This window comes from Pseudoalteromonas sp. 2CM39R (assembly GCF_023161845.1).
This window is the reverse complement of record NZ_JALNTM010000002.1, coordinates 641,267-698,937: the sequence shown is the minus strand read 5'-3', so window position 1 is coordinate 698,937 and position 57,671 is coordinate 641,267. Positions and strand designations below refer to the sequence as shown.

The 57,671-nt window shown below is 41.3% G+C and carries 56 protein-coding genes and 1 pseudogene (1 of these 57 cut by a window edge); 36 read left to right on the top strand and 21 right to left on the bottom strand.

Annotation, left to right across the window (positions count from 1 at the left end):
- Window positions 1-357, top strand: the 3' end of a protein-coding gene (locus tag MTF66_RS07245) for a Nif3-like dinuclear metal center hexameric protein (RefSeq protein WP_248526904.1). Its footprint begins 396 nt before the window's first position; the window shows 357 of its 753 coding nt (coding positions 397-753); the start codon falls outside the window, past its left edge; its stop codon occupies window positions 355-357.
- Window positions 358-362: 5 nt separating this feature from the next.
- On the opposite strand, the gene MTF66_RS07240 is transcribed toward MTF66_RS07245, so the two are convergent.
- Both MTF66_RS07240 and MTF66_RS07235 read right to left on the bottom strand, forming a co-directional pair.
- A complete protein-coding gene (locus MTF66_RS07240; protein WP_248526903.1) occupies window positions 363-1,127 on the bottom strand; it encodes a YdcF family protein in 765 nt (254 codons plus the stop codon).
- 317 nt (window positions 1,128-1,444) lie between these two features.
- Window positions 1,445-2,332, bottom strand: a complete 888-nt coding sequence (locus tag MTF66_RS07235; RefSeq protein WP_054551603.1) for a LysR substrate-binding domain-containing protein — start codon at window positions 2,330-2,332, stop codon at window positions 1,445-1,447.
- Window positions 2,333-2,694: 362 nt separating this feature from the next.
- On the opposite strand from MTF66_RS07235, the gene MTF66_RS07230 reads away from it, so the two are divergent.
- Window positions 2,695-3,339: an alpha/beta hydrolase gene (locus MTF66_RS07230; protein WP_248526902.1), complete on the top strand. Its 645-nt coding sequence runs from the start codon at window positions 2,695-2,697 to the stop codon at window positions 3,337-3,339.
- Window positions 3,340-3,341: 2 nt separating this feature from the next.
- Window positions 3,342-4,172 carry an alpha/beta hydrolase gene (locus tag MTF66_RS07225; protein ID WP_248526901.1) on the top strand — a complete coding sequence of 277 codons (831 nt, stop codon included), beginning with the start codon at window positions 3,342-3,344 and terminating at the stop codon, window positions 4,170-4,172.
- Between the two features lie 200 nt (window positions 4,173-4,372).
- Here MTF66_RS07225 and MTF66_RS07220 read toward each other — a convergent pair whose 3' ends face one another.
- From MTF66_RS07220 to fadE, 4 genes are all read right to left on the bottom strand, one after another.
- Window positions 4,373-4,852, bottom strand: coding sequence for a YchJ family protein (locus MTF66_RS07220; protein ID WP_055196855.1), 480 nt, complete (start codon window positions 4,850-4,852; stop codon window positions 4,373-4,375).
- A 40-nt stretch (window positions 4,853-4,892) separates the two neighbouring features.
- Window positions 4,893-5,330: a SulA-like leucine-rich domain-containing protein gene (locus tag MTF66_RS07215; RefSeq protein WP_054551944.1), complete on the bottom strand. Its 438-nt coding sequence runs from the start codon at window positions 5,328-5,330 to the stop codon at window positions 4,893-4,895.
- Between the two features lie 302 nt (window positions 5,331-5,632).
- Window positions 5,633-7,558 (bottom strand): S9 family peptidase, encoded by a 1,926-nt coding sequence (locus tag MTF66_RS07210; protein WP_248526900.1) that lies wholly within the window; start codon window positions 7,556-7,558, stop codon window positions 5,633-5,635.
- Between the two features lie 199 nt (window positions 7,559-7,757).
- Window positions 7,758-10,214 (bottom strand): acyl-CoA dehydrogenase FadE, encoded by a 2,457-nt coding sequence (gene fadE / locus MTF66_RS07205; RefSeq protein ID WP_248526899.1) that lies wholly within the window; start codon window positions 10,212-10,214, stop codon window positions 7,758-7,760.
- A 336-nt stretch (window positions 10,215-10,550) separates the two neighbouring features.
- Between fadE and MTF66_RS07200 the strand changes: the two genes are divergently transcribed.
- Complete coding sequence (locus MTF66_RS07200; RefSeq protein WP_054561775.1) at window positions 10,551-11,315, top strand: class II glutamine amidotransferase; 765 nt, start codon at window positions 10,551-10,553, stop codon at window positions 11,313-11,315.
- Window positions 11,316-11,330: 15 nt separating this feature from the next.
- On the opposite strand, the gene MTF66_RS07195 is transcribed toward MTF66_RS07200, so the two are convergent.
- The 5 genes from MTF66_RS07195 to cmoA all read right to left on the bottom strand — a co-directional run bounded on the left by MTF66_RS07195 (window position 11,331) and on the right by cmoA (window position 15,712).
- Complete coding sequence (locus MTF66_RS07195; RefSeq protein ID WP_248526898.1) at window positions 11,331-12,146, bottom strand: DUF3108 domain-containing protein; 816 nt, start codon at window positions 12,144-12,146, stop codon at window positions 11,331-11,333.
- A complete protein-coding gene (purN, locus tag MTF66_RS07190; RefSeq protein ID WP_248526897.1) occupies window positions 12,091-12,738 on the bottom strand; it encodes a phosphoribosylglycinamide formyltransferase in 648 nt (215 codons plus the stop codon). The genes MTF66_RS07195 and purN overlap by 56 nt, the downstream gene beginning before the upstream one ends.
- Window positions 12,738-13,790: a phosphoribosylformylglycinamidine cyclo-ligase gene (gene purM / locus MTF66_RS07185; RefSeq protein ID WP_248526896.1), complete on the bottom strand. Its 1,053-nt coding sequence runs from the start codon at window positions 13,788-13,790 to the stop codon at window positions 12,738-12,740. The genes purN and purM overlap by 1 nt, the downstream gene beginning before the upstream one ends.
- A 200-nt stretch (window positions 13,791-13,990) precedes the next feature.
- Complete coding sequence (cmoB, locus tag MTF66_RS07180; RefSeq protein WP_054551592.1) at window positions 13,991-14,959, bottom strand: tRNA 5-methoxyuridine(34)/uridine 5-oxyacetic acid(34) synthase CmoB; 969 nt, start codon at window positions 14,957-14,959, stop codon at window positions 13,991-13,993.
- A gap of 27 nt (window positions 14,960-14,986) precedes the next feature.
- On the bottom strand, window positions 14,987-15,712 hold the full coding sequence (gene cmoA, locus MTF66_RS07175) for a carboxy-S-adenosyl-L-methionine synthase CmoA (protein ID WP_058585302.1): 726 nt from the start codon (window positions 15,710-15,712) through the stop codon (window positions 14,987-14,989).
- 118 nt (window positions 15,713-15,830) lie between these two features.
- Here cmoA and MTF66_RS07170 point away from each other — a divergent pair, with 118 nt between their 5' ends.
- A complete protein-coding gene (locus MTF66_RS07170) occupies window positions 15,831-16,511 on the top strand; it encodes a DUF3334 family protein (protein WP_054561772.1) in 681 nt (226 codons plus the stop codon).
- Between the two features lie 79 nt (window positions 16,512-16,590).
- Here MTF66_RS07170 and MTF66_RS07165 read toward each other — a convergent pair whose 3' ends face one another.
- The gene (locus MTF66_RS07165; RefSeq protein ID WP_248526895.1) at window positions 16,591-17,085 is read right to left on the bottom strand and encodes a hypothetical protein; all 495 of its coding nucleotides are present in this window, start codon (window positions 17,083-17,085) and stop codon (window positions 16,591-16,593) included.
- 153 nt (window positions 17,086-17,238) lie between these two features.
- Here MTF66_RS07165 and MTF66_RS07160 point away from each other — a divergent pair, with 153 nt between their 5' ends.
- Window positions 17,239-18,255, top strand: a complete 1,017-nt coding sequence (locus tag MTF66_RS07160; RefSeq protein ID WP_248526894.1) for a DUF5924 family protein — start codon at window positions 17,239-17,241, stop codon at window positions 18,253-18,255.
- Window positions 18,256-18,368: 113 nt separating this feature from the next.
- Here the strand turns inward: MTF66_RS07160 and MTF66_RS07155 are convergent, their stop codons facing one another.
- On the bottom strand, window positions 18,369-18,863 hold the full coding sequence (locus MTF66_RS07155; RefSeq protein ID WP_248526893.1) for a M48 family metallopeptidase: 495 nt from the start codon (window positions 18,861-18,863) through the stop codon (window positions 18,369-18,371).
- A gap of 22 nt (window positions 18,864-18,885) precedes the next feature.
- Window positions 18,886-19,734, bottom strand: a complete 849-nt coding sequence (locus MTF66_RS07150; protein ID WP_248526892.1) for a DUF72 domain-containing protein — start codon at window positions 19,732-19,734, stop codon at window positions 18,886-18,888.
- A 227-nt stretch (window positions 19,735-19,961) separates the two neighbouring features.
- Between MTF66_RS07150 and aspS the strand changes: the two genes are divergently transcribed.
- The 5 genes from aspS to MTF66_RS07125 all read left to right on the top strand — a co-directional run bounded on the left by aspS (window position 19,962) and on the right by MTF66_RS07125 (window position 23,975).
- Window positions 19,962-21,731, top strand: a complete 1,770-nt coding sequence (gene aspS, locus MTF66_RS07145) for an aspartate--tRNA ligase (RefSeq protein ID WP_248526891.1) — start codon at window positions 19,962-19,964, stop codon at window positions 21,729-21,731.
- Between the two features lie 109 nt (window positions 21,732-21,840).
- Window positions 21,841-22,047, top strand: coding sequence for a hypothetical protein (locus MTF66_RS07140; protein WP_248526890.1), 207 nt, complete (start codon window positions 21,841-21,843; stop codon window positions 22,045-22,047).
- A complete protein-coding gene (locus MTF66_RS07135) occupies window positions 22,044-22,634 on the top strand; it encodes a pentapeptide repeat-containing protein (RefSeq protein WP_248526889.1) in 591 nt (196 codons plus the stop codon). Before MTF66_RS07140 ends, MTF66_RS07135 begins: the two co-directional genes overlap by 4 nt.
- A gap of 31 nt (window positions 22,635-22,665) precedes the next feature.
- Window positions 22,666-23,250 carry a GNAT family N-acetyltransferase gene (locus MTF66_RS07130; RefSeq protein WP_248526888.1) on the top strand — a complete coding sequence of 195 codons (585 nt, stop codon included), beginning with the start codon at window positions 22,666-22,668 and terminating at the stop codon, window positions 23,248-23,250.
- Between the two features lie 20 nt (window positions 23,251-23,270).
- The gene (locus tag MTF66_RS07125) at window positions 23,271-23,975 is read left to right on the top strand and encodes an alpha/beta hydrolase (RefSeq protein ID WP_248526887.1); all 705 of its coding nucleotides are present in this window, start codon (window positions 23,271-23,273) and stop codon (window positions 23,973-23,975) included.
- Window positions 23,976-23,982: 7 nt separating this feature from the next.
- Here the strand turns inward: MTF66_RS07125 and MTF66_RS07120 are convergent, their stop codons facing one another.
- Complete coding sequence (locus MTF66_RS07120) at window positions 23,983-24,870, bottom strand: MBL fold metallo-hydrolase (protein ID WP_248526886.1); 888 nt, start codon at window positions 24,868-24,870, stop codon at window positions 23,983-23,985.
- 238 nt (window positions 24,871-25,108) lie between these two features.
- Between MTF66_RS07120 and MTF66_RS07115 the strand changes: the two genes are divergently transcribed.
- Together MTF66_RS07115 and MTF66_RS07110 are read left to right on the top strand one after the other, a co-directional pair.
- Window positions 25,109-25,951, top strand: a complete 843-nt coding sequence (locus tag MTF66_RS07115) for an isopenicillin N synthase family oxygenase (protein ID WP_054551580.1) — start codon at window positions 25,109-25,111, stop codon at window positions 25,949-25,951.
- 172 nt (window positions 25,952-26,123) lie between these two features.
- Window positions 26,124-27,572, top strand: coding sequence for a DEAD/DEAH box helicase (locus tag MTF66_RS07110; RefSeq protein ID WP_248526885.1), 1,449 nt, complete (start codon window positions 26,124-26,126; stop codon window positions 27,570-27,572).
- A 53-nt stretch (window positions 27,573-27,625) separates the two neighbouring features.
- Here MTF66_RS07110 and MTF66_RS07105 read toward each other — a convergent pair whose 3' ends face one another.
- Both MTF66_RS07105 and MTF66_RS07100 read right to left on the bottom strand, forming a co-directional pair.
- Window positions 27,626-28,378, bottom strand: a complete 753-nt coding sequence (locus MTF66_RS07105; protein ID WP_248526884.1) for a DUF3307 domain-containing protein — start codon at window positions 28,376-28,378, stop codon at window positions 27,626-27,628.
- Window positions 28,375-28,989, bottom strand: a complete 615-nt coding sequence (locus MTF66_RS07100; RefSeq protein WP_248526883.1) for a hypothetical protein — start codon at window positions 28,987-28,989, stop codon at window positions 28,375-28,377. The genes MTF66_RS07105 and MTF66_RS07100 overlap by 4 nt, the downstream gene beginning before the upstream one ends.
- A gap of 155 nt (window positions 28,990-29,144) precedes the next feature.
- On the opposite strand from MTF66_RS07100, the gene MTF66_RS07095 reads away from it, so the two are divergent.
- The 11 genes from MTF66_RS07095 (at window position 29,145) to MTF66_RS07045 (ending at window position 39,690) form a co-directional block, all read left to right on the top strand.
- Complete coding sequence (locus MTF66_RS07095; RefSeq protein ID WP_248526882.1) at window positions 29,145-29,639, top strand: NYN domain-containing protein; 495 nt, start codon at window positions 29,145-29,147, stop codon at window positions 29,637-29,639.
- 370 nt (window positions 29,640-30,009) lie between these two features.
- The gene (gene nagK / locus MTF66_RS07090) at window positions 30,010-30,924 is read left to right on the top strand and encodes an N-acetylglucosamine kinase (RefSeq protein WP_248526881.1); all 915 of its coding nucleotides are present in this window, start codon (window positions 30,010-30,012) and stop codon (window positions 30,922-30,924) included.
- Complete coding sequence (gene nagA / locus MTF66_RS07085; protein ID WP_248526880.1) at window positions 30,924-32,036, top strand: N-acetylglucosamine-6-phosphate deacetylase; 1,113 nt, start codon at window positions 30,924-30,926, stop codon at window positions 32,034-32,036. The genes nagK and nagA overlap by 1 nt, the downstream gene beginning before the upstream one ends.
- Before the next feature lie 63 nt (window positions 32,037-32,099).
- The gene (nagX, locus tag MTF66_RS07080; protein WP_248526879.1) at window positions 32,100-33,230 is read left to right on the top strand and encodes a transmembrane glucosamine N-acetyltransferase NagX; all 1,131 of its coding nucleotides are present in this window, start codon (window positions 32,100-32,102) and stop codon (window positions 33,228-33,230) included.
- Between the two features lie 210 nt (window positions 33,231-33,440).
- Window positions 33,441-34,235 carry a glucosamine-6-phosphate deaminase gene (nagB, locus tag MTF66_RS07075; protein WP_248526878.1) on the top strand — a complete coding sequence of 265 codons (795 nt, stop codon included), beginning with the start codon at window positions 33,441-33,443 and terminating at the stop codon, window positions 34,233-34,235.
- A 114-nt stretch (window positions 34,236-34,349) separates the two neighbouring features.
- A complete protein-coding gene (nudC, locus tag MTF66_RS07070) occupies window positions 34,350-35,267 on the top strand; it encodes an NAD(+) diphosphatase (protein WP_248526877.1) in 918 nt (305 codons plus the stop codon).
- Between the two features lie 19 nt (window positions 35,268-35,286).
- Window positions 35,287-36,465 carry a cystathionine beta-lyase gene (locus tag MTF66_RS07065; protein ID WP_054551570.1) on the top strand — a complete coding sequence of 393 codons (1,179 nt, stop codon included), beginning with the start codon at window positions 35,287-35,289 and terminating at the stop codon, window positions 36,463-36,465.
- Between the two features lie 115 nt (window positions 36,466-36,580).
- Window positions 36,581-37,399: an ABC transporter permease gene (locus MTF66_RS07060; protein WP_054551569.1), complete on the top strand. Its 819-nt coding sequence runs from the start codon at window positions 36,581-36,583 to the stop codon at window positions 37,397-37,399.
- Window positions 37,396-38,304, top strand: coding sequence for an ABC transporter ATP-binding protein (locus MTF66_RS07055; RefSeq protein WP_248526876.1), 909 nt, complete (start codon window positions 37,396-37,398; stop codon window positions 38,302-38,304). Before MTF66_RS07060 ends, MTF66_RS07055 begins: the two co-directional genes overlap by 4 nt.
- 2 nt (window positions 38,305-38,306) lie before the next feature.
- The gene (locus tag MTF66_RS07050) at window positions 38,307-38,681 is read left to right on the top strand and encodes a PH domain-containing protein (protein ID WP_054561750.1); all 375 of its coding nucleotides are present in this window, start codon (window positions 38,307-38,309) and stop codon (window positions 38,679-38,681) included.
- A gap of 220 nt (window positions 38,682-38,901) precedes the next feature.
- The gene (locus MTF66_RS07045; RefSeq protein ID WP_062564210.1) at window positions 38,902-39,690 is read left to right on the top strand and encodes a putative porin; all 789 of its coding nucleotides are present in this window, start codon (window positions 38,902-38,904) and stop codon (window positions 39,688-39,690) included.
- 56 nt (window positions 39,691-39,746) lie between these two features.
- Here the strand turns inward: MTF66_RS07045 and MTF66_RS07040 are convergent, their stop codons facing one another.
- Entirely contained in the window at window positions 39,747-41,597 is a 1,851-nt protein-coding gene (locus tag MTF66_RS07040; RefSeq protein WP_248526875.1) for a M2 family metallopeptidase, read from the bottom strand.
- Window positions 41,598-41,765: 168 nt separating this feature from the next.
- On the opposite strand from MTF66_RS07040, the gene MTF66_RS07035 reads away from it, so the two are divergent.
- Window positions 41,766-44,045, top strand: a complete 2,280-nt coding sequence (locus MTF66_RS07035) for an acyl-CoA dehydrogenase (RefSeq protein WP_248526874.1) — start codon at window positions 41,766-41,768, stop codon at window positions 44,043-44,045.
- A 59-nt stretch (window positions 44,046-44,104) separates the two neighbouring features.
- Here the strand turns inward: MTF66_RS07035 and MTF66_RS07030 are convergent, their stop codons facing one another.
- Window positions 44,105-46,474, bottom strand: a complete 2,370-nt coding sequence (locus MTF66_RS07030) for an EAL domain-containing protein (RefSeq protein ID WP_248526873.1) — start codon at window positions 46,472-46,474, stop codon at window positions 44,105-44,107.
- Window positions 46,475-46,665: 191 nt separating this feature from the next.
- Here MTF66_RS07030 and pyrC point away from each other — a divergent pair, with 191 nt between their 5' ends.
- From pyrC to MTF66_RS06980, 10 genes are all read left to right on the top strand, one after another.
- Window positions 46,666-47,712 (top strand): dihydroorotase, encoded by a 1,047-nt coding sequence (gene pyrC, locus MTF66_RS07025; protein ID WP_248526872.1) that lies wholly within the window; start codon window positions 46,666-46,668, stop codon window positions 47,710-47,712.
- A 340-nt stretch (window positions 47,713-48,052) separates the two neighbouring features.
- Entirely contained in the window at window positions 48,053-48,262 is a 210-nt protein-coding gene (locus MTF66_RS07020; protein WP_036967526.1) for a cold-shock protein, read from the top strand.
- A gap of 435 nt (window positions 48,263-48,697) precedes the next feature.
- A complete protein-coding gene (locus MTF66_RS07015; RefSeq protein ID WP_063705929.1) occupies window positions 48,698-49,312 on the top strand; it encodes a response regulator transcription factor in 615 nt (204 codons plus the stop codon).
- A gap of 474 nt (window positions 49,313-49,786) precedes the next feature.
- Window positions 49,787-50,557: a DUF3450 domain-containing protein gene (locus MTF66_RS07010; RefSeq protein WP_058585250.1), complete on the top strand. Its 771-nt coding sequence runs from the start codon at window positions 49,787-49,789 to the stop codon at window positions 50,555-50,557.
- A gap of 6 nt (window positions 50,558-50,563) precedes the next feature.
- On the top strand, window positions 50,564-51,928 hold the full coding sequence (locus MTF66_RS07005) for a MotA/TolQ/ExbB proton channel family protein (RefSeq protein ID WP_058585249.1): 1,365 nt from the start codon (window positions 50,564-50,566) through the stop codon (window positions 51,926-51,928).
- Window positions 51,928-52,452 carry a MotA/TolQ/ExbB proton channel family protein gene (locus tag MTF66_RS07000; RefSeq protein ID WP_058585248.1) on the top strand — a complete coding sequence of 175 codons (525 nt, stop codon included), beginning with the start codon at window positions 51,928-51,930 and terminating at the stop codon, window positions 52,450-52,452. The genes MTF66_RS07005 and MTF66_RS07000 overlap by 1 nt, the downstream gene beginning before the upstream one ends.
- 14 nt (window positions 52,453-52,466) lie before the next feature.
- A complete protein-coding gene (locus tag MTF66_RS06995) occupies window positions 52,467-52,871 on the top strand; it encodes a biopolymer transporter ExbD (RefSeq protein WP_058585247.1) in 405 nt (134 codons plus the stop codon).
- Window positions 52,871-53,488, top strand: a complete 618-nt coding sequence (locus MTF66_RS06990) for an energy transducer TonB (protein ID WP_248526871.1) — start codon at window positions 52,871-52,873, stop codon at window positions 53,486-53,488. Before MTF66_RS06995 ends, MTF66_RS06990 begins: the two co-directional genes overlap by 1 nt.
- Window positions 53,489-53,499: 11 nt before the next feature.
- Complete coding sequence (locus MTF66_RS06985; RefSeq protein ID WP_058585245.1) at window positions 53,500-54,759, top strand: tetratricopeptide repeat protein; 1,260 nt, start codon at window positions 53,500-53,502, stop codon at window positions 54,757-54,759.
- Between the two features lie 56 nt (window positions 54,760-54,815).
- A complete protein-coding gene (locus MTF66_RS06980; protein ID WP_248526870.1) occupies window positions 54,816-55,820 on the top strand; it encodes a hypothetical protein in 1,005 nt (334 codons plus the stop codon).
- A gap of 14 nt (window positions 55,821-55,834) precedes the next feature.
- On the opposite strand, the gene MTF66_RS06975 is transcribed toward MTF66_RS06980, so the two are convergent.
- Together MTF66_RS06975 and MTF66_RS06970 are read right to left on the bottom strand one after the other, a co-directional pair.
- Window positions 55,835-56,170, bottom strand: a complete 336-nt coding sequence (locus MTF66_RS06975) for a TraR/DksA C4-type zinc finger protein (RefSeq protein WP_248526869.1) — start codon at window positions 56,168-56,170, stop codon at window positions 55,835-55,837.
- Window positions 56,171-56,221: 51 nt separating this feature from the next.
- On the bottom strand, window positions 56,222-57,199 hold the full coding sequence (locus MTF66_RS06970; protein WP_248526868.1) for a tRNA-dihydrouridine synthase: 978 nt from the start codon (window positions 57,197-57,199) through the stop codon (window positions 56,222-56,224).
- A 173-nt stretch (window positions 57,200-57,372) separates the two neighbouring features.
- Between MTF66_RS06970 and MTF66_RS06965 the strand changes: the two are divergent.
- Window positions 57,373-57,671: pseudogene (locus tag MTF66_RS06965) on the top strand (hypothetical protein); the annotation flags it as partial.

The following is a 57,671-nucleotide window of genomic DNA, read 5'->3' as shown; positions in this document are numbered from 1 at the left end:
GTAAAAGGGCGTTTAAAAACACCTTTAAGTGGTGAAGAATTTAGCGCCAAAATAACCCAAGTACTTAATCGTGCACCATTAACTAGTTTGGTAAGAAAAGAGAAAATCGAAACCATCGCTTGGTGCACAGGTGGCGGACAAGGGTATATTGATTTAGCGGCTGCTCAAGGAATTGATGCTTATCTTACAGGTGAAGCCTCTGAGCAAACGATTCATAGTTCACGCGAGCAAGGTATCGACTTTTTATCAGCTGGTCACCATGCTACTGAGCGTTATGGCATTAAAGCCTTAGGCGAGCTTTTAGCTGAGCAGCACGGTTTTGATGTGACGTTTATCGATATCGATAATCCAGTCTGATTGTTCTACAGCGCCTCTGGATCAATCCAGCGGCGCACACTCACCCATGCACTGCCAATTTTCTCATGCGCTACTCTGGTAACTGCAACAAGTACTGCAATGTTAGGTATAAACTGTTTGTACGTTGGATACTGACTAAAATCTTGAAAGTCGGTTGCCGCTGGGATCACATCAATGCCTTGTGCACTAAATAAGTCTTTCGCTCGCGGCATATGGCTTGCTGAGGTGACGAGGGCAGTTTTTTTATCGACTAAATAAATGGCAAGTCGTTTCGCTTCTTCTGCTGTATCCATAGCGAGGGGGTTTTGTTTAATTCTCGTTGCAGAAATACCTAACGCTTTTGCTGTTTCAAACATGAGCTGGCTATTGGTGGTATTTGCAAAACCGCCTCCTGATACAAAGAGGGTGGCATTTGGATAACGGTGGGCAAGCTTAACACCTTCAAGTAATCGAGCAAGCGCGCAATCGCCTAACTGGTGGTTTGCTTGAAGGCGCGAGTTGGGCATTATTGAGCAGCCAAGTACCACAATATTATCGAGTTTAGGGTGTTTTGCTTGGTTATATTGCCATGCAGGGTTATTGCTTGCAGCTATCAGTGACTGACCAATAAATGGCGTGCTTATCAGCATTAAAGTTAAAATACTAACAAAGCCAAAATAGAGTGCTTTGCGTTTATGTGTAATGGCTAAAAATACCATCACTAAAGTAAGCAGCCCCAGCAAAGGCAGGGGCATTAATAATGAGCCAATGATCTTTTTAATTTCAAACATATATACCCAAGCCTCCTCAAGGTACAGAATTCAGCGTTTCACAGGTGCCTTAATATCAAGGAGTTACTTTGCAAAAATGGCAGCCCCTTTTAAGAAGTAACAACGATGAGAGTAAGCACCTGTGAAGCGCCCAAAGGGTTGGTTTAAAAGCGAATTATACTGCGTTATTGATTTTAACCATAGAACCACTATTGTTAGCAATCAATGCCTTGCCTAAATCGCTTTTAATTCCAACTGAAACTCGCACCTTGAGGTGGTTTGGGTATTAACACTATTGTCTGTAACAGATGCAGCTATGTTAGTTTTTTTGCCTTGCTTTAGCGACCGTTATTTTGCTTACATGTATTTAAAAAGTGGCGATAAACTGGGTTATCTTTCATATTCTTTTTCATCGCTAAATACATAGGGCGAGTAAGGCCAAGTGCACCTAACGGAATAGACTTAATGAGTCCTTGGCTTTCATAAGGAGTGACTAGCCAATCTGGTAGTGCTGCAACCCCCATACCTGCACTCACTAATTGAAATATCAATAAGCCTTGGTCAACCGTTTTAAGCGTACCATCAAAGCGTGCATTTTGAATAAAATGTTTAAAGATGTCTTGGCGCTCACGGGGAATAGGGTACGAAATAATTGTTTCGTTTTTTAAATCAAGGGCGGTGACATAGGCTTTTTTTGCCAACTCATGATCCGGTGCAACGATTAGTTTTAATTTAAAATCAAACAGGTGAGCATACTCAAGTTGATCGGGTTCACGAATATCAGAAGTCAGCACTAGGTCTAATTCATCATTAATTAAATCTGGAATGGCGTCGTAACTAAAGCCGCGCTCGTAATCAATTTTAATATCAGGCCAAAAATTATTAAATTCTTTGATGGTTGGGAGCAACCAATGAAAGCAGGCATGACACTCAACGCTTAAACGTAAATTTGAAATTGGCTGGTTAAGACTTTCTTTTAACCGACATTTTGTTGCTTCAACACGAGGTAATACTTCATTAGCAAGCTCCAGAAGTAGCATACCTTGCGGAGTAAAACGCACAGGCTGTGTTTTACGTTCGAACAGCTGGCAATCTAACTTATTCTCGAGATCTTTAATTTGATGCGATAAAGCCGATTGAGTTAAAAACAACTCACGGGCGGTATTGACCAAAGAGCCTGTTTCTTTAAGGGTCGCTATGGTTTTTAGGTGCTTTATATCAATCATCTTTAAAAAATCTCATGGAAAATGTGAGTCTAACTCAGATTACGAACATACTACGCCTTAGAATTTATTTTTTCAACGTCTAGACGTCTAAAACTTGCAGGTATTTTAACTGCTTTTTTACAATACGCCTTTTTATAAATAATTGACAGCGTTGTCATGGGGTTTTTTGTAGTCTAACTATGAAATTCCATGAATTTACCTCAAGTTGAAACTTGCAGTTTAAATCGTGATACAGCTTGCGATTAGTAATTTGATATTTAATTAAAATTACTGAGAGTAGGGTTTAGTTGTTTGCTAAGATATTATTTTTTAAGGTGTTATTATCTTCTATTAGGTGTAACGTGATTTTTAAAGGAATGCTTGTGATACGTACCGCACTTTTACTCTGTTCATGCTGGGTTTTGCCTGCTAGCGCTGGCACTATTTACAGCCAGTTTCCAACAGAGATTGACCCGCATGGTCACTATGTTTTTTATTCACATGGTTTTATCGTTGAAGGGACAAACCCTAAGCCTGTTCACAAAACCTTTGGGGTTTATGATTTTGTGGCTGTAAAAGAAGCACTGGCAGATGAGAGTTATCATTTAATTGCGTATCACAGGCCAAAAGACACTGAACCTTTTGCGTTTGCGAAGAAACTCGCTGCAGATATTGAAGCATTGATCAGTGCCGGTGTTGCTGAGTCGAACATTAGTTTAGTTGGTTTTTCACGGGGCGGGGCATTGTCGATCCTAGCAGCCAATGAACTTAAACGTACACATATCAACTTAATTATATTGGCAGGTTGTGCAGGCCTTATAAAAAATCACACATCAGTTAAGGCTTATGGCAAGGTGTATTCTATCTTTGAGCGCTCAGATCAGGTTGGCTCTTGCCAATTTTTAATTGATAGAAGTGACGTAACCAAGTTCGAAGAAATAAGCATTAATACAGGGCTCTCCCATGGCGCATTTTATAAACCAAAAGATGAGTGGCTGTTACCAATTAAGAAGTGGTTAAAGGATTAACTATGCCTTATATATTGCTTGTTTTTGTGATCAGTGTTTTGGGCGTGAGCGATGTAAGCTATGCTGAGCCGTTTACTTTGCCACGTACTAATACTGTGTTACTTAAAGATAAACATACCGAAAACGAATACCCAATTACGATTAAGTTGCCACGCAGCTACCAAAAGCAAAACCAGAAGCGTTACCCAGTTGTTTACCTATTAGATGCAAACTACAGTTTGCCAATTGCCTCTGGTGCTAGTCGCTTTATGATGAATTCGGGGGCTATAGAAGAGGTAATTATCGTTGCAGTAGGATATCAAAAAGGTGTATCTGGGCTTAATAGTCGTATTTATGACTATACGCCATTTGAAGATAAAAATTGGCAGCGTAAAACTGGCGGAGCAAGTCAGTATCTAAACTACCTAAAACATACTGTGTTGCCTTATATTGAGGCCGACTTCAGAACAACCCAAAAAAGCACGTTAGTCGGTAACTCGCTTGGCGGTTTATTTGCGGCTTATGCCTTATTCACAGAGCCTTCGCTTTTTTCAAGTTACATTATCGGCAGTCCTTCAGTGTGGTTTAAAGAAAACTCAATATTAGCTATGGCTGTAAAACCAGCTACCAACACAACAAAAGTTTACATCGCAGTGGGTGAACTCGAAGAAAGTGAAGGTGAGCAAATGGTGTCGGGCGCAAGGCAATTAGCAGCTAAAATTAATAAACAAAGCGGCGCGCTGGTTACAACAAATTTATTTGTTATCCCTCAGGCACGCCATGCAACGGCATTCCCAACAACGATTACCCAAGCCTTAGACTGGATTTACCAGGTTAATACCAACCCGCAATAATACTTAATCATTTTGAGGGATCAAACCTGTCGCTAACTGCGTTAAAAATCTCTCATTTACGACTGCATGGATGCGGGAGGTAGAGCAATGCAGGAGCAATTGCCGAGAACAACTAAATAACAAAATTTTTGCCTTGCTATCAACGAGGTTTTATTGCCTCAAAATAGACTACTTAATTAAGCGGATTGGTATAAGAGCAATTAAAGAGCGTGACACTTTTTATATTTTTTGCCGCTACCACAAGGGCACTCGTCGTTACGGCCAATTTTAATATCTGCAACTGGCGTTATATCACCGTCTAGGTAACGCCATAGGCCATCTTCTTTAATAAAACGCGACTTCTCGTGTAACTCACAATACAAGTTTTGGTAAAAGTAATTAGCTTTAAACTCTACAAAACCTTCTTGATCATTATGTTCAGTATCTAAAACACTTAGCTTGGTAAAGCGGCAGCTATTAGCAAAATCTTTAATTTCGCGAACAGGGTTAGCGGCTTGCTGGCTTTGTGCATAGGTACTAAATACATATTTCGCATCTTTGAGCGCGTATGCACTAAAACGAGAACGCATAAGTTGCTCTGGGGTATCAGCTTGGCTTGCACCTGTATGAAAAGGCTGGCAGCAAAGCTCGTAAGTCGATTCGCTGCCACAAGGACAAAGGGAGTGTGTGAGTGATGTCATAACAACTTACCTAAAACTATAAATTGTTATTTTAACAAGCCTATTGTGGCTGCGGTACTAAATTGTTTAATTGAGCGCTTTTTGTAAAACAATAAAATTTAGCAGATGCCTGCTCAAGGTTTAAGTTCATCGAATCAAGTTGATGATTGTTTACAATATCTGTCCATGTGATCACAGCAGCAAAATTACCGTTATGTAATGCTGAACTAAGAACATACTCAAGATTAACTAAATGTTTTTGTCTGATCACAAGAAGTTTGCTGGTATCAATCGAACATGAATCTAGTAAGGCTTTACTAGGAACATGATCAGGAGCAATTAATAGTGTCCATGCATTTTGGCTATTGTAATGATGCAATACTTTTAATAGCTCAAAAGTTGCTGAAATTTCGTCTTCAATTTGAATTAAATTAACAGACGCTTTGTCGTTATCTTGTTGGTAGCTTTTAACTGTTCTTAAGGTAATTGGCTGTAACATAACTTTCACTCACTGGTTGTTTATACAGTATGTGTATACAGTAGTTTATACAGTGTTTTTGCGCAAGTACTTTTTTGCTATTTTTTAACCAATTATTCAGTTTTATTTTAGTTAAAATTATTTAATTGTTACTAAACAGTCGCTTATGGTTTTATTTTGAAGGTTGGAAAAGGTGAAAAATTTACCATTAAATCCATACAGTGTTTTATACAGTACTGTATAAACTGCTAAATTTTGATTCTATACAGGTGTTTTGCATAAAAAAGCCGGCATAATACCGGCTCTTTATCTTTGCAATTTTGCTATTTATCTAAGTAGGTATTTAAGAACTCAAGGTATGCATTTGAGGCTTTTATGCGGTTTTCTTTTTTAGTAAAACCATGGCCTTCATCATCGAATAATACATATTCAACAGGCACACCATTTGCCTTTACAGCGGCAACAAGTTCATCGCTTTCAACTTGTAAAACGCGTGGGTCGTTAGCACCTTGGATCACCATTAATGGCTTGGTGATGTTTTTAGCATGAAATAGTGGCGAAATGGCACGGTGACGTTCACCGTCTGTCGCTGGGTCGCCCATTTCATCATACAGCGCCTTTTTAAAGCTTTCCCACCATGGTGGAATCGAGTTTAAGGTTCTAACCCAGTTTGTTACACCAAATATATTAATGCCTACTTTGAACTCTTCAGGTTCAAAGGCAAGTGCTGCGGCGGTCATAAAGCCACCATAGCTGCCCCCCATGATGCCAATTTTATCAGCATCAACCCAATCGAGGCTTTGCAGATGCTTTTTGCCGTATACGATATCTTGTAAATCGTCAGTGCCATGTTTTTTATCATCTAAATGGAAGAAGGTTTTACCATAGCCTGAGCTGCCACGGTTATTAACTGCAAAAATGGCATAACCATGATTGACTAGATGCTGTTGCATTGCACTATATCCTGTGCGACTTTGGCCGCCAGGACCGCCATGCACCCAAACTAAAGCTGGTACTTTGTTGTTGCTATTAGCTTGCTTAGGCTTATATAAAACTCCAGGGATCTCTAAACCATCAAAGCTTTTAAAGCGCACAATTGTGCTTTCAACCAAGTCATTTTGATCAATTGCATCACTTAATGTGTTGGTTAATTGTTTAGCTTTTGATTCACCGAGTTGCCACACAAATAGGTTACTTGGCGAGGTATCTGAATTTAAATAAAACGCCATAGTCTTTTCATCAGCTGAAAAGTTCACACCACGTAAGTTACCAGCTGGCAGCGATGGCATAGCAATAGCTTTACCTGTGGTGGTATCAATTATCGACACTTTAGTGCTTGCGTCAGCATTAACACCGCTTACTTGATAACGGCCAGATTTAGAGAAGTAAATAAAGCTCACATCCCACTCATCTTTGAGGGCAGGGCTGTGCTCGCCAGTCGTTAAGTCATAGCGCCAGACTTCTGCAAATTCACCTTTGGCATCGGTTGAGTAATATAATGATTTACTGTCTCTTGAGAAGGTTTCTGGGCCATATTTAGCGTCGTCGTCATGACGGGTAATGAGCTCAGGTTTCAGTGTTTTTTTACGCGTATCGAGAATAAATACATCGCTGTCTTTGTTCGAATTATTTTTCGATAAAGCAATAAAGCGACCGTCAGGGCTTATCGCACCGACATCTAGCCCCATAGTATTTTGATAAACAGGGGTTACTTCATAGCTGTTAGCATCAACACGATATAGGTCCATAAACTTAGCATCACGCTGATTGCTGGTTATAAAAAAGTGTTTACCGTCTTCTGTGAAGCCTGCAAATCCTGCACGGGTTTCTTCACCTGGCGTAAGATCTTTAACTGTGCCGTCTGTTTCGCGAACGTAGATGTGATAACGCTCATTACCACCTGAGTCTTTAGTAAATAGTACGCGCTCATCTTTAGGGAAATAAGCCACAGCATAAGTACTGTCTTCAAAGTCTGTTAAGCGGGTTTTTTGGGCGGTTTTTATATCTACTTCATAAAGGCTATAAATGCCGCTTTCGTCACTGCTAACGAGTATTTTGTCGCCTTTCGGTGAAAAGCTGCTGCCCATAATTGAGGTTGTATCAAAAAAGGTTTCAGCGTCGTACTGTTTAACAGTTTGGCTTTGTTGCACGCTTTCGGTGCTACTTGTTGATGGGGTTGATTGAGAACATCCTGCAAGCGCAAGGCTAAGCGCGCATGCAACGGCAGCTAGTTGAAAACTCGGTTTCATTGTAATTATTCCTTGTTAATTTTTCGTTATCAAGTGTTGCCTGTTCATAATCTAAACGCAAGTTTTACCACTTCGATATTTGTTACAAATCATGTAAATAAATAGGGACAAGGAATGTGCTAGAGGGTTTATAAACAAAAAAACCAGCGCAATTTGCGCTGGTTTGGTTTTTCATAACAATTGGAATTGTTTTGCTTGCTTAAGCGGCGTCTGCTTTTTTATCGCTCTCGCCGCGGGCAACATTACCTGCAACTAAGTCTGCTGGGTCAAAGTCGTCAACGTTAATAACGTCAAGACGGGCTTTTTCAACAGCAGCTAGTTTGTCGGCTTCAGCTTGGCTTAAAATGCCTGCTTCTAGGCCCATTTGCGCTACTTTATCAAGCTGGAAGAAAGGCAGTTTTACGCCTTTTTCACGGCATACCTTATTAAAAAGAGGTTCAACTTCAAGAATGTCTTTAAGTGTTTGCTCTTGACGACCAACAAGGTTAAGTGGCTCGTTTTTAAGGTAAATGTAGTTAGCTAAACGGTTACGAGTTTCGCTTGGTACTTGTAATAAATGAGCAAGTTTGTGCTCAAGCTTATCAGTAGGCTTACGAACTGGACGACCGAATGGGAATAACATGATTTTAAGCATTGCACGTAGTGGTGCAGATGGCATGTTATTGATTAAGTCAGCGAGTGCACGTTGGCAGTGGTAAAGGTGATCTTGGCAGCTCCATTGAACAAGCGCAAAATCTTCTTTTTTACGGCCTTCGTCGTTGTAACGTTTAAGTGTTGCAGATACAAGGTATAAGTAGCTTAGTAAGTCACCTAAACGTGCAGAGATACGCTCTTTACGTTTTAATGAACCACCAAATACCGCCATGCTGATATCTGACATTAATGCTAATGATGCACTGAAACGTGACGCAACACGATAAAACTCAGCGGTCTCGTCTTTGTACGGTGTACTTGTGAAACGAGCATTTGTTAATGCTAACCACTTAGTACGAACAAGATTCGAAATAGTAAAGCCAACGTGACCCATTAACGCTTTATCGAATACTGCTAGCGCTTCTTCGCGGTCTTCAATTGCACATGCACCTAGCTCAGTTAACACGAATGGATGACAACGAATTGCACCTTGACCATAAATGATCATGTTACGCGTTAAGATATTTGCACCTTCAACGGTAATTGCAATTGGCGCACCTTGGTAACCGCGACCTAAGTAGTTGTTTGGACCAAGCATGATGCCTTTACCACCATGAACATCCATGCCGTGAATCGTTGCTTCACGCATTTGCTCAGTTAAGTGGTATTTGATAATCGCAGATACAACCGATGGTTTTTCACCAAGGTCAACAGCCCCTGTAGACATGCTAACAGCAGCATCAGAGCTATATGCGTAACCTGCAAGTTTTGCCATTGATTCTTCAACACCTTCCATTTGACCAATAGGTAAACGGAATTGACGGCGAATACGGCTGTAAGAGCCTGTTGCAAGCGCAATTGTTTTAATGCCACCTGTTGAGTTAGACGGCAATGTGATTGCACGACCAACAGATAAACATTCAACAAGCATACGCCAGCCTTGGCCGGCCATTTTCGGGCCACCAATGATGTAATCAAGTGGTACGAAGATGTCTTTACCGCGAGTAGGACCATTTTGGAATGGAACGTTTAGCGGGAAGTGACGACGGCCAATTTCTACTCCCGGAGTATCTGTAGGGATCAGCGCACAGGTAATACCAGGCTCTTTGTCATCACCTAGTAAACCGTCAGGATCTTGTAGTTTAAATGCAAGACCAAGTACAGTCGCAACTGGGGCAAGAGTAATGTAACGCTTGTTCCACGTTAGGCTAATACCAACAACTTCTTCGCCGTTCCATTGACCTTTACAAACAACACCGTAATCAGGAATTGCACTTGCGTCAGAACCAGCTTCTGGTGATGTTAAAGCAAAACATGGGATCTCTTGACCACTTGCTAAGCGTGGTAAGTAATGATCTTTTTGCTCTTTAGTACCATAGTGCTGAAGTAATTCGCCCGGACCTAATGAGTTAGGTACACCTACGATAGAAGAAAGTAGCGTCGATTTACTGGTTAGCTTTTGCAGTACACATGATTGTGCATAAGCAGAAAACTCTAAACCGCCGAATTCTTTTTTGATGATCATGGCAAAGAATTTATTATCTTTTAGATATTGCCAAACATCTTGCGGTAAATCAGTTAGTTCGTGAGTTGCGTGCCAGTCATCAAGCATGCTACACACTTCTTCAACTGGACCATCAATAAACGCTTGCTCTTCGATAGTCAGTTTAGGTGCTGGGTATTGGTGCAATTTGTTCCAGTCAGGACGACCACAAAACAGATCCGCTTCCCACCACGTAGTACCCGCATCGATTGCTGATTTTTCAGTATCCGACATAGTCGGGGTTACTTTTTTGAAAGCAGCAAAGATAGGTTTAATGATATATTGTTGACGAACGCTAGTCACAGAAAGTGGCACAGCGATAAGTAAGAATAGTAGCCAACTAATTGCGCCAAACGCGCCAGCAAATGTGCCAACAAGTAAAGTCGCAACGGCAATACCTAAGCAGGTATTCCAGCTTGCTCTGTGGTAACTCGCAATACTAAGCAGCACGAGTAAACCAAGTAAAAATATGAGAGTCATTGATTATTCCTTAATAGAGGTCAGACCACCTCTTTTAGAGTAGCGCTAGAAAAGCGAATTATCAAGAGGGGAACAAGGATTAAAACGGCTTGTTTGGTGAGTTTTATTATTTTAAAAATGGCTATCAGTGCAAAAACATTTACAGCAGATGAGGAATTGTTGAGTAATTACTTATAATCAGCGCCGTTATACTTGCGATTAGTTGTGAATTGCTCAGATAGTTCTGAAAATCTCAGCATAGCAGTTGCCATCCTTAGCGGTATGTTTAACAATGAGCGCAGGTAGGGATCAGCCCATCATGCCTTCCTTCGATTAGTTTTATAGGTTAAGAGTTCTATGTGTGAGTTGCTTGGCATGTCGGCCAATGTACCAACGGATATTTGTTTCAGTTTTTCAGGATTATTAGAGCGCGGTGGTAATACTGGCCCACATAAAGATGGCTGGGGAATCACTTTTTATGAAGGTAAAGGCTGTCGTACATTTAAAGATCCTGAGCCAAGTTGCCAGTCAGAAATTGCCAAACTCGTAAAAGCTTACCCAATAAAAAGTATTTCGGTGATAAGCCATATTCGCCAAGGTAATCGTGGTCGCGTATGTCTTGAAAACACCCACCCATTTACTCGTGAGTTATGGGGACGAGAGATTACGTATGCCCACAATGGGCAATTATCGAATTATCATGATTTAAAACCAGACTATTACAGGCCTGTGGGGAATACTGACAGTGAACTGGCGTTTTGCTGGTTGCTCGATAAAATTCGCGAAAAATACCCTAAGCGCCCATCAAATATGGCGTCTGTATTTCGCTATGCTGCCAAGCTTGCTCACACACTGCGTGAAAAAGGCGTATTTAATATGCTACTTACCGATGGTGTTTTCGTTTTAGCTTATTGCACCAATAATCTACATTGGATCACACGCCGTGCGCCGTTTGGCAAAGCGACATTAATTGATGCTGATATGGTGGTTGATTTTCAAAAAGAAACCACACCGAACGACGTGGTTACTGTGATTGCAACAAGGCCGCTCACCAATGATGAACGCTGGCAGAAAATGGAGCCAGGTGAGTTTGCACTGTTTAAAATGGGCGAAAAGATTTAAATAAAAGATGAAGCGCTACTCAGGCGCTTCATTACTCACTTCTTGTTGCACTTCATTTGGAACACTAACAGGTGTGGTCACGGTAAATGAATTAAGTTGCACTTCAAATTGCTCTACGCCTTTTTCACCTTTCCACATACGAACTAGCATGTAGTCCATTTCTGGGGCAAACCAAGCGAGTGCTTGACGCTTGTCGTTATCGTATAAACGTTTTACTTTAATCGCTTCTACATTACCAATTGGCAGTGAAATCATTTCTGTGCCGACAACTTCAAAGTTGTAGTTACGTAAATTACCTTTTTTATCAACCAGTGGATAAGATAATTGCGTTTTGCCTTGTTTTAGCTCTTCGCGAACTTGCACTTGATAAGACAGTGAATCTTGAAATTCATCTGACCAATCAATTTTAAGAGGATATTTACTTTGGCTGCTTTGAACTTGTTTTTGCGTTGCATCAAATTTCAAGCTGTATTCTTTATCAGGCCCTGTGCCTGAGCGCTCCATGGTGTAACTCATTGGAGAAATTTTCTGATCGTGATAAGTAAACATGGATGTTTCTTTTCGTGAGTCCGAAAAAATCATCCATTCGATTTCACTGTGATAAGTGATCACGTAGTTACCGTCAGCGGCTTTTTTCAGCTCGCGTACTGCTTTACCATGGGTTTCGCCTTTACGAAGTACATCGTATTTGGCTTGATATTGAGTGAGGTCGCCAGCTAAAACACTGGTAGGAAGTAATAAAGTGCCCACACAAGCGAGTAGGGCACTTAGATTTTTATTCTGGGTAGTGCGCGCCGTGTGCAGGAAGTTTCTTTTCGTCAAAAACTGCATAATCTGCTTCCATCTTGAGTCGTTGTTCACTGAACCACTTGACCACCAATGGATAGATTATATGTTCTTGCTGATGAACACGTTGTGCAAGTGTCTCTGCGGTATCGTTTTCGAGTACCGGAACTTTGGCTTGAAGAACAACGGGACCGCCGTCTAGCTCTTCTGTGACAAAGTGAACACTAACACCATGAACGTCATCTTTTGCATCTATCGCTCGTTGGTGGGTATTCAGCCCTTGGTACTTAGGCAACAAAGAAGGGTGAATGTTCAACATTTTTCCCTTAAACTTTTGCACTAAGCTAGGTGTAAGAATACGCATAAAACCAGCTAATACAACTAGATTTGGTTCAAAATTGTCAATAATGTCCATTAACTCAGCATCATAGGCCTCGCGCGAGTCAAAATCTTTATGGCTAAGTACACGTGTTTGTATACCTGCATTTTTTGCTCGCTCAAGGCCAAAGGCGTCGGCTTTATTACTAATTACAGCGGCGATTTCGGCCTTTATCTCACCACGCGCACATGCGTCGATGATGGCTTGAAGGTTTGAACCGCTACCAGAAATTAATACAACAAGACGACAAGGGGTCATTAGTCACGACCACCTAAAATTTCTACTTGCTCTTCGCCAGCTTTCGCATCTTGGATCTCACCGATATGCCATGCATTTTCGCCAAGATCTTTAAGGATTGTTAAGCTTTGCTCAAGTTTGTCAGCTGGAACAACTAAAACCATGCCTACACCACAGTTGAATGTACGGTACATTTCGTGTGTTGTGATGTTGCCGTTTTCTTGTAACCAGTTGAAAACAACAGGCCATTCCCAGCTGTCACCTTTGACTACTGCTTTTGCAGACTCAGGAAGTACGCGCGGGATGTTTTCCCAGAAACCACCACCCGTGATGTGCGATAACGCGTGAACATCAACCTGCTTGAATAGCTCAAGTAGTTGTTTAACGTAGATACGAGTTGGCTCTAAAAGGTGATCGCCTAGTGTTTTGCCTTCAAGCTCAGCGTTTGTGTCTGCGCCAGATACTTCAAGAACTTTACGAATTAATGAGAAGCCGTTTGAGTGAGGACCACTTGATGCAAGGGCGATTAATTGGTCGCCTGCAGCAACTTTAGTACCGTCGATAATTTTTGATTTTTCTACAACACCAGTACAGAAACCAGCCATGTCGTAGTCTTCGCCGTCGTACATACCTGGCATTTCAGCAGTTTCACCACCGATTAAAGCGCAGCCAGAAAGCTCACAGCCTTTACCAATACCTGTTACAACATCAGCCGCAGTATCTACGTCTAATTTACCAGTTGCATAGTAATCAAGGAAAAATAGTGGCTCTGCACCTTGTACAATAAGGTCGTTTACACACATAGCAACAAGGTCGATACCCACTGTGTCGTGCTTTTTAAGATCGATTGCTAAACGTAGTTTTGTACCAACACCGTCTGTGCCAGCAACCAGTACAGGCTCTTTATAGCCAGTTGGTAGTTCGCAAAGTGCGCCAAAACCACCGATACCGCCCATTACTTCAGGACGTCTGGTTTTTTTAACTACGCCTTTAATACGCTCAACAAGTGCATTACCGGCATCGATATCTACGCCCGCGTCTTTATAGCTAAGAGACTGTTTTTGTTCGCTCACAGGTTTTCCTCAAAAAAGTTGCATGTGGGTTGCTTAGAAACGCGCGTATTTTACAACAATTGCACTGGCGCGGCTAGTTGAAAAATCACTTTAACCGACTTGACAAGGACAGTTGTCCGGTTTTTTGTTTTCAAGTTACAAGGCAAAAGTATCAGGCAAATGAACTTTTAACCTTGAAACTCGAAACTTCTCACTATTTGTTAAGCTTTCGCGGTTAAAATAGCGCGAAGAGGGGCAGGGTAACCTTCAATGGTTTTGCTGGTGTCATTTGGGTCTAAAAAGTCGACTAATGATTCGTTTTCCATCCACTGGGTTTTGCGTTGTTCTTCAAGCGTTGTGATTGCGCAGTCTTTAACTTGTACATCTTTAAAACCAACGCGCTCCATCCATAGTTTTAATGCCGCGGTGCTTGGGATAAACCATACATTACGCATTTTCGCATAGCGGTCAGTTGGCACTAAAACTGTGTGCTCATCACCTTCAACAACCAGTGTTTCAAGGACTAACTCACCACCAGGGCGAAGCTGTGCTTTTAATTGCGCTAAAAAGTCGATAGGTGAACGACGGTGATATAAAACCCCCATTGAAAATACCGTATCGAATGCTTTTAGCTCTGGCAGAGCTTCAACACCTAACGGCAATAAATGCACGTTTTCATCTTGGTGATAATGCTTTATCGCTTGGAATTGGCATAAGAACAAATCGGATGGATCAATGCCCACTACAAAATTAGCGCCTTCACCGCGCATGCGCCACAAGTGATAACCCGAGCCACAGCCAATATCAAGCACAGTGCGGCCTTTTAACGGTTCGATATGAGGCAGTAAACGATCCCATTTCCAATCACTGCGCCACTCAGTATCAATTTCGATACCGTGTAAGCTAAATGGCCCTTTACGCCATGGCATCATGCGCTTTAATAAATGCGTTAACTGTTTTTGCTGACCTTCAGATAGCTCATCACCGGTGCCAATTTGTACTTTATCCTGAAGGTTTACATGGTTTGTGCTTACCTCTGGTAAGTTTTTCAGCACTTTTTGCCATTTCGGTAAATCACCGTGGCTAGCTTCGAGTTCCCAGTGTTTTAATTGACCAGGCAAAGTTTCGAGCCAGTGGCTAAGCGGGCTTTGTGCAATCGCAGCGTAAAATTGGTTAAACCATTGAGACATGAAATACTCTTTATATCGTTGTGATGATTACTTGATTGCAATCATCGAGCAGAAGTTAAAACATTGATACCACACTTGCGTTTGGCTAAAACCAATTTCACTTAATCGGTTTAAGTGGGTAGATAAATGATCAGGGCGCATGACATTTTCGATAGCCGTACGCTTTTGGCTGATCTCAAGCTCCGAATAGCCGTTGTGACGTTTAAAATCATGGTGTAAATCAATGAGCAAATTATCGCATTGCTCATTTTCACCTCTAATTTTTTCGCTCAGCAGCAAAACACCGCCTGGTTTTAAATTTGCGTAAATCTTTTCAAGCACTGCTTGGCGCTTTTCAGGTGGAATAAACTGTAGTGTAAAGTTCATCGCGACCACAGAGGCATTCTCGATAGCTAAATCGTTGATATCACCTAGTGTAACTGTGACTGGTACTTCAGAGCGAAAACCTTGTAAATGTAATTTACAGCGCTCAACCATCGCTTCTGAATTATCAACAGCAATGATATTACAGTTATCAGTGCGAATATTACGGCGCATACTTAACGTTACAGCACCAAGAGAACAGCCTAAGTCGTATAGGTTTGAATTGCTTTGCGCGTACTCACCAGCCAGCTTACCCATGGTGCTAACAATAGTTGCATAACCTGGCACCGAGCGCTGGATCATATCAGGGAAAACTTCTACTACATGTTGGTCAAAGCTAAAGTCTTTAACCGCTTGCTCAGTGGCATAAATACTGTCTTTTTGCGTCACTTGAACAGTCTCTTTAAAAAATAATACCGCTATTTTAGCATTTTTAACTGGATAGTCAGTGATAAATTCAGTAGCTTGGCTAGAATTATCAATAACAAGTACAAAAAAGAGAAGTTTAATGACAAAAAGCAAAGTGATCAGTACAGAAGATATCTTATCAACTCTGTGTCATTCAGTGACTGGAGTTCTGTCTTCAGCAAGCGGTAACAGTATTAGTTATTCTGCTATGGTTCAAAAAATCACCCGCACCTGTATGCGCCCAGATATTGGCTGTTTTGTATTGTTCGATGGTGGCTTTACCGGTCTTGTGGTGACAAACTTCACAGCGCAAGCAGCCATGGAAATTTACCATGACTATATGCGTAACATGGGTATGCCAGAGGACGAAATTGCACAAAGCCATTTATCAGATGATGTGGCAAACGTACTCGGCGAGCTGATGAACCAAATCGTTGGTGACTTTACGTCAAAAGTACGTGACCAGCTGCATACTTCTATTACGCAAAACCAACCTAAGATGATGGCGATTAACAAGCAGGTGCAAATCTCTGTTGATACCACCATGGATAGGCCACAAGCACGCCGTGTGACCTTCACTACAGCGAAGCAAAATATCTTCTATCTAGAACTGGCAATGGATAAAACTGAATTTATCAAACTACATGATTTTGATATTTCAGAAGCGGTTGACCCAGATGACATCATCGAAAACGAAGCTAAACAAAAAGCTGAAAAGCAAAAAGCATCATCACAAGCAGACGATGCAGATGATGATTTTATGGCAGAGCTTGGTTTGTAACAGCTTATGTAGGTTGGGTAGAGCGTAGCGAAACCCAACGGCATGAGCTGTCAGCTATCAGATAAAATAGAGGCGCGGGTCAGACCGCGCTTTTTTGTTTTTTAGAGCAATTAATAATATCTTTGTCTGGAATCCCAATTAACGTAATAGTTTCATCGTCTATTTTTTGGATTTTCGTTTTAACTGTCACTGAAGGCCCTCGAGTAAAGCTTTTCACTGATTCTGGGGAAAAGATATTTAGCTCATCTTTGATTAAATTTGTTTTATGGGTTTTAGAATCAAAGCTGATCATTATATCACCCTCGAAATCCATTTTTTCTGTGGATTCAACAGAGATAACAGAAGCCAAATCAGGGTTTTGTTTGAAATAAAATTTAAAAAAGCTTTTTGAATATGAGTTTAAATCTTTAATTGAAGTAGTTATGTGGCTATCAACTTCTAGTATTGCATCGTTTGGTAATACTGATTTCATTTTGCAAAACCATTCACCATTTAAAAAACTATAATCTTCAAATGCATTCGCAGTTGTACACTTAGAAATTAATAAAAGTATTATCAAGACTTTATATGCCATTCCATTTGTTCCTTTTAGAAAAATACTCGATGCTCGTTTGACTTCATCAAAATACCTTACAGCTTAAAGCTTTGAACTTAAAGCTCGTTTTAAAGCCTACATTCATCCAATTTATGCTTTACTCATAAAGCCTTAAATGGATTTGATAATTGCATGAATTACTTAAAAAACTTTATAACTAAATTTGTTTTCATGATGCAGAAGCGGCCGGGGTTGATGGCGGTGTTGGCTTTTTGCAGTGGTGTAGCAAGCTATGTCTTTGTTGAGCGAAAAGAATCGTTTTCGCAGCTTATTTCGATTTTGCTATTAGTCACTTGGTTGTGGTTGTTAATAGATAACTGGCTAAGAGATAAAGTAGAGGAGCGCTTCGGTGTGGCGGTGTCGCCTAACGTAATGCGCTTTGCGCTGCAAGTTGTGCAGCAAGAAAGTTTGTTTTTTGCCTTACCATTTTTCTTAGTCGTGACTACTTGGGATCATGGTCAGGCTGCGTTTACCGCTTTGATTATACTTTGTGCGTTCGTTTCTGTTGTTGACCCCCTCTATTACAAAAAGCTCGCAAGACACAGTGTCTGGTTTAGTGTGTTTCATAGCTTTTCTTTGTTTGTTGTGCTGTCGGTTACTTTACCCATTTTATTAAAGTTAACGACTAGCCAAAGTTTTGAAATTGCGCTGATCACGGCTGTTATTTTAACTATTCCAAGTCTTGGTAATTTGATGCCGAATGCGAAATGGTGGCGTTTCCCGCTGTTGGTGCTATTGCTTTGTGCTTTAAGTGCAGGGCTTTGGCAATTACGTAGCTTTGTGCCACCTGCGGCACTGCGTTTAACCGATATGAGCATGTCGTATCAGCTTGATGAACAAGCCCGTAAACCGCTTTCGCCAATAACAGAACTCACTGAGCAGAGCTTGCATGCAAACGGTCTATATAGTTTTAGTGCGGTAAAAGCACCGCGAGGTTTAAATGAAAAAATCTTTCACGTTTGGGTGCATAATCGAAAAGAAGTTGACCGTATAGCCTTGGATATTTCTGGGGGACGTAAAGAGGGCTATCGAGCGTGGAGCCATAAAACGAATTTCCCTGCTAATGCTGCAGGGAAGTGGGTCGTTAAAGTTGTTACCGAGTCTGGGCAGCTGATAGGGCAAAGAAGGTTTGAGGTTTCAGAAACTTAGCTGTCAGCTTTCAGCCGTCAGTTTTTAGCTGATCGAGATGGGGGATAGTTATTAGTGTTTTTGAACAACAAGAGCTTAACATTCTTTCCTCTGGTTTTATGTTTTTGATAGCTTTAATACGGATTCTTCCCTTCACCGACCAACACACTGAATATTCTTAAATCCAGTTCTAGTTGATGGTATTGCGGCTCAATGTGGCAGCATAGTTGATAGAAGGCTTTGTTGTGGTCTTTTTCTTTAAAGTGAGCCAGCTCGTGTACGACGAGTGCTTTGAGAAGTGGTTCAGGTGCGCGAAGCAGGTCGCTATTAATGGCAAGATCGTGTTTTCGGGTTTTACCTTGCATACGAAAAGTATGGGTGCCTAAGGCATTTGTGACCATATCACCTTGTTTTTTGAATGCGGCACGGCCAAAAGGCAGGGCATTTTTAAGGTAGCGCTTTTTCAGCTCAGTGGCGTAATTGTATAAAGCTTTATCGCTGGTAATGCTATGGGCATCAGGGTATTTGCCCTTTAGGTAGTTAGCAGCTCTGTCGCCATTAAATAGCTGTAACACTTGCTCAATGATGTGAGGCGGGTAACCTTGAAAATAACGGCTGTAATCTTTCATATTTTCTCTGATAAATCGGGCGCTAAAATAAACTGCTTTGGCTTGCTTCGCGTTCACCTATAAAAGGCGCAAGCACGGGGTGATTGTAACCTAAATCTTGGCAAAACTGTCTTGCTAAAAGTGGTGACTGGCGATTATCTGCGGTATGAAAAAACAAATAGGGTGATTTTCCTTCATCAAGCCATTGCTTTACTTTTTTCAGCCATGGCTGGTAATACGACTTGTATTCATGTTCAAGACTGGCAATCACAAAGCGCAGCATAGGCTGATTTCCTGTTGCAATGGCATGCACAGGTAAATAAGGCTTTTTCTTTTGCGCATCAATGAGTGCATCGGTGTCGGCGGGAACAGCAAATAAAGAGCGGGTATCCATACTGATGCGGTCTATATTATTTTCAATTAATAGCTGATTTAAACGAATTTCTGCATCATCTTTTTTAAAGAAACCGGGGTGACGTACTTCTACACCGTAACTAAGTTGTTTCGGTAGTTGTGCAATAAAATTAGCAAGCAGTGGCAGTGCATCTGGGCCAAAGGCACGGGGTAGCTGCAACATAATTTGCCCCGTTTTAGCAAAAATTGGCTCAAATAAGTTTAGCCACGCATTAAGCTCACTAGTTATATTCGTCAGTTGTAATTCGTGACTAAAACGCCGATGAAACTTAAAAGTAAATTTAAAGTCTTCGGGTACCGCATCATGCCAGCGTAATAATGACTCGTGACTTGGATCAGCATAAAAACTGGTGTTGCCCTCGACTGAGTTAAAGCATTTGGCATACTCACTGAGCATGTCGGCGCTTTTACAGTGACTAGAGAGTAAATTTCCTTTCCATGCGGTGCTAGACCACTGCGGACAACCTAAATACAGCATTAAACCAACCAATAAATTTAAACTTTAGCTAGTGTATCAAAAGAAATGTTTGCTCAGAAGTCGGGGTATATATTTAGCCCCCGACAGGCACTGCTGGCACTCGCATTTTGAGATGGTTTGGGTATAATGCTCTGCCTTAAATGATTACTTTGTATAGTGGCTTTTGCTCTCAAAATAGCGAACTCTTAAGAGCAGGCGGCTATAAGTCTTTAACTGACAGGAATACTATGCGCTCTATATATTGCGGACAGCTAAATAAATCTCACGTAGATCAAGAAGTTGAACTATGTGGTTGGATCAACAAACGCCGTGACCTTGGTGGCCTTATCTTCGTCGATTTACGTGACAGAGAAGGTTTAGTACAAGTTGTTTTTGATCCTGAAGTAGAAGGATTAATGGATACTGCGAATAAACTACGTCAAGAGTTTTGTGTGCAGTTAAAAGGTGTTGTTCGCGCACGCCCTGATAGCCAAGTAAATAAAGACATGGCAACAGGTGAAGTTGAAATTTTAGGCACAAGCTTAACTATCATCAACCGTTCAGAGCCATTACCACTTGATTTTAATCAGCAAAACTCTGAAGAGCGCCGCTTAAAATACCGTTACCTAGATTTACGTCGTCTTGAAATGAGCGACCGTATCAAACTTCGTGCAAAAGCGAGCAGCTTTGTGCGTCGTTTCTTAGATGACAACGGCTTCTTAGATATCGAAACACCGGTACTAACAAAAGCAACGCCAGAAGGTGCACGTGACTACTTAGTACCTAGCCGTGTTCACAAGGGTAGCTTCTACGCTTTACCTCAGTCGCCACAGTTATTTAAACAATTATTAATGATGTCGGGCTTTGACCGTTACTATCAAATTGTTAAATGTTTCCGTGACGAAGATTTACGTGCTGACCGTCAGCCAGAATTTACACAAATCGATTTAGAGACGTCATTCATGAGCTCTGATGAAGTGCGTGCAATGACTGAGAAAATGATCCGTGAAATGTGGCAATCATTATTAGACGTTGACTTAGGCGACTTCCCAGTAATGCCATACAGCGAAGCAATGAGTTTATATGGTTCTGATAAACCAGACCTACGTAACCCAATGCAACTTGTAGACGTTGCTGATTTAGTAAAAGACGTTGAATTTAAAGTATTCTCTGGTCCTGCTAATGACGAAAAAGGCCGTGTTGCTGTATTAACTGTACCAGGCGGTGCTGAGCTTTCTCGTAAACAAATCGACGATTACACTAAGTTCATTGGTATCTATGGCGCGAAAGGCCTAGCATGGATGAAAGTGAATGACCGTGCTGCGGGCGTTGAAGGTGTACAATCACCAATCGCTAAGTTCTTAAACGAAGAGGTGATCAACCAGTTACTTGAGCGTACTAACGCACAATCTGGCGACATCATTTTATTTGGTGCTGACAAGCGCAACGTTGTAAACGAAGCAATGGGTGCGCTACGCCTTAAGATTGGTGTTGATTTAGGCATTACTGATCTAGATAGCTGGAAACCATTGTGGGTTGTTGACTTCCCTATGTTTGAAGAAGACGACGAAGGTACATTGCATGCGGTTCACCACCCATTCACTGCTCCGAAAGGTATTTCTCCTGAAGAACTTGAAGCAAACCCAGCTGGTGCACTATCAGATGCATACGACATGGTATTAAACGGCTACGAAGTTGGTGGTGGCTCGGTACGTATTCACAATGCAGAAATGCAAGAAACAGCATTCAGAATTTTAGGTATCGAAGCGCAAGAGCAGCAAGACAAGTTTGGTTTCTTACTTGACGCACTTAAGTACGGTACACCACCGCATGCAGGTCTTGCGTTTGGTCTTGACCGCTTAGTTATGCTGTTATGCGGTACTGATAACATTCGTGACGTTATTGCTTTCCCTAAAACAACTCAAGCATCATGTTTATTAACAGATGCACCAAGCAAAGCAAATGCAGATGCATTAACTGAGCTTGCAATTGATGTTGTAGCGAAAGACGTTGAATAATTCATAATAACCTGAATTATAAGACTTAATGAATAATAACCCTAAGGTGTATGCCTTAGGGTTTTTTTGTGCTTAAATGAATATTTAGTATGTTCTTCAAGGAGAGAGAATGAATATCAGTGCAACTTTAATCGGGCAAATAATTGTTATTTTAATTCCTGTGTTTGCCGCTATCAGCTATTACTTAGGTAAGCGCAAAACCTCAATACCAATCGTGGTGGCCGTTATTGGTGGGTTACTAGGGCTAATTCCATTGTTTGGTCTTATTTTTATTGCAGTACTTGCGCTTAAACAAGATATTGAGACCACCGCGTGATCGCAAGCCATTCCCTTTATTTTGAACACACCTTTGAAGCAAACCTTGCAGGGCAAACATTTTCGCATTGCGAATTTGAGCAATGTGAATTTATCGACTGTGACTTTAGCAATAGTCAGTTTGAAAACTGTCGGTTCATAGAGTGTGAGTTTAAAAACTGTAATTTAGCTGCCCTTGGGCTTAGATACACCTCGCTTGAAGAAGTAAGCTTTAAACAGTGTAAATTAACCAGTGTTCGTTTTACTGATGTTGATTGGCCGCTACTCGCCAGCCGTTCTTCAGTGAGTTTTGTTGGCTGTGAACTTAGCCACAGCAGCTTTTTTGAACTTAGTTTAAAAGCTTTAAAAATGCGTAGCTGTTTTGCCAAAGATGTTGATTTTAGACATGCAGATTTATCTTCAGCTGATTTTACTGATACGGACTTTCGTGACAGCTTGTTTCAACAAACCAACCTCAGTAAAGCTAATTTTATTGGTGCCAGCCACTTCGCCATTGATATAACAGCTAACAATATCACTAAGGCCAAATTTGAACGTTATGCTGCTTTGGATTTATTAGCAGGGCTCGATATAGAGCTGGTGGATTAAATATTATTGCTACTTAAGGTTAAGAAAAGTTATGGATTTAAGTCCCATCACCTTAGAAGGTCAATTTGTTAAATTAGTGCCGTTAACGCTTGAGCACCGTGATGCTTTAGTAAACGCCGCTTCAGATGGAAAGCTTTGGGAGCTTTGGTTTACCTCAGTGCCCAATGAAGAACGTGTTGACGATTATTTAAATATGGCGTTTGAACAACAGTCACTTGGTCGCGCAATACCATTTGCTGTCATCGATAAACACACCGATGAGGTGATAGGCTCAACTCGCTTTTGTAATATCGACAGTAAAAACCGCCGTTTAGAAATTGGCTATACCTGGTATGCCAAGCGTTTTCAGCGTACTGGGGTTAATACTGGTTGTAAAAAACTGCTGCTGAGTTATGCATTTGAAACACTTAATGTGATTGCTGTTGAGTTTCGTACCCATTGGCATAATCAGGCTTCGCGCAATGCCATTGCTCGCTTAGGGGCGAAACAAGATGGGGTGCTTCGTAATCACCAAATAATGGCTGATGGATGCGTACGCGACACCGTGGTGTTTTCAATTATTGATGGTGAATGGCCTATGGTTAAACGTAGCTTAGAATTCAAACTAGTATGTTAACTATTAAAAAGGCGGCGCTAATGCTCGCGTTAACCCTTAGCGGGCAAACAGCCTTTGCAAATCAAACAGAGACACTGTTTGATACTGAGCGGGCACGCCATATTCCGGTGACCATTACAGCAGCCGATAGCAAATGCACGATAAATAAAAAATGCCCCGTGGCGTTTATTGGGGCAGGCTATGGTATGGCACATACAGACTATCAATTTGCCCAGCAGGCCTTTCATCAGCATGGTTATTTAACGGTTGAAGTTGCTCATGAGTTAAAAGGCGATCCGAGTTTAAACCCTGAGCCACCATACATGACCACACGCATGGAAAACTGGCACCGTGGTGTACAAACCCTTGAATTTTTAGCCGTAGAACTTGCAAAACGTTATCCTGCGTATGACTTTAATCAGCTCACTTTATTTGGTCACTCAAATGGAGGTGATATTGCAGCATTATATGCCGCTATTTATCCCGCTAAGGTTGCTAAGCTGATCACCCTTGATCATCGCCGTATGCTGACCCCAAGGAACAAAAATATTGCTGTACTGACACTACGCGGTAGCGATTACCCAGCAGATAACAACGTATTGCTAACGCCGCAAGAGCTCGCTGTATATCCAGTGACGCAAATTAAGCTTAAAGATTCGCGCCATAACGATATGTATGATGGTGGCCCAAAAGTGCTTGTAGCACGTATGAGTAAAGAACTTAACGCGTTTTTATCTCGCTTTTGATGCTCAGCTAAAACTGAGCATTAATATCGCTGCGAAAATTAAAATAGCCCATCTCGACAAGGTTGTTATACACACCCTCAATATTCAGTGGCAGCCATTGCTGGTACATTTTTAAATGGCTGTATTTAGGCAAGCTTATTTCTTTTTGTAAGGTCGCAAGATTTTTACCTTTTAACATGCCATCGCGCACGGCAGTGTGTAAGTCTTGAATATAGTGTAAGTATGAGACAACATCATCGCGGTTGCCAGTATCTGCATGGCCACCTATAAATGCAGCAAACGCAGGTTCATTTAGCACCGCTTTGGTTGAATACAGCATGCCGTTAATATCGTAACCAATCAGGTTTTTATATGGCATGCGGCCAAGCACAATCCAATCAACAACATAAAGTACATTGGCAGGCATAAAGCGCATACTGACATTGCCGCGCCCATTATTTGGCCCGTAGTAATTAAGAAGCACGTAACTATCACCTAATTGGACTTTGAGTGTATCGGTAAATGTAAGATCAGGTAGGGCTGTAGGCACTTTATTCAATTTAAGGTCATCAGTTGCAAACTGGTGAGCAACGACCGTGGTGTTGTTATCGATTAGCTCATTACCGCCCATCGCATGGTCAACATGGCTATGGCTGTACAGCATAAATTTGATTTCGGCGTTAAAGGTTTTCTTGATATAGCTTTTTAAGTATTTTGCGGCATCGCTATTAATAGGATCAGTCACTAAGGCCAGGTTATCAACAATCATAAAAGCGCTGTGGTAATGGCCAGCACTAAAGCGATATACGTTGTCTTTAATATTTTCGACTTTATAGTTGGCTTGTTCTGCACAGATGGCCTGATTGGTTACAATTATCAGCGCACTGAAAAGTAAGATTTGCAGACTTTTGAACATTAGCGATCCTTTTGCGTTGAAATGTGTCTAATTAACCATATCAAAGCTTAGGTAATAGTACATATTATACTACTTAAGAGCTTAGTTGATCTGTATCAAAGTTAAGGAGCTAAGCAAGGTGGGGCGGACATAAGTCCTTATGTTTTTGCCTGTGTTTCTCTATCCTCGCGAAGCGCTATAATGAAGAAATGCTATGCTTAGCACAGACTTCTAGAACCTTATTCACTGGAAAAGACAAATGCAACATTTACCTACCGTTGATTATAAAGCGAGCGATGCGGCCGCTCAATTTGTTGAGTCACTAAGAAACACAGGTTTCGGTGTATTAAAAAATCACCCAATCCCTCAGTCATTAGTTGAGTCTATTTACAAAAATTGGCAAGAATTCTTTAATTCTGAGCAAAAGCATGAGTTTTTATTTTCAAAAGAAACACAAGATGGTTACTTCCCACCATCAGTGTCAGAAGTTGCAAAAGGCTTTACCGTTAAAGATATTAAAGAGTACTACCACGTTTATCCAAAAGGCCGTGTTCCAGCACAGCTAGAAGAAGAAATCCGTGAGTACTACCGTTTAGCGAATGAGTTTGCAGCAACATTATTAAGCTGGGTTCAAGCTGAAGCACCAGAAGAAGTGCGTGCTAAGTTCTCTATCGACCTTAAAGATATGATTGCTAACTCTGAGCAAACACTCCTGCGTATTCTTCATTACCCTCCAATGACAGGTGATGAAGAGCCAGGTGCAATCCGTGCGGCAGCGCATGGTGACATCAACTTACTAACTGTATTACCTGCGGCGAATGAGCCAGGTTTACAAGTACAAAAAACAGATGGTGGTTGGTTAGACGTACCATGTGATTTTGGTAACCTGATCATCAATATTGGTGACATGTTACAAGAAGCGTCAGGTGGTTACTTCCCATCAACGATTCACCGCGTGATCAACCCAACGGGTAAAGCGTCTACGAAATCACGTATTTCGTTACCACTATTTTTACACCCGCGTCCTGATGTTGTGCTTTCTGAGCGTTATACAGCAGACAGCTACCTACAAGAGCGTTTACGCGAACTTGGTGTTAAGTAAAGATTGAGTATAAGAACAAAGCGGCATTTCAGCCGCTTTTTTTATGCCTTAAATAAATCGGCTAAGTTCACTATTAAGTGCTAGTTTGCAAATAATTCCATGCATTATTGACTATCCTAGGTATAATGCGCGCACTTCGCCGTATCGGCTGAATTTTTTAAAGAGAGATAGTATGAGTTTTGATGGGTTAGGTTTATCACCAGCTTTAGTAAATGCAGTTTTAGAAAAGGGCTATGAAGCACCAACGCCTATTCAATCACAAGCTATCCCTGCGATCATTGAAGGCCGCGATGTTATGGCCGCAGCGCAAACTGGCACAGGTAAAACAGCAGGTTTTACGCTGCCGTTAATTGAGCGTTTGTCAAAAGGCCCTAAAGCGGGTGGCAACAAAGTACGTGCATTAGTATTGGCACCAACCCGTGAGCTGGCTTTACAAGTAAGCGAAAATGTTGAGCAATACGCTAAGCATTCAAATGTTAGCTCATTTGTTGTTTATGGCGGCGTTAAAATTAATCCGCAAATGATGCGCCTTCGTAAAGGTGTTGATATTTTAGTTGCCACACCTGGTCGTTTATTAGATCTACACAATCAAAACGCTGTTAAGTTTGATGATTTAGAAGTGCTGATCCTTGATGAAGCCGACCGTATGCTTGATATGGGCTTTATACATGACATCAAACGTATCATTGCTAAATTGCCTGCTAAACGTCAAAACTTGATGTTCTCAGCGACTTTCTCAGATGAAATTCGTGAACTTGCAAAAGGGCTCATTAACGACCCCGTTGAAATTTCAGTCGCGGCAAAAAACACCACAGCTAAAACGGTTGCTCAATCTGTTTATGCGGTAGATAAATCACGTAAAACAGCATTACTTAGCCATTTGATCCGTACTAATGATTGGCAACAAGTATTAGTATTTTGCCGTACCAAGCATGGTGCAAACCGTTTAGTTAAGCAGCTTGAACGCGATGATATTGTGGGTGCTGCCATTCACGGTAATAAATCACAAGGCGCTCGCGTTAAGGCACTCGAAGGCTTCAAATCCGGTGAAGTGCGCGTATTAGTTGCAACCGATATTGTTGCCCGTGGCCTAGATATTGTTGAGCTGCCTCACGTTGTTAACTACGATTTACCGAATATTTATGAAGATTACGTTCACCGTATTGGCCGTACAGGCCGAGCAGGTGCATCGGGTCATGCTATATCGTTTGTAACAGCTGATGATGCCGACGATTTGTATGGTATTGAGCGCTTTATTGGTGAGCTTATTCCACGTGCAACAGAAGCAGGCTTTGAGCCAAGTAAACCAGTTGCTGAAAAGCCACTAGATACGCGTCCAATCAAGCCGAAAAAGCCAAAGAAACCGAAAAAGCCAAAAGCACCAGCTCAAGACGGTCAAGGTGCAGCAAAACCTTCACAAAAGCCAAAACCTAAATCGCAAAAGCGACCTTCACAAGGTAAGTGGCAGGGTAAGGGTAAAGAGCAGGGCCAAAACCAAAAAGGCGCTAACAACGGGAATAAATCGAATAACAATAAACCAGCAGGTAATAAACCTGCGGGTAATCGCCAGCGTGTATCTGGGCCATCTCGCCCAAGACGTAAACCCGCTGCGGATAGTTAATAACAGTTAAAACAAAAAACGCGCAATTGCGCGTTTTTTGTTTTTCTAAGCGATTAAACGAGTTTGATGCAATATAAGGTGGCGACACCAATAAAGAGTGTTACGGTGACACTTAACAAAGTGCCCAGCATGACATATTCAGTGAGTTGTTTTTCGCTACTTTCTTTTAAATCACCAAATCGAAAAATCGACTTGGCCGCTAGCAGAAAGCCCACGCCGCCGTATTCACCTAGCAAAATAAAGCTCAACATTAACACTCGCTCGAGCAAGCCTATAAAATGCCCTGCAGCAGGAATACTGCCTTCATTGTTTATCTGAATATTGATTTTCTCCAGCATCATGCGAATAAACACAGAACTTGGGTTGAGCACCAATAAATAAGCTGCAATAACAAACAAGGTATCGAGGGCAATCAGCTTCTGCCACGCTAAGCTATAAAATTCATTCTTATCACTAAGCCAAACGCTTAGCATTACAATCACAACAAGATGTGCCAATTGGTCGAGTAAAAACGGCACTACGCCTTTATTTGAGTATGACTTTGCCAAGTCAATGACATAGTGGCTTAGCATAATCGCACCAGCTGCTAACAATACACGAGAGAACTCTTGCCAGCCGTATGTGTATTCCCACAGTGTGAGCACGGCTAAAGAGGTCACCCCGTGTGTTAATACATGCAAATAGAGCTTACTAGCACGAAAGTGACGGTTGTTTCTATCGTGCACCCAGCTCATTGGCTGCCAATAAAAGTCAGCAAGTAAGTGACCTAGCACTAACGCGGTGAGTAATAGAGCAAAACTGGTCATAACAATCCTTTGAGTGTGGTTTGGCTGTAATTTATAAAGCGTTCAATAAGCTGATAATGGGCTAGGTTGAGTAACTTAGTGACATTTTCTCGGCTAGTATTAAGCTCTTTGGCAAGCTCTGCATGGCTGTTGTTCTCTGCGGTTAAATAATAAAACAGGGCATTAGCCTGCTTTTGACTCATTTTTTCAAGCAGGACTTCGACAAGCGCAATATTTAGCGCAACGCCTTCTTCAAGGGCGTTATTTTCAATATTTAACACTAAGCGTTGCTGGCCGATGTTATCTAAACCACGGCCAGATAAGGTATAAGCACTGCCTGTGGCTGTTTTTATATCGGCGCGTGGGTTGTCGAGTGAGCCAATAGCCAAGCTTTGTCGCAGCTCATAATTGGCTGCCTTCATTTGCAAATACAACAAGATGGCAGCATGACATACCAGCTCAGGCTCTGTTAGCTGTATTTGCAATGCATCGCCACGGTAAATGGTAAAGCTTGCGTTAAAGCGCTTAGCAACAAAGCGTAAGCTTTGATCGAGCTGATAAAGCATGGCGTCGTATTCTTGTTGTGGAATTTTTTGTGATTTAATTAAATCACCGCTGATCACCGCAATCATTATGATCCCTTAGATTAAGTAACTTAATTTAGTTACATCGCAATAAGTAACCAAATTTGGTTACTTTGTTTTATGTAACCAATTTAGGTTACTTTTTCGTAAATATCAACCTAGATATGCTACAGTGAACACAAATCACTAAAAACAGAAAAGTTATGTCAGCAGTTGATAAGCCAAGAGTCGGTATCTTTGTAGATGTACAAAACATTTATTACACCTGTAGAGAAAGCTACAAGAAAAATTTTGACTACAATGCCTTTTGGGCGCAAATGAGCGAACGCTACCAAATCGATTGCGCCATTGCGTATGCAATATATCGTGGCGACGAAAAGCAATCGCAGTTTCAAAATATTCTGCGCGCAATTGGCTTTGAGGTGAAACTGAAACCTTTTATTCAGCGCAAAGATGGCAGTGCGAAAGGAGATTGGGATGTTGGCATTACAATTGACATGATAGAACATGCCAAGCAGCTCGATAAAATGGTATTACTATCCGGCGATGGTGATTTTGCATTATTACTTGGTCACTTAGCAAATAAGTATCAGCTACCGTGTGATGTCTATGGGGCAGAGCATCTCACCGCTGATATTTTAAAGCAAGCTGCTGCTGAATTTCATTGTATTGATGATTCATTGCTACTATCAAGGTAAAAAAATATTCCTATAAAAATAAAATGTTTAACTAAAGTATTATTTCAGCTAAGCTAGCATTAGCTACACTTGATGATAAATAAAGGAAAAGTCACGCACAACGCACTAAATTATGCAAAAAAGCATAAATAAAGGTGTTATAGGACATTGTTGATGTGGTTTCTAATTTTCTTGTCTGCTAAATAAAGCGTTTTAATTCAATAAATTAAAAATAAATATGAAAGTTATACGAATTTTTATAAAAAATATAATGACAACGCTGTCATTTGTTGTGTAACATTAAATCAACAAAGGTTGAGATGATTTCGCATTCTGATAAAAAAAATAATGCGATTTAGACAAAAACTAAACGAAGGCTAGGGGTCGTTAAATGATGGCGAAGAGTGTGAATGAGGACCAATTGTTTATTGGTATCGATGGTGGCGGAACGAAATGTCGAGCAACTATCTACTCTGTTAAACAAGGTGTATTAGGAACTGGCCTAGGTGGTCCTGCAAATCCATTACATGGTTTGGAACGTACTCTCGAATCAATTATGGTCTCAACACAATTAGCACTTCGTGATGCGGGTTTACCGCTTGAAACCGTTCATCAGCTTTATGCCGGCTTAGGTTTAGCAGGCGTAAACCTACCAAGCTTGTACGACAAGATTATGGAATGGGAGCATCCATTTAAACAAATGTTCCTCACCACTGACTTACATACAGCCTGTATCGGCGCCCATGAAGGGAGTGATGGTGCGGTGATCATCACAGGCACTGGCTCTTGTGGTTTTTCTTGTGTAAATGGTCGCACAACTAACTTTGGCGGTCATGGCTTTGCTCTAGGCGATAAAGGCAGTGGTGCCTGGATGGGTCTTGAAGCAATAAAAGCGACCTTGTTAGACCTTGATGGCCTAGGTGAAGCAACAAATCTGACTAAAGTGATCACCGAGCATTTTGCAGCTGACAATGCGATGGCGATTGTTGAAAAAATGTCTGGTCAGCCTTCGAGTAGTTTTGCCAAATTAGCCCGCTATGTATTTGAAGCAGCCAATAACAATGACAAAGTTGCGGTTTCGATTGTTAAAGAGGGTGCTGATTACGTCAGTAAATTAGCTCAGCGTTTATTAGAGAATAACCCGCCACGCTTATCTATGATTGGTGGCTTAGCTGAGCCATTAAATAAGTGGCTTGCAGAGGATATTGCGAAACGCGTTGAATCTCCTATTCAACCACCGGAAATGGGCGCTGTGTATTTTGCTCAGCAATCTGTACTTGAACAAAACCAAGAGGTAAGTTTGTAATGACGATTTATCATGCGAGTTCATTGTTTACCGGTGACGAATTTTTATCTGACGTATATTTTAGCGTCGAAAATGGTGTGTTTAAGTTTGTTGAAGCAGATGCTAATGCCGTTGCATTAACGGGTTTAGTGGCACCCGGTTTTATTGATGTACAAGTTAATGGCGGTGGCGGGGCGTTTTTCAACGCTGAACAAACGCCAGATTGCTTAGATAGAATAGCCAAAGCACATGGTCAGTTTGGTTCAACAGCGATTATGCCAACGCTGATTACCGACAAAGTCGAAGTCATGGCAAAAGCGGCCGATGCAACTGCACAAGCAATTGCTGAAGGTGTTCCTGGCGTAATGGGTGTGCACTTCGAAGGGCCGCACCTTTCATTAGGGAAAAAAGGCACCCACAGCGAGCAATTTATTCGCCCTATTACAGAGCAAGAATTTGCGATTTATGCCCGCCAAGACTTAGGCATTAAAATGGTAACCCTAGCGCCTGAAAATGTTAGTGCTGATGATATCGCGCGCTTGGTTGAGTGTGGTGTAAAAGTATCAATTGGCCACACCAATGCAGACTTTGCGACCACCAATGCAGCACTTGCGGCAGGGGCTGATGGTTTTACCCACTTATTTAATGCTATGTCAGCATTTACATCACGAGAGCCGGGTGTTGTAGGTGCTGCACTTTGGGATGATAACAGCTGGTGCGGCTTAATTGTTGATGGTCACCATGTACACCCATCATCAGCAAAATTAGCAATTCGCAGCAAACAGCGCGGAAAAATTATGTTAGTCACAGATGCTATGCCACCTGTAGGGACTGACGATATGGAGTTTGATTTCTTTGATGGTCGTAAAGTTATTCGTACTGGCGACCGATTAAATTCAACGACCGGTGAATTAGCAGGCAGCGTACTTGATATGGCAAGTGCGGTGCGCAACACAGTGAACACATTGGATGTTAGCCTTGCTGAGAGCTTACGTATGGCATCACTTTATCCTGCACAATATTTAGGTTTACATAAAAAAGGTCGCTTACTGAGCGGGTTTGACGCTGACTTTGTGGTGTTAGACGCACAGCAAAATGTACAAGCCACCTTTATTGCTGGAAAAGCGCTATAACAAGCTTCCCTGGTAAAAACCCCGCCGTTGTATCGCGGGGCTTTTTCTATTTAAGGTAATACAATGACAACAACACAACCAACAAGAAAACGTTTGGCATCGCTGGATGCACTGCGCGGCATGGATATGTTTTGGATATTAGGCGGACAGTCACTATTCGCAGCGCTCTTCGTTTTAACTGGCTGGACTGGCTGGAAAGTTTTTGAAGCACACACCGTGCACAGCGTTTGGCATGGCTTCACATTTTACGATCTGATTTTCCCATTATTTATATTTTTATCGGGTGTGGCGATGGGGTTAGCCCCGAAACGCATTGACCATTTACCGTTTGATGAGCGCAAAGTGTATTACCGCAAGGCGGGTAAACGTCTTTTACTATTGTGTTTATTAGGTATTTTGTATAACCACGGCTGGGGCACAGGGATGCCAATGGCGTTGGATGAAATTCGCTATGCCAGTGTTCTTGGCCGCATCGCTATTGCGTGGTTCTTCTGTGCAATGTTGGTCTGGCATACTAGTTTACGAACACAAATTATTACCGCAGCAGCTATTTTAGTGGGTTATTGGCTACTACTTTGTTTTGTTCCAGTGCCGGGTGGCAGTGCTGGTGACCTTTCAGCGGCAGGGAGTTGGAATGCATGGTTTGATGCACACTTACTGCCGGGGATTAGTTATCAAAACCGTGTGGTAGACCCAGAAGGTGTGTTGTCGAATATCCCAGCGATAGTTAATGCATTAATGGGCGTGTTTGCAGGTCAATTAGTGGCTCGTGCTCAGCAAATCGGCGAGTGGAAAATGACCGCCTCGTTGTTCGCCGTAGGTGTGGTAAGTGTGTGTTTAGGTTGGTTATGGGATTTACAGTTCCCAGTAAATAAAGAGCTATGGACTAGCTCATTTGTGCTTGTAACCGTTGGCTGGAGTGCCATATTGCTCGCCGTATTTTATGCACTGGTGGATATTCTTCCAGGGCAACGCGCCGCGTATCCTTTTGTGATCATAGGTGCAAACTCTATTATTATTTACTTAGCGTCAAGTCTTGTGAATTGGGGCTATGTCAGCCAAAGCGTATTTGGTGGGGTGGTTCGAGCTGTGCCAGAGGCATGGCAACCCCTGATGGCGGTAATTGCATTATTAGCAGTACAAATGCTGGTATTGCATTGGATGTATCGCCGTAAGATCTTTGTTAGTGTTTAATAATTATTAGACACTAACAAAAAGAGTAATTTTTTATTCACTTTTACTTTACAAAGATAAAACTAGAAGTGATAATGACAGCGTTGTCATAATGGTTATAGCTACTGCATCGTATCCTGGCAGTGGTTTGATCTAAAACCCAGCTCGATTGCACGTGGGGTTGGGTTTTAGGTCCCATTTTTTTCCAACTTATAATTAGAGCTAATCGATATGCAAATAGTGATTCTTGATGATGCAGCCCAAGTTGCAGCGTATGGTGCCAACATCTTTGCGAAACAATTACTAAAAAAACCAGCCTCAGTACTTGGTCTTGCCACAGGGTCAACACCTGTTGCTTTGTATCAACAACTGATTGAAAAAAATAAAGCTGGCGATATTTCGTTTAGCCAAGCGACAACATTTAACTTAGATGAATACTTAGGTTTAACTGGCGAGCATCCACAAAGTTATCGTTACTTTATGAATGAACAGCTATTTAACCATGTTGATATCGATAAACAAAACACCCATGTACCGCCGGGTGATGCAGTAAACCCGCTTGTTGCTTGTAATGAATATGAGCAAAAAATCACAGCGGCTGGTGGTGTTGACGTACAACTACTTGGTATTGGCCGTAATGGTCATATTGGCTTTAACGAACCTTCATCTGGTTTGACATCACGCACCCGTGTTAAAACACTGACCAAAGCGACAATTGAAGACAATGCGCGATTTTTTGCTGAGGGTGAGTATCAACCGCATTTATCAATCACTATGGGTATTGGCACTATTTTAGAAGCCAAAAAAGTAGTGCTTTTAGCAACCGGTGCAAGTAAAGCTGATGCCGTTCATGCCATGGTAGAAGGCCCGTTAATGGCTAAATGCCCAGCTTCAGCACTGCAACTTCATAAAGATGCGGTGATCATCATTGATAAAGCTGCAGCGAGTAAATTAGAAGATTTAGAGTTCTATCAGCATATTGAAGCTGAGAACCAAAAACTACAAGCGCACCTAGCGACCTTGTAAAATTGTGAGAGAGAATAAAAAAGCCCAGTTTGGGCTTTTTTTATGCCTGTAATAAATTGGGTTTATCATCCGCTTATGGTAGTTTTAGCGAGTAAACTATTTTCAAGGAATGCCATGCTGAATTACTCTCAAATGCCATTGGATCGTGCATCAAATCGTCGTAAAGATCCAAAGTGGTTAAAGGCTCAAATGAATTCTCAGAGTCGCTGGTTATTGGTCAATAACAATCAAAGTTTATTTGTTAAAGACAGTCCTGAAGTGTGTTATTTACGCTTATCTCAAGTGGATCATCTCGATTTATCAAAAAGTATTTTATTGGGTTTAGACGACCATGATGTGGCTCATTTTGCTTTAGACGTCAGCCATGTTCCAGATTCACTTATTGAGCCTATGCTCAATGGCGCTGAATTTGTAGATATTCGCAAGTTAGGCCCACAAGTTGAGTTAAAACAAGGTTCGATTGCCGCACTGGCAAGGGGCTTGTGTTTTTGGCATGCAACGCACCGGTTTTGTGGCCGTTGTGGTCATGAAAATAATATGGTTGAAGCTGGGCATTCACGATTATGTGAGAACCAAACTTGCCAGCATCAAACCTTTCCGCGAACCGATCCTGCGGTGATTATGATCGTTACTAAAACCTTTTCAGATGGGGTTGAGCGCTGCTTGTTAGGCCGTCAAGCAAGCTGGCCTGAAGGTGTTTTTTCAACTCTTGCTGGTTTTGTAGACCCAGGTGAAACACTAGAGCAGGCCGTTGCCCGCGAAGTCATGGAAGAAGCCGGTGTTGCGGTGACAGATATTCAATATATCGCTTCACAGCCTTGGCCATTTCCATCATCAATTATGTTTGGCTTTATGGCTACAGCGGTCTCAGAAGATATTCAGGTAGATAAAGACGAGTTAGACGATGCAAGATGGTTTAGCCGTGCTGAACTTAATGAATTCGGCCAATGGCATGAGCAGGGCAGTCATCTTAAACTAACCCGACAAGATTCTATTTCTCGATTTTTGGTTGAGCACTGGCGCAACCTGTAAAGCACAGCTTGGACAAATTATGACAAAGACAAATAAAAATACCCAAATCGTCTCTGCAGGGCGTAAAAAAGCGTACACACAAGGGGTTGTGAACCCAGTGGTGCAACGTGCATCAACGGTAGTATTCGATTCAGTGGCTGATTTAAAAGCAGCGGCGAAGAAACGAGGCGACAAAACTTTATTTTATGGCCGCCGCGGTACGACGACACACTTTGCTCTTCAAGAAGCAATTGCAGAGCTAGAAGGCGGCGAAGGCTGTGCGCTATATCCATCAGGTGCGGCTGCAATAAGCAATGCGCTGCTATCGTTTGTGAAAACGGGCGATCATATTTTAATGGTGGATACCGCTTACGAGCCGACCCGTGATTTTTGCGACAAAATACTGGCTGGATTAGGAATTGAAACAACTTATTACCCGCCGGGAATTGGTGCAGGGATTAGTGAGCTTATTAAAGATAACACTCGCGTATTGTTTTTAGAATCACCTGGCTCAATCACTATGGAAGTGCAAGATGTGCCAGCCATGGTTGCAAAGGCAAATGAGCGCGGTGTAATGACCATGCTAGATAACACCTGGGGGAATGGTCTGCATTTTAGACCGCTTGAGCATGGCGTAGATATTAGTATTCAAGCAGCGACAAAATATATAGTTGGTCACTCAGATGTGATGATGGGGGTGGCGGTTGCCAATAAAAAGTATTGGCCAACCCTTAGAGAAAATTCATACCTACTTGGGCAATGTACCTCTGCTGATGATGCTTATTTAGCGCTACGTGGTCTGCGTACTATGGCTGTGCGTTTAAAACAGCATGAACAAGCCGCCATCGAAGTAGCTAAATGGCTTGAAACACACCCATTGGTTGATCATATTCGCCATCCTGCTTTTGCAACGTGCCCGGGTCATGAGTTCTTTAAGCGAGACTTTGATGGCAGTAACGGCTTATTTTCATTTGTAATGAAGCAGGGAAATCAACAAGCGATTGATGCGTTTTTAGATAGCTTGCACCATTTTAAAATGGGATTTTCTTGGGGTGGTTATGAGAGTTTAGTCACAGCAAACCTGAGCATGAAAGGGCTTCGCTCTGAAACAGGTTGGTCGCAAGGTCCGGTAATAAGGCTACACATTGGTCTTGAAGATGTGGCTGATTTACTAGCCGACCTTGACCAAGCGCTTGCAGTGTACGAAAGCCACCTCTAGGTTAAAAGTTTATACTTTGTTACATAAGACCCGCTTGTCGGGTCTTTTTTTTCTGGTAATTCAAGCTGTTTCAACTTAGTGTAATTCTAATAATAAAATTCATTAAGGATTATGAGTGACGCAGTTACATCCTAAACGTCTTGCACAAATTGCCCAATTTGAGCTAGTACGACTATTTCTGACCAAACGTGGTTTGTTGGCGGTTGCCGCTTTTGCCATTTGTTGGCTACTTATTTTACGCTATCCCATTGCCCAATCTGTGACCTTGATTAGCTCACCTGATTTTGCCGACTTTGCAAGACAAGCATTTGGCGCCATTGGCATCAGTAAATTACTTGATTGGCCTGAATCTGAACTTGCCGTTTATTGGCTGATTGCTTTATTTAGTTTCCCAAGCTTTTGTTTGTTTTTATGCAGTGACCAAACAGTGGGGGATAGACAGCGAGGTACGTTACGCTTTTTATCACTTAGAGCTACTCGTTCAGAAATTATTATTGGCCGCTTTTTAGGGCAGCTACTCATTTTAGCAGCATTGTTGTTTGTTACCTTGATGGCAACGGTTGCAATGCTTGGCTATCGTGAGCCAAGTTTGCTGCTTTCTGGCTTATCGCGAAGCTTTATGTTGTTATTTTATTTGCTTGTTGCAGTTATGCCATTTATTGCTTTGATGAGCTTTTTGAATACATTTGCCCGTTCATCGCGTCTTGCGTTTGTTTTGGCTATTTTGTTCTTTGCTGGCGGTAATATTGTGATTGGCTTACTAACATGGCAATGGCCTGCATTTGAGGTTTTAAATTACATATTTCCGGGCTATCAACTTGATTTAATGGCAGGTCAGCGTGCAGGTGTCACATTGGCTCTAGGTTTACCACTTTTACAAACGGCAGTGCTACTGGTTGCTGGTGAACGAATTTTTGCGAGGAGCTCATTATGACCGTTTTAATTCAAGCACAAGGCTTGTCAAAAAGCTACGGGGCTAAACGAGCGCTCGATAACGTTAGCTTTGAGATAAACAAAGGGGCACCGGTTGCGCTAGTTGGTCCTAATGGTGCAGGTAAAACAACGTTATTCAGTTTGTTATGTGGCTATATATTACCAAGTTCAGGAAAGCTATCGGTAATGGGGCATACCCCAGGCAGCGCTGCGTTATTTGGCAAGCTAACCGCGTTACCGCAAGATGCTCAGCTTGATCCTCGTTTTAGTATTGCGCATCAACTTAACTTTTATGGTCAATTACAAGGGCTAAGTGGTGCAGTTCGTAAAAAAGAAACGGCTCGTGTTTTAGAGCTCGTTGGTTTGTCAGAAGTGGCTAAGCAGCGACCGGATGACCTTTCTCATGGTATGCGTAAGCGAGTAACGATTGCACAGGCATTAATTGGTTCACCTGAAATAGTGATGCTTGATGAAGCAACTGCAGGCCTTGATCCAATTCATGCTCGTGAGGTAAGGGAGCTGGTAAGTTCTTTAAGTAACGAAGCAACATTTATTTTAAGCTCCCATGACTTAACTGAGCTTGAGCGATTATGCTCTGGGGTTTTACACCTCGATAAAGGGGTGTTAAGTGAGCATCAAGCCCGTTCTAGCACGCAGGATAATAAACACTTTATTACGCTGCAGTTAAATCAACAATATGATGATGTAGAAGCAAAGCTTGCTGGCCTTGCCCATGTACATCATGTTTATATGAGCCAAGCAAAAGAATATGTGATCGAGTTTGAAAAAACCGCTGAGCCTTTTGATATCAATCTTCTACACTTTTGTTATCAACAAGGTTGGCAGTATCGTCAACTGGTAAATGGTCACACACTCGAAAACCAAATTTTTCATAAGGAGAGCTAACTATGGGTCTATTAAGCGGATTAATGGGTAACGCAAGTGAAGTCGATAACGATGATTTAGAAGAGCTGCTTGCTAATACCCTGATTGATGGTGAAACAGTACAAAAAGCCTATAAAGTCATTCGTGATATGTTCATCTTTACCAATAAAAGATTAATTATTATTGATAAACAAGGTGTTACTGGTTCTAAAGTTGAGATGCTGAGTATTGCTTACTCAAAAATTACTAAGTTTAGTAAAGAAAGTGCTGGGCATTTTGACCTTGATGCTGAACTAAAAATTTGGGTTGGTTCAGATCCAACGCCAATCAGCAAAGACTTTAAAGCAGGAGATAACATTAATGAGGTTTATAGAATTATAAGCGAATTTGCTTTATAAGGTACTGACAAGCTTTATTTTTTCACTATAAGTTGGCTTAGAGACGCAAGTTTCGGCCAACTTTTTCTTTACATTTGCCGACACTTTATTACAATTAATCAAGTAAAAACAAATGCTTAGTTAAGTTTCCATTCAGTTTTCTCACGTTAGCATGTGCCCAACTTAGCCATCAGGCTAGTTTTCAACAGCAATGAAACAATGTTAATAGGGAAATCTGTTTATGAAAAAGTTAGCAGTTATTATTTCGAGTATGCTTCTGTCAACTGCCGCGACTGCTGCGGATAGTTACCAATCAATCAGCCATTTAGGATACATGGACACCGATGGCAACGACACAGTAAGTGTTGATTCAACGTATTACTTCGCGCCAAAGAAAACAATGGGTCCATACGACCAGTTTGAATACATCAACAGAACAACTAACGTGTTTGGTTCGTACGCTGATGATGACTTTGGTGATGTAACTAACATCGGTGGTGAATACTTCGTACAAGATTTTGTATTTGGTGCGGGTTACAGCAACTACGATTACGGTTCAGATACTGATTTATTCAATGTGTCTGCAGGTTACTTCTTTAATCCTAACCTTCTTCTTAAAGCGACATTTATCGACGTAGAAGACGGTGATAACACTGTAATGTTCGACCTTAAATACAATCACCAGCTTAACAGCACTGATTACTTAGGTTTCACATTCACAGCTGACGATGAGTTTGATTACCGTGCAGTAAATGCAAAATACTTCATGGATCTTCAACAAGGTAACTACCTAACAATTGAAGGTACAATTTCTGATACAGACGATAGCGGTAGCTCTTGGGAACTAGGTTCTAACTACTACTTCTCTAAAGCAACGTCAGCATTTGTAACGTTTAATAAAGAAGATGATTACAGCTTTGGTGCACAGCACTTCTTTAACAAAAACGTTGGTTTAAAAGCAGGTTATGCAAACAACTGGGATGACTCAGACTACGATGCATACTTTGCAAACGTAAGCTTACAGTTTTAATCATTAATTTGATGATATAAAAAAGCCCGCATTATGCGGGCTTTTTCGTTTTTATATTACCAACCGCACTGGCGGCCTTCATTTTGCTCATCAAGGTATTTTTGTAACGGTGCAAAGTAATCTAAGATTGCTGTTGCATCCATTTCTTCTTTACCAGTGATCGTCGCAAGAGCTTCTTGCCATGGGCGGCTTGAGCCCATTTCTAACATTGCATTTAGTTTTTCACCCGCCTCAGTAGAGTTGTATACAGAACAACGGTGAATCGCTTCTTCGTTACCGGCAATTTCACATAAACTTCTGTGGAAGTCGAATTGTAAAATGTGCGCTAAGAAATAACGAGTGTAAGGCGTGTTGCCTGGTACGTGATACTTGGCGCCTGGATCAAAGTCTGCTTCGCTACGTGCGATAGGCGCTTGTACACCTTGGTATTTTTCACGTAATTCCCACCACGCTTTGTTGTAGTTCTCTGGTGTTACTTCACCTGAGAAAACTTTCCAACGCCATTGGTCTACTAATAAACCAAATGGAATAAATGCTACTTTGTCTAATGCCATTTTCATTAACAGGCCAATATCTTTAGATTCATCAGGCACTTCGTCTAATAAACCAATTTCTTTTAAATAACCCGGCGTTACAGAAAGAGCAATGGTGTCACCAATCGCTTCGTGGAAACCATCGTTCGCACTTTCTTGATAATAAATAGGCTGCGTGTTGTACGCGCGTTGATAGAAGTTATGACCTAACTCATGGTGAATAACAGAGAATTCTTCACCTGTGCGTTGAATACACATCTTAATACGTAGGTCGTCTTTGCTATCGATATTCCAAGCTGACGCATGGCACTGTACGTCACGATCTTGTGGTTTAGTGAATAGTGAGCGCTCATAGAAGGTATCTGGCAATGGCGCAAAACCCATTGAGGTGAAGAACTTCTCAGCGCCACGTACCATTTTAAGTTCGTTGTAATCGTGCTCAGCTAATAGTTCTGTTACGTCATAACCAGGATCGGCATTTTCTGGTGCAACAACATCGTAAATGTTACCCCACGTTTGTGCCCACATATTACCCAGTAGGTGTGCAGGGATAGGCTGGTCTTGTGGTACTTTATCTTCGCCATATTTTTCACCTAGCTTGGCACGAACATGACAATGTAATGAATCATAAAGCGGTTTAACTTGGCCCCAAATACGGTCGAGTTCTTTTGCAAAATCATCGGCTGGCATGTCGTATTTACTACGCCACATAGCACCTGTATCTGCATAACCTAGCTCTTTTGCACCTTCATTGGTGAGTGCAACTTGTTGCTCATAAAGCGGGCGCATAGGTTTTGAAACTTGACGCCAACCTTGCCATAAATCAAGCAATTCATTGTAATCACGGCTCGTTGCCATTTTGGCAGTCATGTCGCCAAGGCTTAAACAGCTACCATCTTCTTTACAGTATTTACCTTTGCCATAAATACCCCCTAGCTCAGCTACTAGCTGTGAGAGCTTAGCTGTTTTTTCAGCATCTTGTGGTGCAGGTAAGGTAAGCGCTAGTTTAAGTTTATCGAGTTTACGACGCGCATCGTAATCAAGCTCTAAACTATCGAATTTTGCAGCTTCATTAGCAAGGCGAACAACGGCTTCGGTCATCTTGCGATTTACTTCAGCAGATAGTTCAGCAGTATCATGGGTAATGAAGTTGGCATAAATCCACTCAGCACGGCTTGCTTCTAAATAAAGCGCGCTTAATTCTTTTTCAGTAGCGGCGATAAATTTATCGGCATCTTGTGCGGTTACTTGGCTTGTTTTGACTTCAGCAGTCGTTGTTTTATTGCTCGCAGCGTCATCATTACAGCCTGTAAGTGCAAGTGCACTTGTGACCATAAGCGCGCTGATGCTGAGCTTAAATGGAGTCTTTTTCATAACGTTCCCTAGAAGTTTATTGTTATTTATTGCCCATGCATAATAGCAGTGTCTTAGTAAACAACAAACTGCCTAGTTGAAAACAACCTAAGTAAGAGCTGCTTACGTTGTATTTATGGCACGATCAGTCATACTTGAAGCAGTTAAATAAAATAAAAGGATTGCTCAATGACGACCGTAATCATTCTGTTACTGGTTGCTGTGATTGTAATTTTTGCTGTGAAAGACATTCGCATCAATCTTGTCACACGACCTACGTTTAGTATGTTTAAAAAAGTTTTGCCGCCGTTATCGCAAACAGAACGTGACGCCATGGAAGCGGGTGATGTTTGGTGGGATGGGGAATTATTCAGTGGTAACCCAGATTGGCAAAAACTGCATCGTTTTCCTAAGCCTGAACTTAGCGAAAAAGAACGCGTATTTATGGGCGAGCAAGTCGAAACCTTGTTAGCCATGCTTGATGATTATCAAATTGTGCAAAAAGATAAAGACCTACCAAAAGAAGTGTGGGACTACTTAAAAAAAGAAGGTTTTTTTGCGTTAATCATTCCTGAAAAATTTGGTGGTCGCGAGTTTTCGGCGATTGCAAACTCAACCATCGTTTCGAAAATCGCCACTAAGAGCTTAACCGCAGCGGTCACAGTTATGGTGCCCAATAGCTTAGGTCCAGGTGAATTACTCCTTCATTATGGTACTACCGAGCAACAAGAGCGTTGGTTACCAAGCCTAGCTAAGGGGGATGATGTGCCTTGTTTTGCATTGACGGGCCCTGAGGCTGGGTCTGATGCAGGCAGTATTCCTGATACAGGGGTGGTTTGTAAGGGTATGCATAACGGTGAAGAAGTGATTGGTTTAAAGCTTAACTGGTCAAAACGTTATATCACCCTTGCGCCAATTGCCACAGTGCTGGGTCTTGCATTTAAAATGTACGATCCTGAGGGCTTATTAGGTGATAAAAAAGAGCTTGGCATTACATGTGCGCTTATTCCAACTGATCACGAAGGTGTACAAACAGGTGAGCGTCATTACCCTTTAAACATGGCATTTATGAATGGCACAACATACGGTAAAGATGTGTTTATTCCACTTGATTGGATCATCGGTGGCGAAAAGGGCGCTGGTCGAGGCTGGCGCATGTTAGTTGAATGTTTAAGTGCAGGTCGAGGTATTTCGTTACCGGCACTTAGTACAGCAACTGGCCATTTGGCTTCAAGAATGACATCAGCCTATGCAACCGTACGCCAACAATTTGGTGTGTCGATTGGCCAATTTGAGGGTGTCCAAGAGGCATTGGCACGTATTGGTGGATTAACTTACACCTTAGAATCAGCAAGGCTAATGACTGCAGGAGCGATTGACTTAAAATTGAGCCCGTCTGTGGTTACCGCTATAGCTAAGTACCATATGACTGAAATGGGCCGTACAGTAATGAATGACGCTATGGACATTCATTCTGGTAAAGGTATTCAAGTTGGTCCGAATAACTATTTAGCCCATGGCTATATGGGGATCCCGGTATCGATTACCGTTGAAGGTGCAAATATTCTTACTCGTAATTTGATGATCTTTGGTCAAGGTGCAACTCGTTGTCATCCGTTTGTTTTAAAAGAAATGGAAGCAGCAGCAATGGAAGACCATGATGTTGCCTTAAAAGAATTTGACTCATTACTACTGCAACATATTTTATTTGCAGGTAGTAATGCTGGTATGGCATTTGTGCACGGTTTAACACGCAGTTACTTCGCTAAAGCCCCTGTATGTGGCGCAACTACTGTTTACTACAAACAGTTAAGCCGCATGAGTCGTGGTTTAGCATTTTGTACTGATGTTGCGATGCTAGTATTAGGTGGTGAGTTAAAACGCAAAGAGATGATTTCGGCACGTTTAGGTGATGTGCTTAGCCATTTGTATCTTGCTTCATGTGTATTGAAACGCTACGAAGATGAAGGGCGTCAGCAAGCTGACCTACCATTTGTGCAATATGCCGTTGAGCATTCGTTATTCTGCATTGGTCAGGCATTTGACGGCTTCTTTAAAAACTTCTCTAATCCTGTGGTTAATTTTTTACTAAAACGTATTGTGTTCCCACTAGGTAATCACTACCACCGTCCAAGTGATGAGTTGGCCCAAACAATGTGTGAGCACATGAGCAAACCAGGGGTCTTTAGAGACAGATTAACCCACCTTTGTTATGTCGATGAAAATGCAGGGACTGGTGTCATGGAAAATGCCTTTTTAGCCATGATTGATACCCATGAAGACTTTAAGCAGCTTCGTAAATGGCAAAAAGAAGGCACTATTGCCAAAAATCTTGAACTTGAGGGCGCAATTGCCGCAGCAGCAGAGAAAAACTTAATTAATGAAGCGGTAGCAGAGCGCATGAATCAAGCCAATGAGCTACGGAAAAAAGCGATAGCCGTTGATAACTTTGCACCCGGCGAGCTGTAACTTTTTGTAAAGTATAAACAAACTAAGCCTTGCATTTGCAAGGCTTTTTTATATTAGCATTATAGGCCGTGAGTAATGACTTTTTCTGCTTCGCTGGCTGGCATGGGTTTCGCTTTTAAGAAGCCTTGACCAAACTTACATTGAGTTTGTTTTAAGATTGCCAATTGTTTTTCTGTTTCAATCCCTTCAGCAACGACATCAAGTTTTAACGATTGTGCTAATGATAAAATGGCATCAACTAAGGGGTTATGCGCTTTGTTTAAATGGTCAATGAAACTTTTATCAATTTTCATTATGTGAATCGGTAATTGATGTAAATAACCAAGCGCTGAGTAGCCAGTACCAAAATCATCTAAACACAGTTTTACTTCAAGAGGCTCAAGGCCTTTTATAATTTTTGTAGCCAGCTCTAAATTACCAATAAGGCCAGATTCTGTGATCTCTAAGCATAGTGAGCCAAGTGGCAATTTATATTGTTTGTATAAGGAGTGTATTTGAGCTACAAAATCGAGGCTCGCAAAATGACGCGATGAAACATTCACAGTAATGCGGCCAAATGCTTTTCCTTCACTTGTCCACTTTGCGATTTGCTTTGCAGCAAGCTCAAGCAAATGTAAGTCTAGATTAATAATCTGGCCGGTGTCTTCTGCAACGGGAATAAAATCATTTGGCGAGACAAAGCCTTTACTTGGGTGGTGCCAACGCACAAGCGCCTCAAAGCCAACAACCTGTGCATCTTGAATGGTAAAAATTGGCTGGTAGTAGAGCTCAAAATCGTCATGCTCAATACCATGTTGTAAATCATTTTCTATATCCGCATGATTTTTAAGTTTTTTACGCATGGTATTGTTGAAAAACTTAACTTTGCCACGACCGGACGACTTTGCCTCGTACATTGCAGCATCAGCATGCTGTAGTAGTTTATAAGCTTTATCGTTACTACTCTCACAAAACGCAACACCGATACTGGTAGATGCTTGTAAAAGGTGGCCGTCAATATTGAGAGGTTCAGCGAGAACCTGTTGAATGCGCACTAGGGCGTCATTAATTTGTTGTTTATCAGTGATGTTTTCCATAAGAATAGCAAACTCATCACCCCCTAAACGGGCAAAGGTATCGGTATTGCGGATTGTACCTAAGATCAACTCACAGATTTTTACCAAAAAGTGGTCGCCAACCTCGTGACCTAATGAGTCATTGATACTCTTAAAGCGGTCAAAATCTAGGTAGAGCAGGGCATGTTGATTGTGCTTATCAGCTCTTGCAAGGCGAAGGATTGCATGTTTAATACGCTCAATTAATAACGAGCGATTAGCAAGGCCAGTTAATTCGTCGTGAAGAGCGCGGTGCTCAAGCTCTTGTCTTGATAATTGACGGTCTATTGCCATACTAATTTGGCGGCTTACATATGTTAGTAAGGCGCGGTCATGCTCGTTGTAATGATAACTTTTACTGTAACTTTGTACGGCGATAACACCGCTTATACGCTCATTTACTTTAAATGGCACACCAAGCCAAGACTCGGCCTGGCGACCAACCATTTTAAAATGACCCGCATCAATGTGCTGTTGAAATTCTTCTTTCGTAAAAAGTAAGGATTGGTCGATATTTAATAAGTAATAAGATGCAGTATCTTTTAATTGTTCTTTTGATATTTTTTTATGAGCGTTAGAACGCACGCCTTCTTCGATAATGTACACCAAATCAAGCACATCGAGCTGCTTATCATACAGGCCAATGAAGAAGTTATCTGCTCTAAGTAAAGAGGTGATAATACTGTGTAAAGATTCAAAGAAACTATCTAGCTCGCTCGATTGATAGGTTAGATTGGCTATTTGCAGCATAGAGCGTTCTAGTTTTTGTGCATCGTTTAACTGCATCACAGTTTGCTGTAAGTCTTCTACGGTGCGAACCTGATTTATCTTGGCGCTTAATAGATGTGCCACAGTTGATAAAATCTCTAAATGGGCGTCGTTGTAGTAATCTTTTTGCGGATGCTCACAGTCAATAACACCCAGTACTTTTTCTTTATAAACTAATGGTACGCAAAGCTCAGAAAGAGCAGGGCGAGAATCTGCTATGTAACGCGGATCTTCACTGACATCGCCAATCATTAACGGTTTACCAGTGCTAGCGACATATCCAGTAATACCTTGATCAAAGCTGATTTCTGTACGATCGATATGGTAAGTATCGTGGCTGCTTGCTGTGCCAATAGACGCCATTTCTTTGAGGATGCGAGTTTTATCATCGGCTAGATAAATAACACACTCTATAAAACCTAGGCGGCTTACCACTTCTGACGTGACATACTCTAACAATTCTTCAACTGTGTCTAATTGCATCACAGATGATGAGAACTGATTAATAATATGTAGTTGGTCTGTTTTGACCTCAAGTGCAAAAGCAGCGTCTAAACTCTTAGGCATAGAATAAAAGGTAACCGAAATGTTGTATTAATTTATTACGTTAACCTACTATCAAACTATCCACAAAGTTATTTTCAAAAAAAACTGGAACTGGTGTAAACTAGGCACCTGAATATGAACTTGGGTAAATAAGCGAGGTTATTTGCTCAATGTTTACGCTATCCCCCTAACTTTAGCCGTGGAAACAAGCAATGTCAGATTTAAATTCGATGCAAACTCTAACAATTACACGCCCTGATGATTGGCACATTCATTTACGTGATGGCGAGCAACTCGTTGATACCGTTCGTGATGCTAGCCGTTACATGGGTCGCGCGATCATCATGCCGAACCTTGTTCCACCGGCAACCTGCACAGACACTGCGTTATCTTACTACGAGCGAATTAAAGCTGCGGGCCCACAAGGTAACTTTGAACCATTAATGGTGCTTTACCTTACAGACAAAACTACACCAGAAGAAATCAAAAAAGCTAAAGCAACAGGTAAAATTGTTGCTGCTAAGCTGTACCCAGCTGGTGCGACTACTAACTCAGATTCGGGTGTAACCTCAATCAAAAACATTTACCCTGTACTTGAGGCAATGCAAGAAGTAGGTATGTTGCTGCTAGTGCATGGTGAAGTAACCGATTCATCAATTGATATTTTTGACCGTGAGAAGGAATTCCTAGAAACAATTCTAGCGGACGTGGTAAATGACTTCCCGAGTCTTAAAATTGTGCTTGAGCACATCACGACGAAAGATGCAGTAGAGTTTGTTAATAATGCACCAGAAAATGTTGCTGCAACGATTACTGCTCATCACCTTCTTTATAACCGTAATCATATGCTAGCAGGTGGTATTCGCCCGCATTATTACTGCTTACCTATTTTAAAGCGCAACATTCACCAGCAAGCCCTAATTGGTGCTGCAACAAGTGGTAGCAAAAAGTTCTTCTTAGGTACTGATTCTGCACCACATTACAAAGACAAAAAAGAAGCAGCCTGTGGTTGTGCAGGGGCTTATACTGCTCACGCAGCTATTGAGCTTTATGCTGAAGCGTTTGAAGAAGCAGGTGCTTTAGACAAGCTAGAAGGTTTCGCGAGCCACTTTGGCCCTGACTTTTACGGTATGCCTCGAAACCAAGATACCATTACATTGGTAAAAGAGAGCTGGACAGTGCCAGCAAGCTATAAACTAGGCGATTCAGAAGTAGTGCCAATCAAAGCAGAGGCGCAAATGGATTGGCAAGTTAAGTAAGTTTTAGCAAGCTATAAATTGAGAATTAAAAGCCCATCTATTTGATGGGCTTTTTTCATTGATAATTAATTGTTTATAAATAGTACTGTCATATATTTTTGTTTAGGCAGTTGACCTTAAAATTATTTTCGATTAATAGAGCTAAAAGCAATTTAATGTGTTAGTCTTAAATTGCTTTGAGTTTTTGCGTATTGAATTTACGGATAATGTGCGGCTGTACGGTTACCGGTTTGGTTATTGGTTCTTCCTGTACTTTACCCCAAGTTTTTTGGGCATTCACTCAGGGAGGATAGAGCCATTATGGCTGAATTTTAATAATTGACTTACAGGAAAATTTGGTATGTCAAACACGGTTACTGGTAAAGTTAAGTTCTTCAACGAAGCTAAAGGCTTCGGTTTCATTGAACAAGAAAATGGCCCTGATGTATTTGTACACTTCAGCGCTATCACAGGTACAGGCTTCCGCACTCTAAGCGAAGGTCAGCAAGTATCTTTCGGCATCAAACAAGGTCAAAAAGGCCCTGAAGCTGAGAACGTAGAAGTAGCATAATTAATTATGCGAACCTAAGCATTTTGGTGAAACAGTTTCTGTTTCACCAAAAATTCATTTTTATCTCCTGCCAAACCCCAAGTTTTAATTCTCTATAAATAGTCATAAACTGTACCGAAATTATATTCCTCCAAAGGCATTGTTTAAGACTAAATTAATCAGCCAATAAGCTAGAACTTCGCATTCTATGCCCTAAAAGCTACTCTCCATAACTAAAGTATTATATGCTGTACCGATAGGATTTATTTAACATGACATCACCCGTTATGTTTAGTTTGTAGTTTTGATCGAACTCGAAAGTGAGCAGCTAAAAAAGTTTATAGTTATTTTTCACCAATCTAGAAATAACCCGCTAAACTTAAATTATCCACATGTGGAATAAATGCTGAGTAACTTATACTTGTTTGATGAAATATAATGAAGGTTTGCTAATCGATGAGCATAGGAAACAATATACTTTTGGTAGACGACCACCCGATGGTGGCAACAGCAATTAAAATGGTACTCGCTAAGTCTACACTAGTTAATGAAGTACAAGCTGTTGGAAGTCAAAAGGAAGCATTGCAGTTTTTAAAAAGTAATAATGTAGCGTTGGCAATTTTAGACATTGAGTTAGAAGACTCAGATGGCTTTAGTTTATATAAGCGCGCAGTCAGTAGTGGGTTTACTGGCAAAGTATTGTTTTTATCTGCTAAGCAAGACAAGCACATTATTCGCACTGCAGCAAAGCTAGGTGCTCAAGGATTTGTTAACAAGGCCGAAAGCCTTGAAGATATCTCCTCTGCAGTTGAAATGATTTTGCGTGGCTATACTTTCTTTCCACAAGAGCACCTAATAGCGTCTGAAAAAGACATAGACGAGTTACTCACTGAACGTGAACTCGCAGTGATGAATTATCTACTACAAGGCTTATCAAACAAAGATATTGGTGAAAAACTTTTCATCAGTAATAAAACGGTAAGTACATACAAAGCGAAAATATTTGAAAAACTTGAAGTTGATTCAATTATTTCACTCGCTAAGCTAGTTAAAGACCGCGCCGTATTTTAACTCTCTCACCCGTAGCGGTGAGAGATTTCAACTCTCTCATTCTTGTGTTTAGTGTCTGATTTGGCTGCTTATTGAGCGGTTAGATGTAGTGAGTGCATAAAAATTCTTCAAAACAGATTTTTTAGATGAACAAAGTGAATTTTTTTTTCATTTTTCTTCAGCGTTTTCAGATTTCATAAAATGTTACATTTATGTTTAAGGTTGAACCGCACATGAATGCAATGTTTGCCAGTAAAGGGCTATAGAAGTGTATCTTTAATATCTCTGTTATATTTTTGTTAATTTGTTGTTTTGGCTATTTTCATGGCAACGACGAGTCACCAAATTTTTCCGATGAAAGCCGAACATCAAGTTGACAGACTCTGATGCATTTAGCATTATTGGAAAGTTGATATCTATTAAAAGATATCAGGGTTGTCCTCTTAGGAGGGTAATTAAATTATAAAAGTAACATTACTTAATTGGTTGGGAACTATGTCTGTTAAAATCAGAAAGAGTCTTGTAGCATCAGCGTTGGTTGGCGCTTTTGCATTTGCAAGCAGCAATGTGATTGCAGATCCTTTGAAAGATGTGCAAAATGCAGGTCAACAAATTCAAAAGGCTGCTGTTAAGTCTCAAACTAAAATTGACAATGTATATGGTCAAACTCAAGAGCTAATCGCTGAGTACCGTAGCATTGTTGACGAAACTGAGCTAATGAAGGTTTATAACGATCACGTAGCACGTTTGGTCGCTGACCAAAACGCTTCAATCGAATCGTTTGACCGTCAAATCGCAACTATCGATAACACGAAACAAAACGTTGTGCCTTTGATGTATCGCATGATCGATACGCTTGAGCAATTCATCAAAGCGGACGTTCCGTTCAATCTAGAGACTCGTCTTGGACGTGTTGAAAGACTTCGTGACATCATGGCGTCAGCTTCAGTTACTACATCTGAAAAATTCCGCCAAGTTCTAGAAGCATATACTGTAGAAGCAGCATACAGCTCAGCTGTAACAGCTTCTCAAGGTACTCTTGAAATTGATGGCAAGAGCATCAACGTTGACTTCGGTCGTTTAGGTCGTATCACTTACGTAGCTCAGTCATTTGACCTTAAGCACGCGTGGGTTTGGGATAACAACACTAAACAGTGGAAAGAATTAGGTGAAGAATACCTAAAACCTGTTAAAGAAGTTATTCGTATGGCACGTAAACAAGCGACATTAGAACTTGTTAAACTACCAATTTTTGGCGCGGAGTAATCAATAATGAAGAAACTATTTAAAGGTTTTGCTGTTGCAGCAGTACTATCTGTTTCTGCAGGTACCGCGCTTAATGCACATGCAAATACTGGTGCTTTAGACAAAATTCTTGAGCAAGTTAAGCAAGAACGTATCTCTGAAGGTAAATTAAACAAGCAACGTGAACAAGAGTTCCTTTCAGCTCGTGCTGACAAGCAAGCGTTACTTAACAAAGCAAAAAGTGACCTAGCTGCTGAAAAAGCACGTGGTGACCGTTTATCTAAAGAGTATGCGCAAAACGAAAATACTCTAGCAGAAAAAGAGCAAGAGCTTCTTAATGCACAAGGTACATTAGGCGAAATGTTCGGTGTTGTTCGTCGTTCTGCAGCTGATGCAATCGGTACTATCGAAGCATCACTAGTATCTGCTGAAAAGCCTGGACGTGCTGAAGTACTTCGTTCACTGGCTGCTGCAAAAGAGCTTCCAACTGTTCGTGAATTAGAAGAGCTTTGGATTGCACTTCAAACAGAAATGACAGAGTCAGCTAAAGTTTCAACTTTCGAAACTGAAGTTGCAGGTCTTGACGGTTCATCTTCTGTGAAGAAAGTAACTCGTATCGGTAACTTCAACTTAGTTACTGACGACGGTTATTTAATCTACTCTCCAGAAACTAAAGCGATTCAACCATTAGGTAAACAACCTGATAGCTACATCCTTTCTGGTATCAGTGATTTACAAAACACTTCTGCAGATAACTACACAGGCGTATTTATCGACCCGACTCGTGGCGCAATCTTACGTATCAACACGCAGAAAAAATCACTAATGGAATACTACGAGCAAGGTGCTGAAGTAGGTTACATCATCACGCTATTACTAGCTGTTGGTTTACTAATCTTCATCGTTCGCTTTATTGATCTTGCGCTTACTAGCACTAAGATTAAGAGCCAGCTTAAGAACCTTTCTACTCCGAATACAAACAACCCACTGGGTCGTATTCTTAAGGTTTACGCTGACAACAAGAATCAAGACGTTGAAAACCTTGAGCTTAAACTTGACGAAGCAATTCTACGTGAAACGCCTCGCATCGAAGCTGGTATCAACATCATCAAGATCTTGGCAGCAATCGCTCCATTACTAGGTCTACTAGGTACGGTAATCGGTATGATCCTTACGTTCCAAACAATCACATTGTTCGGTACAGGTGATCCGAAGATCATGGCTGGTAATATCTCTCTAGCACTTGTTACTACAGCGTTAGGTCTAATTGCAGCTCTACCACTTATCCTACTTCACTCAATTGTTGCAGGTCGTAGTAAGTCGGTTTTACATGTCCTTGATGAGCAAAGCGCAGGTATCATTGCTGCTCACGCGGAGAAGGAGAAAGCCTAATGCTAGTCCTGATGGAGATCTGGGAATCTATCAGGGATTTTGTTGGCACAGGCGGCCAGGTATTATACGTGGTCGCGATAGCACTCTTTCTTATGTGGGTTTTAATGATTGAGCGCTATTGGTTCCTACTAGCTGAGTTTCCTCGTATGACGAAGAACATCGTAGCTAAGTGGGATGCCCGCCAAGACACTACGTCTTGGTACGCACACAGAATCCGTGAAGCATGGATTTCTGAAGCGTCTGAAAAATTAGATCAGCGTATGTTGTTGATTAAGACATTAGTAGCTGTTTGTCCTTTAATCGGCTTATTAGGTACTGTAACGGGTATGATCGCGGTTTTCGAAACCATGGCTACTCAAGGTACTGGTAACGCACGTTTAATGGCATCAGGTATTTCAATGGCAACAATCCCAACAATGGCTGGAATGGTTGCGGCACTATCTGGAGTATTCTTTAGCTCACGTTTAGAAGCGAGAGCGAGAATGGCGAAAGCTAAACTTGTAGATAGCATGCCTCATCACTAGAGAGAGAATTAAATATGGCACGTAAACAACGTTTTCGTGAAGAAGAAGAAGCAGCGGTTGACATGACGCCAATGCTTGACATCGTATTTATCATGCTTATTTTCTTTATCGTAACTACATCGTTCGTTAAAGAGGCTGGTATCGAAGTCAATAAACCTAAAGCGGCCCAAGCTACGAAGCAAAAAAATGCAAACATTTTTGTTGCTATCCGTGCTGATGGTGCAATCTGGATTGATAAACAACAAGTTGATGTTGAACGTGTTTCAGCAAAAATCGAAAGTTTATTAGCAGAACAACCTACTGAAGTTGTAATTTTGCAAGCTGATAAAGAAGCAAAACACGGCGTAGTGGTTAAAGTTATGGACCAGATTAAAGCAACGGGTGATAACCTAAGAATTTCAATAGCTGGAGATCAGTAATGATTCGTTTTCTGTTTTCACTGATTGCAGGTGGGGCAGTTACTTTCGGCTTGTTCTACTTCATGGCGTACCTCATCTCCGGTGGAGCTGACCGTGCGACTGAACAAAAAGAACAGATTGTAGTCGAAATTATGACGAATCCGCCTGAATCTAAGGTGCAGGAGAGGAAGCGTGTTCCGCCTCCGCCTCCGCCACCGCCAAAGCAGCCGCCTAAACCGCAGCCGCCTCAGCCGGAGAACAGCAACCCAAACACTGGTGGTTTGTCATTTAATATGCCAAGCATCGATGTGGGTAGCACAGCCGGTGGCTTAAGTGGTCCAGGTGCATTTGGACGTGATGGTGATGCTACACCTATCGTTCGTATTGAACCAAAATACCCTACGCAAGCAGCGCGTGACGGTAAAGAAGGTTGGGTACAACTTTCATTTACTATCAATGAAGTAGGTGGTGTAGAAGATGTTAAAGTGATCGATGCAGATCCTAAACGTATCTTCGACCGCGAAGCTAAACGTGCGCTACGTAAGTGGAAGTACCGTCCAAAAGTAATTGACGGTAAACCACAAAAGCAATTTGGTCTTCAAGTACAACTAGACTTTAAACTTAACCAAGGTAACTAAGGAGGCGAGTAATGAGAAATTTATCTAAAGTAACTGCACTTGCGCTTCTTATGTCTCTATCAGGTGTAGCTTTTACTGCACCTGCTTTAGCGGCGCCAGATTACGCGAAGATTGAAGCGCGTAAAAAAGCAAAAACTAAAGTAATGGGCGAGCGCGTTGGTAAGAAAGTTATTAAAGCGTTTGACTTGTACAATGAAGATAAGCTTGACGAAGCGATTGCACTACTTAAAGAAATTGATCCTTCGGATGAATTCGATAAGGCCACAGTCGATCGTTACTTAGGTCAAATGTACGCTCAAAAAGAGCAGTACCAATTGGCAATTAAGCACATCTCAGCGGCAGTTAAGCCTGACGTTTTAAACTTTGCTGACCAAGAGCAAGGCCTAAAACTTCTAGGTGATATGTACGCGGGTACTGAGCAATATGCAAAAGCAAAAGAAGCTTATGCAGCTTGGATGGACTTCACAGGTGAGGAAGACGACAAAGTTTATACACGTATTGCGCAAGCAAACTACGAGTTAAAACTTTACAAAGACGTACTTCCTGCTGCAGACAAAGCAATCGAATTGGCAAAAGAACCTGCTAAAGCTTCTTACCAATTAAAGCTAGCTGCCTATTTTGAACTTAAACAGTATCAAAACATGGTAGAAGTAGCTGAAGAAATTGTTCGTGTTTGGCCTGAAGACAAAAAAGCCTGGGTTGGTTTAGGTAAATATTACCTACAAACCGAAGACTTCAAAAAAGGTCTAGCGACCATGGAAGTTGCCTACAAAAATGGCTTTTTTGAAAACGAAGTTGAATACAAAGTACTTTCTAACTTCTATTCGTTAAATGATATTCCTTACAAAGCAGCAGTCGTGCTTGAAAAGGCAATCAACGAAGAAAAAGTTAAGCGTAACAAGCAAAATATCAGTGCAGTGGCATCTAACTACCACCGCTCAAAAGATATTGAAAAAGCAGCTAAATACTATGAAGAAGCGGCTAAATTTGATGACGATGCAGAGCTTTATCGCAAAGCTGGTTCATTACTTTTACAATCGCAAAACTATAGTGCAGCCGTTGTTCGTTTGAACAAGGCATTAGAGTTAGGTTCTGACAAAAAAGGAACTATCTACTCTGATTTAGCTGAAGCTTACTACTACCAAGAGAAGTACAAGCAAGCTTACAACGCTATCACTAAAGCAATGGATGATCCGCGCACGCGTCGTTTCGCGAAGAGCTGGTCAACCTTCATCAAAGATAAAGCCGCTCGTAACGGTGTAAAAATCTAATTGATGTTGTTTTAAATTAAAAAGCCCCTCTGGGGCTTTTTTTATGGAATTTTAAAATGCTAAGACAGATCGTATTATTAGTTGTCGCAAGTGTGATGCTGATTGCTTGCTCTGAGCAAACATCAGGTTTCAAAACATTTAGTGAAGGGCAGCAAGCGCTGCAAACTATTAATAATTTATTATCGACTCAAGAACAGCAAAGTGAAGCTGCTAGCTGGCCTTTCTCAGAAAGTTATTTGCAAGCGCGTCATCAAGCCTATCAAGGACTAAAAGCGACTCAGTTAGGTGTGTCACAACAGGCGCAATTAAATTATTTAATTATTGCAGAGCGTTATCCTGAGCGTTACTTTGTATGGCCTGTACAACGTGATGTTATTAGCCAAGCTCGTTCATTAGATGACTACTCAGAAAATGCATTAGCTAACTGGCTAGAGTTAGTTGAAACACAGTTAATTGCAGCTGAGCAAAGCAATCTGAAATTAAATAAAATCGAATTAACGCTTTTACATAATATGGTCAAATCGCACCTTGATAATAGCGATGACAGTGTACAAGCAGCACTAAACAAACTTAATCAATATTTAACTCAGTATAAACCGCGTACAAAACTTGGTTTAGTTGGTTTGGCAAACGGTAAAGATTGGTATCAAAGTAAACTTAATTACTTTAGTGGTGAAACTAAGCCACCTTTAAATTGGTTAAGTGAGATACAGGCTTCGTTAAAGCAATCGCAGAGAGCAGATTTTGTCTTACCTGTATCAGACTCTCACGCTAAACCATTAGTAATGAATTATTTTGTAGAAAGTCATCAGCACACAGGCCTTGATTGGCAGCTTGATTATCTCGACCCGCTCAAAAGTAAGCGTAAATTAACACAAGGCGAGCAATACTTCTGGCAAGTTATGATGGAAACTGACTTAGGTATTCATTATCACACGTGGAGTGAACAACAAGCACGTGTTAGCTTGATGAAGCGTTTAGGTGTAGATCAGCAGCAAGCTGATTGGTTAATTGAGGATATCGTGCTTTATCCTGCGATGAGCTTTATTTTTATAAATTAGTACAGCGCTGCGCTCTATGGAGCGCAACGTCGACAGCGTTGGCTTGCAGGATCTGCAAGTAAACGTTCGTCATCAATTTTTTCTTCACAATCACAGCAATAGCCATACTGCCCAATATCGATTTGGCATAGTGCTGCTTCTAACTTTTCTATTCGAGCAATCAATATTTGATACTCAGAACCGAGATTATTTGCTGTCATCTCTAACCAGTCTGAAGGGGGATTATCCTTGAGTTGCGATAGCAGTTGCTGATGATAGGCTTGATCAGAATTAGCCAGCATATCGAGTAAACGTTGTCTAACCTGCGCAAGTTCTGCAGATAACTTTGTTTGAATTTCAGTATTGTTCATCGCTTTTCTTCCAAGTGGGCAATACTGGTATTATCAAACAAAATCTATTTGCTAATTATGATTTGTATCAATACTCGGCGCTTTCGCGTACTTTCTTAGTACATCTGCTACTTCGTCTTTGGCTTTTAGACGGCGGATCTCATCAAAAAGTGCGTTAGCTTGTGGATATTGGCGTTTTAAATAGCCGAGCCACTGCTTAGTACGAGAAGCAAAATACTTTTCACATTTGCTCTCGTCTTGATGCATAGATGAATGAATAATGTGGTATATCACATGCTCCCATAACATCGGAGTGTAATGCTCGTTTTCTGCATGAGATTTTATTTGTTTTGCTAAATCAGGCATCGCTAATGCACCACGACCAAGCATTAGGTCTTGGCAATGACTGCGCTTTTGACAAAGCATGGCATCTTCAACTTGCCAAATTTCACCGTTAGCAACGACCAAAATATTTTTATCTTTGATCAACGGCGGGATTTTCTCCCAGTATGCCGGTGGGTTGTAACCATCTCTTTTAGTTCTGGCATGAATAGCAAGACTTGAAGCACCCGCGCTAACAACAGCATCAACAATTTCTTGGCTATTACTATCATCATCAAAACCAAGCCTAATTTTGGCACTAACTTCATGGCAAGGGTCAACAGCATCACGTACGGCTTTAATAATTTCGTACATGTGTTCAGGGTCTTTTAACAGTACCGCACCACCTTTACTTTTGTTCACTGTTTTTGCTGGGCAACCAAAATTTAAGTCGATGCCATGGGAGCCTAGGCGTATTGCTTTGACGGCATTTGCTGCCAAAGCATCGCCAACTTGACCTAGCAACTGAATACGCACTGGCGTACCTGCACGAGTATAGCCACCTGTTTTTAGCTCAGGACAATAGCGATGAAACACGCGTTCGGGCAGTGTGTCTTCAACGACACGAACAAACTCTGTTACGCATAAATCAAATCCACCTAAATCAGTTAGGAGTTGTCGCATTTTAAAATCCACAACGCCTTCCATCGGTGCTAAAACTAGTCGCATGATACCTGTTAACTCATCAAAAATTAGGACGCGTATTCTAGCTGTTCTGGATTGTTTTATAAATCGTAATTTGCATTCTTGGTAGTTTCAGAAAATAATTATAAAAATTTTGAAAGTAATTTTTAGTTCTCGGGTCTTGTTTAATAACCCTTTATAAAAAAGAGAGTCATCGAATGAACACAGTTAAGAAAAATTCAATTGCATTAACATTAGGTGCGGTTGTAGTAGGTGCGTCAAGTTTTGCAGCCACTGATGCTAGTGCAAACCCATTTGAATTTCAGCAAATGCAAGCAGGCTATCAACTAGATGCCGCAGAAGGTAAATGTGGTGAAGGTAAATGCGGCGGCGATAAAAAAGCCGAAAAAGAAGGCAAATGTGGCGAAGGTAAATGCGGCGCAGACAAAAAAGCAGCTAAAGAAGGCAAGTGCGGCGAAGGTAAATGTGGCGCAGACAAAAAAGCAGCTAAAGAAGG

Excerpts from the sequence above, each read along its gene's own strand:
- MTF66_RS07240 (WP_248526903.1), bottom strand. The coding sequence starts at position 1,127 with ATGTTTGAAATTAAAAAGATCATTGGCTCATTATTAATGCCCCTGCCT.
- MTF66_RS07235 (WP_054551603.1), bottom strand. The coding sequence starts at position 2,332 with ATGATTGATATAAAGCACCTAAAAACCATAGCGACCCTTAAAGAAACA.
- MTF66_RS07225 (WP_248526901.1), top strand. The coding sequence starts at position 3,342 with ATGCCTTATATATTGCTTGTTTTTGTGATCAGTGTTTTGGGCGTGAGC.
- MTF66_RS07220 (WP_055196855.1), bottom strand. The coding sequence starts at position 4,852 with ATGACATCACTCACACACTCCCTTTGTCCTTGTGGCAGCGAATCGACT.
- MTF66_RS07215 (WP_054551944.1), bottom strand. The coding sequence starts at position 5,330 with ATGTTACAGCCAATTACCTTAAGAACAGTTAAAAGCTACCAACAAGAT.
- MTF66_RS07210 (WP_248526900.1), bottom strand. The coding sequence starts at position 7,558 with ATGAAACCGAGTTTTCAACTAGCTGCCGTTGCATGCGCGCTTAGCCTT.
- fadE (WP_248526899.1), bottom strand. The coding sequence starts at position 10,214 with ATGACTCTCATATTTTTACTTGGTTTACTCGTGCTGCTTAGTATTGCG.
- MTF66_RS07200 (WP_054561775.1), top strand. The coding sequence starts at position 10,551 with ATGTGTGAGTTGCTTGGCATGTCGGCCAATGTACCAACGGATATTTGT.
- MTF66_RS07195 (WP_248526898.1), bottom strand. The coding sequence starts at position 12,146 with ATGCAGTTTTTGACGAAAAGAAACTTCCTGCACACGGCGCGCACTACC.
- purN (WP_248526897.1), bottom strand. The coding sequence starts at position 12,738 with ATGACCCCTTGTCGTCTTGTTGTATTAATTTCTGGTAGCGGTTCAAAC.
- cmoB (WP_054551592.1), bottom strand. The coding sequence starts at position 14,959 with ATGTCTCAATGGTTTAACCAATTTTACGCTGCGATTGCACAAAGCCCG.
- MTF66_RS07170 (WP_054561772.1), top strand. The coding sequence starts at position 15,831 with ATGACAAAAAGCAAAGTGATCAGTACAGAAGATATCTTATCAACTCTG.
- MTF66_RS07165 (WP_248526895.1), bottom strand. The coding sequence starts at position 17,085 with ATGGCATATAAAGTCTTGATAATACTTTTATTAATTTCTAAGTGTACA.
- MTF66_RS07160 (WP_248526894.1), top strand. The coding sequence starts at position 17,239 with ATGAATTACTTAAAAAACTTTATAACTAAATTTGTTTTCATGATGCAG.
- MTF66_RS07155 (WP_248526893.1), bottom strand. The coding sequence starts at position 18,863 with ATGAAAGATTACAGCCGTTATTTTCAAGGTTACCCGCCTCACATCATT.
- MTF66_RS07150 (WP_248526892.1), bottom strand. The coding sequence starts at position 19,734 with ATGCTGTATTTAGGTTGTCCGCAGTGGTCTAGCACCGCATGGAAAGGA.
- aspS (WP_248526891.1), top strand. The coding sequence starts at position 19,962 with ATGCGCTCTATATATTGCGGACAGCTAAATAAATCTCACGTAGATCAA.
- MTF66_RS07140 (WP_248526890.1), top strand. The coding sequence starts at position 21,841 with ATGAATATCAGTGCAACTTTAATCGGGCAAATAATTGTTATTTTAATT.
- MTF66_RS07130 (WP_248526888.1), top strand. The coding sequence starts at position 22,666 with ATGGATTTAAGTCCCATCACCTTAGAAGGTCAATTTGTTAAATTAGTG.
- MTF66_RS07125 (WP_248526887.1), top strand. The coding sequence starts at position 23,271 with ATGCTCGCGTTAACCCTTAGCGGGCAAACAGCCTTTGCAAATCAAACA.
- MTF66_RS07120 (WP_248526886.1), bottom strand. The coding sequence starts at position 24,870 with ATGTTCAAAAGTCTGCAAATCTTACTTTTCAGTGCGCTGATAATTGTA.
- MTF66_RS07115 (WP_054551580.1), top strand. The coding sequence starts at position 25,109 with ATGCAACATTTACCTACCGTTGATTATAAAGCGAGCGATGCGGCCGCT.
- MTF66_RS07110 (WP_248526885.1), top strand. The coding sequence starts at position 26,124 with ATGAGTTTTGATGGGTTAGGTTTATCACCAGCTTTAGTAAATGCAGTT.
- MTF66_RS07105 (WP_248526884.1), bottom strand. The coding sequence starts at position 28,378 with ATGACCAGTTTTGCTCTATTACTCACCGCGTTAGTGCTAGGTCACTTA.
- MTF66_RS07100 (WP_248526883.1), bottom strand. The coding sequence starts at position 28,989 with ATGATTGCGGTGATCAGCGGTGATTTAATTAAATCACAAAAAATTCCA.
- MTF66_RS07095 (WP_248526882.1), top strand. The coding sequence starts at position 29,145 with ATGTCAGCAGTTGATAAGCCAAGAGTCGGTATCTTTGTAGATGTACAA.
- nagK (WP_248526881.1), top strand. The coding sequence starts at position 30,010 with ATGATGGCGAAGAGTGTGAATGAGGACCAATTGTTTATTGGTATCGAT.
- nagA (WP_248526880.1), top strand. The coding sequence starts at position 30,924 with ATGACGATTTATCATGCGAGTTCATTGTTTACCGGTGACGAATTTTTA.
- nagX (WP_248526879.1), top strand. The coding sequence starts at position 32,100 with ATGACAACAACACAACCAACAAGAAAACGTTTGGCATCGCTGGATGCA.
- nagB (WP_248526878.1), top strand. The coding sequence starts at position 33,441 with ATGCAAATAGTGATTCTTGATGATGCAGCCCAAGTTGCAGCGTATGGT.
- nudC (WP_248526877.1), top strand. The coding sequence starts at position 34,350 with ATGCTGAATTACTCTCAAATGCCATTGGATCGTGCATCAAATCGTCGT.
- MTF66_RS07065 (WP_054551570.1), top strand. The coding sequence starts at position 35,287 with ATGACAAAGACAAATAAAAATACCCAAATCGTCTCTGCAGGGCGTAAA.
- MTF66_RS07055 (WP_248526876.1), top strand. The coding sequence starts at position 37,396 with ATGACCGTTTTAATTCAAGCACAAGGCTTGTCAAAAAGCTACGGGGCT.
- MTF66_RS07050 (WP_054561750.1), top strand. The coding sequence starts at position 38,307 with ATGGGTCTATTAAGCGGATTAATGGGTAACGCAAGTGAAGTCGATAAC.
- MTF66_RS07045 (WP_062564210.1), top strand. The coding sequence starts at position 38,902 with ATGAAAAAGTTAGCAGTTATTATTTCGAGTATGCTTCTGTCAACTGCC.
- MTF66_RS07040 (WP_248526875.1), bottom strand. The coding sequence starts at position 41,597 with ATGAAAAAGACTCCATTTAAGCTCAGCATCAGCGCGCTTATGGTCACA.
- MTF66_RS07035 (WP_248526874.1), top strand. The coding sequence starts at position 41,766 with ATGACGACCGTAATCATTCTGTTACTGGTTGCTGTGATTGTAATTTTT.
- MTF66_RS07030 (WP_248526873.1), bottom strand. The coding sequence starts at position 46,474 with ATGCCTAAGAGTTTAGACGCTGCTTTTGCACTTGAGGTCAAAACAGAC.
- pyrC (WP_248526872.1), top strand. The coding sequence starts at position 46,666 with ATGTCAGATTTAAATTCGATGCAAACTCTAACAATTACACGCCCTGAT.
- MTF66_RS07020 (WP_036967526.1), top strand. The coding sequence starts at position 48,053 with ATGTCAAACACGGTTACTGGTAAAGTTAAGTTCTTCAACGAAGCTAAA.
- MTF66_RS07015 (WP_063705929.1), top strand. The coding sequence starts at position 48,698 with ATGAGCATAGGAAACAATATACTTTTGGTAGACGACCACCCGATGGTG.
- MTF66_RS07010 (WP_058585250.1), top strand. The coding sequence starts at position 49,787 with ATGTCTGTTAAAATCAGAAAGAGTCTTGTAGCATCAGCGTTGGTTGGC.
- MTF66_RS07005 (WP_058585249.1), top strand. The coding sequence starts at position 50,564 with ATGAAGAAACTATTTAAAGGTTTTGCTGTTGCAGCAGTACTATCTGTT.
- MTF66_RS07000 (WP_058585248.1), top strand. The coding sequence starts at position 51,928 with ATGCTAGTCCTGATGGAGATCTGGGAATCTATCAGGGATTTTGTTGGC.
- MTF66_RS06995 (WP_058585247.1), top strand. The coding sequence starts at position 52,467 with ATGGCACGTAAACAACGTTTTCGTGAAGAAGAAGAAGCAGCGGTTGAC.
- MTF66_RS06990 (WP_248526871.1), top strand. The coding sequence starts at position 52,871 with ATGATTCGTTTTCTGTTTTCACTGATTGCAGGTGGGGCAGTTACTTTC.
- MTF66_RS06985 (WP_058585245.1), top strand. The coding sequence starts at position 53,500 with ATGAGAAATTTATCTAAAGTAACTGCACTTGCGCTTCTTATGTCTCTA.
- MTF66_RS06980 (WP_248526870.1), top strand. The coding sequence starts at position 54,816 with ATGCTAAGACAGATCGTATTATTAGTTGTCGCAAGTGTGATGCTGATT.
- MTF66_RS06975 (WP_248526869.1), bottom strand. The coding sequence starts at position 56,170 with ATGAACAATACTGAAATTCAAACAAAGTTATCTGCAGAACTTGCGCAG.
- MTF66_RS06970 (WP_248526868.1), bottom strand. The coding sequence starts at position 57,199 with ATGCGACTAGTTTTAGCACCGATGGAAGGCGTTGTGGATTTTAAAATG.